Source organism: Streptomyces gamaensis, assembly GCF_042656465.1.
GTDB classification, from domain to species: Bacteria; Actinomycetota; Actinomycetes; order Streptomycetales; family Streptomycetaceae; genus Streptomyces; species Streptomyces gamaensis.
In genome coordinates this window covers 30,260-85,703 of record NZ_JBHSPB010000006.1, presented here as the reverse complement: position 1 = coordinate 85,703, position 55,444 = coordinate 30,260, and the positions used below count along the sequence as shown (strand labels likewise).

At 73.2% G+C, this 55,444-nt stretch carries 48 protein-coding genes (1 of these 48 only partly in view); 26 read left to right on the top strand and 22 right to left on the bottom strand.

The genetic code is table 11. The annotated features are described in order from the left end of the window. A protein-coding gene (locus tag ACFP1Z_RS11600; protein WP_390315994.1) for a caspase, EACC1-associated type crosses the window boundary here: on the top strand, positions 1-3,025 show its 3' portion. The gene continues 1,565 nt to the left of window position 1, outside the view; the window shows 3,025 of its 4,590 coding nt (coding positions 1,566-4,590); its start codon lies beyond the left edge, outside the window; its stop codon occupies positions 3,023-3,025. Here ACFP1Z_RS11600 and ACFP1Z_RS11595 read toward each other — a convergent pair. Continuing rightward, positions 3,000-4,181, bottom strand: a complete 1,182-nt coding sequence (locus ACFP1Z_RS11595) for a Kelch repeat-containing protein (RefSeq protein WP_390315993.1) — start codon at positions 4,179-4,181, stop codon at positions 3,000-3,002. The two genes, ACFP1Z_RS11600 and ACFP1Z_RS11595, sit on opposite strands and share 26 nt — an antisense overlap. Positions 4,182-4,352: 171 nt before the next feature. Between ACFP1Z_RS11595 and ACFP1Z_RS11590 the strand changes: the two genes are divergently transcribed. After that, positions 4,353-5,969, top strand: a complete 1,617-nt coding sequence (locus tag ACFP1Z_RS11590; RefSeq protein WP_390315992.1) for an AMP-binding protein — start codon at positions 4,353-4,355, stop codon at positions 5,967-5,969. On the opposite strand, the gene ACFP1Z_RS11585 is transcribed toward ACFP1Z_RS11590, so the two are convergent. The 3 genes from ACFP1Z_RS11585 to ACFP1Z_RS11575 form a co-directional block, all read right to left on the bottom strand. Continuing rightward, positions 5,930-7,264 carry a hypothetical protein gene (locus tag ACFP1Z_RS11585; RefSeq protein WP_390315991.1) on the bottom strand — a complete coding sequence of 445 codons (1,335 nt, stop codon included), beginning with the start codon at positions 7,262-7,264 and terminating at the stop codon, positions 5,930-5,932. The genes ACFP1Z_RS11590 and ACFP1Z_RS11585 overlap by 40 nt on opposite strands. A 99-nt stretch (positions 7,265-7,363) precedes the next feature. After that, positions 7,364-8,380 (bottom strand): SDR family NAD(P)-dependent oxidoreductase, encoded by a 1,017-nt coding sequence (locus ACFP1Z_RS11580; RefSeq protein WP_390315990.1) that lies wholly within the window; start codon positions 8,378-8,380, stop codon positions 7,364-7,366. 41 nt (positions 8,381-8,421) lie between these two features. Next, positions 8,422-9,603 carry a UDP-N-acetylglucosamine--N-acetylmuramyl-(pentapeptide) pyrophosphoryl-undecaprenol N-acetylglucosamine transferase gene (locus ACFP1Z_RS11575; protein ID WP_390315988.1) on the bottom strand — a complete coding sequence of 394 codons (1,182 nt, stop codon included), beginning with the start codon at positions 9,601-9,603 and terminating at the stop codon, positions 8,422-8,424. Positions 9,604-9,753: 150 nt separating this feature from the next. On the opposite strand from ACFP1Z_RS11575, the gene ACFP1Z_RS11570 reads away from it, so the two are divergent. The 3 genes from ACFP1Z_RS11570 to ACFP1Z_RS11560 all read left to right on the top strand — a co-directional run bounded on the left by ACFP1Z_RS11570 (position 9,754) and on the right by ACFP1Z_RS11560 (position 12,811). After that, positions 9,754-10,764, top strand: coding sequence for a zinc-binding dehydrogenase (locus tag ACFP1Z_RS11570; protein ID WP_390315987.1), 1,011 nt, complete (start codon positions 9,754-9,756; stop codon positions 10,762-10,764). A 191-nt stretch (positions 10,765-10,955) separates the two neighbouring features. Continuing rightward, the gene (locus ACFP1Z_RS11565) at positions 10,956-11,996 is read left to right on the top strand and encodes a methyltransferase (RefSeq protein WP_390315986.1); all 1,041 of its coding nucleotides are present in this window, start codon (positions 10,956-10,958) and stop codon (positions 11,994-11,996) included. Positions 11,997-12,109: 113 nt separating this feature from the next. Continuing rightward, the gene (locus ACFP1Z_RS11560; RefSeq protein ID WP_390315985.1) at positions 12,110-12,811 is read left to right on the top strand and encodes a metal-dependent hydrolase; all 702 of its coding nucleotides are present in this window, start codon (positions 12,110-12,112) and stop codon (positions 12,809-12,811) included. 25 nt (positions 12,812-12,836) lie between these two features. Here ACFP1Z_RS11560 and ACFP1Z_RS11555 read toward each other — a convergent pair whose 3' ends face one another. The 3 genes from ACFP1Z_RS11555 to tdh all read right to left on the bottom strand — a co-directional run bounded on the left by ACFP1Z_RS11555 (position 12,837) and on the right by tdh (position 16,498). Continuing rightward, the gene (locus tag ACFP1Z_RS11555) at positions 12,837-14,042 is read right to left on the bottom strand and encodes a cytochrome P450 (protein WP_390315984.1); all 1,206 of its coding nucleotides are present in this window, start codon (positions 14,040-14,042) and stop codon (positions 12,837-12,839) included. A gap of 204 nt (positions 14,043-14,246) precedes the next feature. Then, positions 14,247-15,428 carry a glycine C-acetyltransferase gene (locus ACFP1Z_RS11550; protein WP_390315983.1) on the bottom strand — a complete coding sequence of 394 codons (1,182 nt, stop codon included), beginning with the start codon at positions 15,426-15,428 and terminating at the stop codon, positions 14,247-14,249. Positions 15,429-15,457: 29 nt separating this feature from the next. Further along, positions 15,458-16,498: an L-threonine 3-dehydrogenase gene (gene tdh, locus ACFP1Z_RS11545; protein WP_390315982.1), complete on the bottom strand. Its 1,041-nt coding sequence runs from the start codon at positions 16,496-16,498 to the stop codon at positions 15,458-15,460. Between the two features lie 97 nt (positions 16,499-16,595). Between tdh and ACFP1Z_RS11540 the strand changes: the two genes are divergently transcribed. Beyond that, the gene (locus ACFP1Z_RS11540; RefSeq protein WP_390316296.1) at positions 16,596-17,510 is read left to right on the top strand and encodes a LysR family transcriptional regulator; all 915 of its coding nucleotides are present in this window, start codon (positions 16,596-16,598) and stop codon (positions 17,508-17,510) included. A gap of 251 nt (positions 17,511-17,761) precedes the next feature. Beyond that, positions 17,762-18,784: a trypsin-like serine peptidase gene (locus tag ACFP1Z_RS11535; RefSeq protein WP_390315981.1), complete on the top strand. Its 1,023-nt coding sequence runs from the start codon at positions 17,762-17,764 to the stop codon at positions 18,782-18,784. A gap of 24 nt (positions 18,785-18,808) precedes the next feature. On the opposite strand, the gene ACFP1Z_RS11530 is transcribed toward ACFP1Z_RS11535, so the two are convergent. The 4 genes from ACFP1Z_RS11530 to ACFP1Z_RS11515 form a co-directional block, all read right to left on the bottom strand. After that, positions 18,809-19,438 (bottom strand): ATP-binding protein, encoded by a 630-nt coding sequence (locus ACFP1Z_RS11530; protein ID WP_390315980.1) that lies wholly within the window; start codon positions 19,436-19,438, stop codon positions 18,809-18,811. Positions 19,439-19,467: 29 nt separating this feature from the next. Beyond that, positions 19,468-20,037, bottom strand: coding sequence for a GNAT family N-acetyltransferase (locus ACFP1Z_RS11525; protein ID WP_390315979.1), 570 nt, complete (start codon positions 20,035-20,037; stop codon positions 19,468-19,470). Positions 20,038-20,191: 154 nt separating this feature from the next. Next, complete coding sequence (locus tag ACFP1Z_RS11520) at positions 20,192-21,436, bottom strand: cytochrome P450 family protein (protein WP_390315978.1); 1,245 nt, start codon at positions 21,434-21,436, stop codon at positions 20,192-20,194. 100 nt (positions 21,437-21,536) lie between these two features. Then, positions 21,537-22,142, bottom strand: a complete 606-nt coding sequence (locus ACFP1Z_RS11515; RefSeq protein WP_390315977.1) for a uridine kinase family protein — start codon at positions 22,140-22,142, stop codon at positions 21,537-21,539. Positions 22,143-22,299: 157 nt separating this feature from the next. Here ACFP1Z_RS11515 and ACFP1Z_RS11510 point away from each other — a divergent pair, with 157 nt between their 5' ends. After that, positions 22,300-22,542 carry a hypothetical protein gene (locus tag ACFP1Z_RS11510; protein WP_390315976.1) on the top strand — a complete coding sequence of 81 codons (243 nt, stop codon included), beginning with the start codon at positions 22,300-22,302 and terminating at the stop codon, positions 22,540-22,542. After that, complete coding sequence (locus ACFP1Z_RS11505; protein ID WP_390315975.1) at positions 22,542-22,916, top strand: fic family toxin-antitoxin system, toxin component; 375 nt, start codon at positions 22,542-22,544, stop codon at positions 22,914-22,916. Before ACFP1Z_RS11510 ends, ACFP1Z_RS11505 begins: the two co-directional genes overlap by 1 nt. 31 nt (positions 22,917-22,947) lie before the next feature. On the opposite strand, the gene ACFP1Z_RS11500 is transcribed toward ACFP1Z_RS11505, so the two are convergent. After that, entirely contained in the window at positions 22,948-24,192 is a 1,245-nt protein-coding gene (locus ACFP1Z_RS11500; protein ID WP_390315974.1) for a M20 metallopeptidase family protein, read from the bottom strand. 227 nt (positions 24,193-24,419) lie between these two features. On the opposite strand from ACFP1Z_RS11500, the gene ACFP1Z_RS11495 reads away from it, so the two are divergent. From ACFP1Z_RS11495 to ACFP1Z_RS11480, 4 genes are all read left to right on the top strand, one after another. Next, on the top strand, positions 24,420-25,292 hold the full coding sequence (locus ACFP1Z_RS11495; RefSeq protein WP_390315973.1) for an alpha/beta fold hydrolase: 873 nt from the start codon (positions 24,420-24,422) through the stop codon (positions 25,290-25,292). A gap of 160 nt (positions 25,293-25,452) precedes the next feature. Next, positions 25,453-25,884 carry a cysteine/serine endopeptidase inhibitor gene (locus ACFP1Z_RS11490; protein WP_390315972.1) on the top strand — a complete coding sequence of 144 codons (432 nt, stop codon included), beginning with the start codon at positions 25,453-25,455 and terminating at the stop codon, positions 25,882-25,884. A gap of 115 nt (positions 25,885-25,999) precedes the next feature. Further along, on the top strand, positions 26,000-27,022 hold the full coding sequence (locus ACFP1Z_RS11485) for a questin oxidase family protein (protein ID WP_390315971.1): 1,023 nt from the start codon (positions 26,000-26,002) through the stop codon (positions 27,020-27,022). A gap of 125 nt (positions 27,023-27,147) precedes the next feature. Continuing rightward, the gene (locus ACFP1Z_RS11480) at positions 27,148-28,776 is read left to right on the top strand and encodes an FAD-binding oxidoreductase (protein ID WP_390315970.1); all 1,629 of its coding nucleotides are present in this window, start codon (positions 27,148-27,150) and stop codon (positions 28,774-28,776) included. Here the strand turns inward: ACFP1Z_RS11480 and ACFP1Z_RS11475 are convergent. After that, positions 28,773-29,951 (bottom strand): serine hydrolase domain-containing protein, encoded by a 1,179-nt coding sequence (locus ACFP1Z_RS11475; RefSeq protein WP_390315969.1) that lies wholly within the window; start codon positions 29,949-29,951, stop codon positions 28,773-28,775. The genes ACFP1Z_RS11480 and ACFP1Z_RS11475 overlap by 4 nt on opposite strands. Before the next feature lie 150 nt (positions 29,952-30,101). Between ACFP1Z_RS11475 and ACFP1Z_RS11470 the strand changes: the two genes are divergently transcribed. The 4 genes from ACFP1Z_RS11470 (at position 30,102) to ACFP1Z_RS11455 (ending at position 34,017) form a co-directional block, all read left to right on the top strand. Continuing rightward, complete coding sequence (locus ACFP1Z_RS11470) at positions 30,102-30,905, top strand: DNA-formamidopyrimidine glycosylase family protein (RefSeq protein WP_390315968.1); 804 nt, start codon at positions 30,102-30,104, stop codon at positions 30,903-30,905. Positions 30,906-31,089: 184 nt separating this feature from the next. Continuing rightward, complete coding sequence (locus ACFP1Z_RS11465) at positions 31,090-32,520, top strand: alkaline phosphatase family protein (RefSeq protein ID WP_390315967.1); 1,431 nt, start codon at positions 31,090-31,092, stop codon at positions 32,518-32,520. 128 nt (positions 32,521-32,648) lie between these two features. Continuing rightward, positions 32,649-33,611 (top strand): amidohydrolase family protein, encoded by a 963-nt coding sequence (locus ACFP1Z_RS11460; protein WP_390315966.1) that lies wholly within the window; start codon positions 32,649-32,651, stop codon positions 33,609-33,611. Between the two features lie 130 nt (positions 33,612-33,741). Beyond that, positions 33,742-34,017 carry a DUF1540 domain-containing protein gene (locus tag ACFP1Z_RS11455; RefSeq protein ID WP_390315965.1) on the top strand — a complete coding sequence of 92 codons (276 nt, stop codon included), beginning with the start codon at positions 33,742-33,744 and terminating at the stop codon, positions 34,015-34,017. Positions 34,018-34,038: 21 nt separating this feature from the next. Here ACFP1Z_RS11455 and ACFP1Z_RS11450 read toward each other — a convergent pair whose 3' ends face one another. Further along, entirely contained in the window at positions 34,039-34,515 is a 477-nt protein-coding gene (locus ACFP1Z_RS11450) for a DUF6314 family protein (RefSeq protein WP_390315964.1), read from the bottom strand. A gap of 115 nt (positions 34,516-34,630) precedes the next feature. On the opposite strand from ACFP1Z_RS11450, the gene ACFP1Z_RS11445 reads away from it, so the two are divergent. The 3 genes from ACFP1Z_RS11445 (at position 34,631) to ACFP1Z_RS11435 (ending at position 38,159) form a co-directional block, all read left to right on the top strand. Next, positions 34,631-36,301 (top strand): bifunctional 3'-5' exonuclease/DNA polymerase, encoded by a 1,671-nt coding sequence (locus ACFP1Z_RS11445; protein WP_390315963.1) that lies wholly within the window; start codon positions 34,631-34,633, stop codon positions 36,299-36,301. 64 nt (positions 36,302-36,365) lie between these two features. Continuing rightward, positions 36,366-37,160 (top strand): 3-hydroxybutyrate dehydrogenase, encoded by a 795-nt coding sequence (locus tag ACFP1Z_RS11440; protein ID WP_390315961.1) that lies wholly within the window; start codon positions 36,366-36,368, stop codon positions 37,158-37,160. A 117-nt stretch (positions 37,161-37,277) separates the two neighbouring features. After that, entirely contained in the window at positions 37,278-38,159 is an 882-nt protein-coding gene (locus ACFP1Z_RS11435; protein WP_390315959.1) for a trypsin-like serine peptidase, read from the top strand. A 51-nt stretch (positions 38,160-38,210) separates the two neighbouring features. Here ACFP1Z_RS11435 and ACFP1Z_RS11430 read toward each other — a convergent pair whose 3' ends face one another. The 3 genes from ACFP1Z_RS11430 to ACFP1Z_RS11420 all read right to left on the bottom strand — a co-directional run bounded on the left by ACFP1Z_RS11430 (position 38,211) and on the right by ACFP1Z_RS11420 (position 41,563). Beyond that, positions 38,211-38,852, bottom strand: coding sequence for a response regulator (locus tag ACFP1Z_RS11430; RefSeq protein WP_390316295.1), 642 nt, complete (start codon positions 38,850-38,852; stop codon positions 38,211-38,213). Between the two features lie 38 nt (positions 38,853-38,890). Further along, entirely contained in the window at positions 38,891-40,198 is a 1,308-nt protein-coding gene (locus ACFP1Z_RS11425) for a sensor histidine kinase (RefSeq protein WP_390315958.1), read from the bottom strand. Between the two features lie 180 nt (positions 40,199-40,378). Then, positions 40,379-41,563, bottom strand: a complete 1,185-nt coding sequence (locus ACFP1Z_RS11420; protein WP_390315957.1) for a family 2 encapsulin nanocompartment cargo protein terpene cyclase — start codon at positions 41,561-41,563, stop codon at positions 40,379-40,381. 434 nt (positions 41,564-41,997) lie between these two features. Here ACFP1Z_RS11420 and ACFP1Z_RS11415 point away from each other — a divergent pair, with 434 nt between their 5' ends. Beyond that, on the top strand, positions 41,998-43,428 hold the full coding sequence (locus ACFP1Z_RS11415) for a family 2B encapsulin nanocompartment shell protein (protein ID WP_390315956.1): 1,431 nt from the start codon (positions 41,998-42,000) through the stop codon (positions 43,426-43,428). 59 nt (positions 43,429-43,487) lie between these two features. Then, a complete protein-coding gene (locus ACFP1Z_RS11410) occupies positions 43,488-44,345 on the top strand; it encodes a geranyl diphosphate 2-C-methyltransferase (RefSeq protein WP_390315955.1) in 858 nt (285 codons plus the stop codon). Between the two features lie 4 nt (positions 44,346-44,349). Here ACFP1Z_RS11410 and ACFP1Z_RS11405 read toward each other — a convergent pair whose 3' ends face one another. Next, on the bottom strand, positions 44,350-45,540 hold the full coding sequence (locus tag ACFP1Z_RS11405; RefSeq protein ID WP_390316294.1) for an ATP-binding protein: 1,191 nt from the start codon (positions 45,538-45,540) through the stop codon (positions 44,350-44,352). Between the two features lie 53 nt (positions 45,541-45,593). After that, positions 45,594-46,259: a response regulator transcription factor gene (locus tag ACFP1Z_RS11400; RefSeq protein WP_390315954.1), complete on the bottom strand. Its 666-nt coding sequence runs from the start codon at positions 46,257-46,259 to the stop codon at positions 45,594-45,596. A 133-nt stretch (positions 46,260-46,392) separates the two neighbouring features. Here ACFP1Z_RS11400 and ACFP1Z_RS11395 point away from each other — a divergent pair, with 133 nt between their 5' ends. Genes ACFP1Z_RS11395 through ACFP1Z_RS11380 form a run of 4 tightly spaced genes read left to right on the top strand, consistent with a single transcriptional unit; the run spans position 46,393 to position 49,955 of the window. Further along, positions 46,393-46,914 (top strand): hypothetical protein, encoded by a 522-nt coding sequence (locus ACFP1Z_RS11395; protein WP_390315953.1) that lies wholly within the window; start codon positions 46,393-46,395, stop codon positions 46,912-46,914. Beyond that, on the top strand, positions 46,904-47,995 hold the full coding sequence (locus tag ACFP1Z_RS11390) for a peptidoglycan-binding protein (RefSeq protein WP_390315952.1): 1,092 nt from the start codon (positions 46,904-46,906) through the stop codon (positions 47,993-47,995). The genes ACFP1Z_RS11395 and ACFP1Z_RS11390 overlap by 11 nt, the downstream gene beginning before the upstream one ends. Further along, the gene (locus ACFP1Z_RS11385) at positions 47,992-48,762 is read left to right on the top strand and encodes an ABC transporter ATP-binding protein (RefSeq protein ID WP_390315951.1); all 771 of its coding nucleotides are present in this window, start codon (positions 47,992-47,994) and stop codon (positions 48,760-48,762) included. Before ACFP1Z_RS11390 ends, ACFP1Z_RS11385 begins: the two co-directional genes overlap by 4 nt. Continuing rightward, entirely contained in the window at positions 48,759-49,955 is a 1,197-nt protein-coding gene (locus ACFP1Z_RS11380) for an ABC transporter permease (protein WP_390315950.1), read from the top strand. The genes ACFP1Z_RS11385 and ACFP1Z_RS11380 overlap by 4 nt, the downstream gene beginning before the upstream one ends. 31 nt (positions 49,956-49,986) lie before the next feature. On the opposite strand, the gene tkt is transcribed toward ACFP1Z_RS11380, so the two are convergent. The 3 genes from tkt to ACFP1Z_RS11365 form a co-directional block, all read right to left on the bottom strand. Beyond that, positions 49,987-52,050 (bottom strand): transketolase, encoded by a 2,064-nt coding sequence (tkt, locus tag ACFP1Z_RS11375; protein WP_390315949.1) that lies wholly within the window; start codon positions 52,048-52,050, stop codon positions 49,987-49,989. A gap of 136 nt (positions 52,051-52,186) precedes the next feature. Beyond that, positions 52,187-53,155 carry an alpha/beta hydrolase gene (locus ACFP1Z_RS11370; RefSeq protein ID WP_390315947.1) on the bottom strand — a complete coding sequence of 323 codons (969 nt, stop codon included), beginning with the start codon at positions 53,153-53,155 and terminating at the stop codon, positions 52,187-52,189. A 34-nt stretch (positions 53,156-53,189) separates the two neighbouring features. Continuing rightward, complete coding sequence (locus ACFP1Z_RS11365) at positions 53,190-55,154, bottom strand: ABC transporter ATP-binding protein (RefSeq protein ID WP_390315946.1); 1,965 nt, start codon at positions 55,152-55,154, stop codon at positions 53,190-53,192. Positions 55,155-55,444: the final 290 nt, after the last annotated feature.

Sequence of the window (55,444 nt, the reverse complement as noted above, 5' to 3'; positions counted from 1 at the left end):
GGAACCGGAGGCCAGTGCCCTGCCGTTCCTCGCGCACGCCCTCCGCGAGACCTGGCTGCGGCGTTCCGGCTGCACGCTGACGCTGGCCGGCTACCAGGCGACCGGAGGGCTCCGGCAGTCCGTCGCCACGACCGGCGAGGCCCTCTACCAGGAGCTGGACGCACCCGCCCGCGCCGCTCTGCGGGAACTCCTGCTGCGCATGGTGCAGTTGACGGCGGGCGCGGAGGCCGTACGCCGCCGCGTCGGTCTGCCCGAGCTGCTCGCCGGCCGCCCGGAGCGGGAGCGGCGCACTGTGACGGAGGTGTGCGAGCGCCTGGCCGCCGCCCGCCTGGTCACCATCGACCGGGATGTCGCCCAGATCGCCCACGAGGCGCTGCTGCGCGCCTGGCCCCGGCTGCGCTCGTGGATCCGGGAGGCGCGCGCCGAACTCCTCGCCCACCAGGAGCTGTCCGAGGCCGCGACGGCCTGGGACACCCACGGCCGGGACCCCGGCTGGCTCTACACCGGCAGCCGTCTGGAACGCGTCCGCCCCTGGCTCGCCCCCGGGGCCGGCGCCGGCCCGGGTATCGCGCTGACGGCCACGGAACGGGCCTTCGCCGAGGCCGGGGTACGGGCCGCACGGCGCACCCGGATCCGGCGCCGGGTCCTCGCCGGCGTCGCGGCCGTACTCGCGCTGCTGCTCACGGGCGTGGGCACGGTCGCGGCGATCGAGCGCGACCGGTCGCGGCAGCGGGCGGCGGAACTGGACTCCAAGCGGATCGCGGCGCAGGCGGAGGCCATGCGCTCGCAGGATCCGGCCGCTGCCCTCGACCTGAGCCTCGCGGCGTACCGGACCGCGCACACGGTGGAGGCACGGACGAGTCTGCTGCGCAGCGCGACGGCGCCCGTGTCCATCACCCTGGCCGGGCACACCGCCCGGGTGGTGAACCTGGCCTTCGACAAGTCCGGGAAGGTGCTGGCGAGTTCGTCGCCGGACGGCACGGTACGGCTGTGGAACCTCGGCGACCCCTATCACCCGGCGCCGGGCCCCGTGCTGCGGACCGGGGCCGTCACAGCCATTGCCTGGCGGCCCGACGGCCGCTACCTGACGGGCGTCACCCAGGACGGACTGTTCGTGTGGGACACCGCCGATCCCCTCCGGCCCCGGGAGGTCGCGCGGGTCACGGCCGAGCGCAACGGCCTGTCGGGCGCCGCGTTCAGTCCGGACGGCCGGACCCTCGTGGTGCCGTCCGGCCACGGGCGGCTGCGGCTGTGGGACCTGAGCGATCCCGCCCACCCGGTGTCCGCCGAGACCCGCGTCGCCGATGACCACGCGGTCCACTCCGCTGTCTACAGCCCGGACGGGAGGGTGCTGGCCACGGCCGTCGACGACGGGACCCTCCGGCTGTGGGAAGCGGGCCGGGGCCCCGGCCTCAAGCCCCTCGCGACGGTGACGGACGTTCCGCTGTCGTCCCTGGCCTTCCGGCCCGACGGACACGTTCTCCTCGGAGGAGGAGTCGACCATCTGAAGGCGTGGGACGTCACCGACCCCGCGCACCCGCGCGGTCTGAAGGACGGTATCTCGGCCTCCATCAGGCCCCGGTACACCTCGGTGGCCTTCCGCCCGGACGGTGCCGGTGCGATGGCGGGTGCCGACGACGGACAGGCCGTCCACCTCTACGACTTCGACAAGGACGACAGCCCCGGCTGGGCGGACCGGCTGCCGATCGGCGAGAAGGTGTGGTGCGTCGCCTATCTGCCCGGCGGCCGTGGCGTGGTGGCCGGGGACGACACCGGGCGCATCGTGGTGCGCGAGCCCCCGGCACGTTCCCTGCCGGGACGGGTCGAGCAGCACAGCGGGGACGCCCCGGGCCACGCGGTCGACCCGTCCGGCCGCTATGTCGCGACCGGTGGCATCGGCTCCGACAAGTCGCCCGTCCGGGTCTGGGAGGCCGGCGCGGAGGGACAGCCCGCGCGGCGGATCGCCGAACTGCCCCGGATGTGGGCCAGGGCCATGTTCTTCGCGGAAGGGCTGCTGATCAGCGAGGACGAGCACCACACCCGGCTGGGACTGTGGTCCGTCGAGGGTGACCGCCTGCGCCCGGCCCACGAGTTCGTCCTGCCTCCCGGCGCGGTCCAGGACGAGAATCCGGTGGCCTTGAGCGTGAACGACGCCGGGACCCTGCTCGCGCTGCGCGGCGCCTCCGAGGAGGCCATCGGGCTGTGGGACATCCGCGACCGGAACCGTCCGCGGCGGCTCGGACAACTGCCGTGGCCCAAAAGCACGGACGGGACGCGGACCCTGCCCGCCTTCACCGGGCCGCCGGGCGTACTGGCCGTCATGCTGCCGGCGCGGACCGAGCTGTGGGACGTCCGCGACGCCCGGCACCCCCGCCTCGCGGGCACGGTGCGGGAAACACCGGTGGCGACGCTCGGCGAAGGAACCCGCTACGCCCTGCTCACCAAGAAGACGGACCCTCGCCGGCTGCCGGCCGTACGCCTGTGGACGCTGGACGACGACGGTACGCCCCACCTGTCGGCCACCAGCGGCCGGCTGGACCCGACGGGGCTGCAACTCGTCTCCGACCACGCGCTGGTGACCGCCTCCGAGGAGAGCGGGCCGACCTTGTGGGACCTGCGCAAGCCGCAGCACGGCATCGCCCTTCCGGGGCCCGCTCCCCGCCTGAGGAACGTCCTGGCCTCCCGGGACCGCCGGCTGGTGGTGGCCTCGAACTACGACGGTGCCTTCGGGCTGTGGCACGTCTCCGACCCGGACGGGGCCCGGCCGGGTGGTGACGACGCCCTGCTCGCGCTGTCCGATGCGACGTGGGGCGGGAAGATCCAGGCCCTCTCCGAGGCGGGGGATCTCGTCGTGGACACCGACGCGGCCGGTCCTCTCAAGCCCTTCGGGGTCCGCACCCTCGTCGTGAGCACCGATTTCGGCCGCCTCGGCCGCACCCTGTGCTCGGTGCGCCGGAACCCGGTGCCGGACCGTCAGTGGAAGGACATCCTTCCCGGCATCACCCCCCGCGACGGCTGCCGGTGACCCCCGACTGCCGTCCCGCGCCGAGGACTTCGACCACGCTCAGCAGACCGCCGCCGTCGTGGCCGCCGATCGCGTACACGCAGGTGCGCTCGACCGCCCCCGGGCACGGCGCCCCCGTCCCGGCGAGTTCGTAGCGCCCCGTCGGCAGCGCGGGCAGGGCCGCCCACCCGCCCCTCACCAGCCCGAACACCTCCGCCGTGCGCAGCCCGTCGGTACCCCGGAAGCCGCCCGCCGTGTACACGCACCCCGGTCGGCGCGCGCCGGCGGTCGGCGGGCAGGGGGCGACGGCGACCGCCATGGCATCGCGGGCCGTGGGCAGGGCGGGCGCGGTCGCCCACGTGCCCGTGGCGGGCCGGAAGGTCTCCACCCGGTTCTGGAATCCGCCGCTGTCACGGCCGCCGATGACGTACACGCAGGTGTGCTCCTCGGCGTCGGGGCACGGTGCGGCGGCCCCCGCCGGCGCGAACCGCGCGGTGGGCAGGGCGGGCAGCGCCGTCCAGGCGCCCGTGCGCGGGCTGTAGGCCTCGACCGTGTCGCGGCCCGCGCCGTCACGGAAGCCGCCCATGGCGTACACACACACGCCCTGCGTCCGCGCGGCGCCGACGGGGCACGGGGCGGCGGCGCCCGCCAGGGCCTCGCGGGCCGTGGGCAGTCCGGGCAGCGCCGCCCACACGCCGGTCGCCGGGCTGTAGGCCTCCACCGCGCTCAGTACCCCGCTGCCGCCGTTGCCGCCGATGGCGTACACGCACTCGCCTTTGAGCCGCTCGACGCCCTGGGGGCACGGTGCGGCGGCGCCCGTCAGCGAGGAGCGGGCCGTGGGCATGTCCGGGAGCGTCGCCCAGACGCCCGTCGCCGGGCTGTACGCCTGCGTCGTACGCAGGGCCGCCCTGCCGTCGAAGCCGCCGGCGACGTACACGCACGTGCCTTTCAGCTGTCGGGCGGCCGTCGGGCAGGGCGCGGTGACCGCTGTCATGCCGAAGCGGGCCGTGGGCAGGGCGGGCGCGGTCGTCCAGGTCTGCGCGGCGTGCGCGTGGGTGGTCGTCAGGGCGAGGAGCGCGGCGAGCACGGCGGCCGGGAGCGGGCGCCGGCGGCGGTGTCGGTACGGGCGGGTCCGTACCGCGACGCGGTCCCCGGCCGGTGGTCTCTCGTCGTCCACCCCGCCATCATGACCCGGCCCCTGTCTCACCCGCCTGAGTGACCCTGCCCCTCAAGCACGGAATTCGCCCTGCCTCCGGGTCATATGTGAGACGGCGTCACGTGTGGGCGTCGATCCGGAGTCACGTCGATCCGGAATCACCTGGGATCACTCGGAGAAAAAGGCCGGTTCATGACCACCGAACGTACCGAAAGCACCGGGAGCGAAGCGTCCGGGCGCAGTTACGCCGCCCGGCTGGTGGACGAGGAGTTCCCCCGCCACGGCGCCCGGGAGGCCGTCGTCCACGGGGACCGCCGCATCACCTACGCGGAGTTGGCGCAGACGGTCCGGCGCATCGCCACGGTGCTGCGGGACCACGGTCTGGGGCCCGGGTCCACCGTGGCGCTGGCGAGCGGCAACCGTGCCGAGGCGGTGTGCGTGCCGTTCGCCGCGCACCTGGTGGGGGCCCGGTTCCTGCCGATGCCGGCGGACCGGGGGCCCGCCGAGTACGCGAGCGTCGCGCACCACGCGCCCGCCGACGCGCTGATCGTGGACGACCGGATCTCGCAGCCGTGCGCGGAGGCGGTGACGTCCGCGTTCTCGGGGGCGCGGCTGTGGTCGCTGGGGCCCGGGGGGCCGGGGCGGGATCTGCTGGCCGCAGCGCGGCAGGTGGATCCGGTCGCGGGCGGGGGGTGGGCGACGGCCGGTCAGGTGGAGACGGTGCTGTGTTCGGGGGGCACCACGGGGCTGACGAAGGCCGTGCTGCACCGGCACCGGCTGTACCGGACGATCCTGGAGCACCCGTTCATCGCCGAGCCGGTGCGGCTGCTGGTGACCAGTCAGATCGCGCACGTGGGCGGGCTGTACGCGCTGACGAGCCTGGCCCGGGGCAGCACGGTCGTGCTGCTGGACCGGTTCTCGCCCGAGGCCGTGACCGAGGCGCTGGCGAGCGAGCGGATCACGGCGATGATGCTGATGCCGCCGACGCTGTACCGGCTGCTGGACCATCCGGCGCTGGCGGACGTGGACTGCTCGGGGCTGCGCCGGATCATGTACGGGGCGACCCCGATCACCCCGGACCGGGCGCGGCAGGCCCTGGACCGGTTCGGGCCGGTGCTGTGGCAGCTGTACGGGATGACGGAGGCGTTCGGCATCACGGCCCTGGACTCCCCGGACCACCTCGTCGACGGCGGCCGGCTGCTGCGCTCGGTGGGGCGGCCCTTCCCGGACATGGAGGCCAGTGTCCGCGACGAGCGGGGGGCGGCCGTGCCGGACGGGGAGGTCGGGGAGATCTGTGCCCGGGGGCCCCGCGTCATGGAGGGCTATCTCGGCCGGCCGGAGGCCACGGCCGCCGCTTTCCATCCCGGTGGCTGGCTGCGCACCGGTGATCTGGGGTACCGGGACGAGGAGGGCTACTTCTATCTGATGGACCGCCGCAACGACGTGATCATCACGGGGGAGGCGGGCTCCACGATCTACTCGCCGCTGGTGGAGAACGCTCTGGCCCGGCATCCCGCGGTGCGGGCCGCGGCGGTGATCCCCGTCCCGCACGCGATGTACGGGCAGGCCGTGCACGCGGTCGTGGTGACCGATCCCGGGGTGCGGGTCGATCCGGAGGAGCTGCGCAAGTACGTGCTGGAGGAGCTGGAGCGTCCGGTGTATCTGCCCGCGAGCTTCGAGTTCGTCGACGCGCTGCCGCTCACGCCCGTCGGGAAGGTCGACAAGTCCGCGCTGCGCGCGCCGTACTGGCAGGGGCAGCCCAGTCTGCTTCACGGGTCCACGGCGCCGGGGTCCGCCGGTGCTGGCTGAGCGTCGGGGCGGCAGCTGAAGGCGACGGTGGCGCGGGTGGCGGTGCTCGTGCTGTAGCCGATGACGCCGGTGCCCGTGGCGGGCTGGGCGCGGACGGCGTTGCCGCCGTACCCGTCCGGGGTGACGTACAGGCCCCAGACGGGCAGCCAGTCCTCGGTGGTTCCGGTCCGCGGGTCGACCACGGGTTCCGGTAGCGGGGCGATCCGGCGCTGGACGACGTGTGCGCCGTCGGCGCAGCGGCGCAGGGCGTCGGCCCATTCCCGGTCGGTGCTGTTCCATCCGGCGACGATGCCGGCGCCCGCGAAGCCGCGGCAGGGTTTGAGGACGAGGTGTTCGCGTCCGGTCCGGCACTGCTCGGCGAGTTCGGGGGTGAGCAGTCTGGTCCAGGGCAGGATCCGGTCGGTCAGCCGGCGTTCGGACGCGGACAGTACGGGGTCGCAGCGCGGGTCCGACAGCAGGGCCAGCGCGCCTTTGTTGGCGTACAGGGTGCTGTCCAGCGGCGTCCACAGGGTGGCGTCGCCGGAGCGGTGGGCGCGGGTGACGGCGTCCGCGCACTCCTCGTATCCGATGGTGTCGTCGACGGAGAAGTGCCGCAGCAGCACGTCGGCCCGGTGCCGGCCGATGTACAACTTCCCGTTCTTCTCCCGTACTTCGCCCAGTTCGCCGAGGACGGTCTGAAGTCCCTGGCCGTGGAGTACCTCGACGGTGGGGGCCAGCAGGGGCCGGTAGTGGTCCAAGGCTCCGGGGGCGAGGACGAGGGCCACGACGGGGTCCGGGCGCGGTGCGACGGCGCGCAGGGTGGCGGCGACCCGTGCGCCGGTGCGGACGTGGCCGAGCCCGTGCTGTGCGGCGAAGCGGGCGAAGGGCTCCTCGGCGAGCAGTGCGCCCGGGAGTTCGCCCAGTTCGATGCCGCCGACTCCCCCGGCGATGTTGAACTCCAGCAGGGCGAAGCCGTCCTCGCCGCAGGAGAGGTCGGCGCGGCCGAAGCGGGCCGCGGGTTTCCCCGGCGCGTACCGCCGCAGCAGGGGGGCGAGCCGCGGTTCGCCGCCGAGTGCCGCCCAGTAGGCGTCGAGGTCGCCGTCGAAGAGCCGGTCCGGCAGCGAGGTCAGGACGTCGAAGAGGGCGAGCAGGTCGTCCGCGGCCGCCCGCAGGACGGGTTCCTCGACGAACAGGGGGCGGGCCAGCAGCCGGGCCCCGCGCAGGGGGCCCGGCAGCTCGGCCCCGGTCACCGCCGTGCTCAGCGCGCCCCCGTCGGTGCGGCACAGTTCCAGGTAGCGGGCGGTCGTCCGGTTCATGGACCTCTGTGTTCCCGGGTGCCGCGCGCCGTGCTCGCGGGACGGGGCGGCGTCGCCCGGGCGGCCCAGCCCCGCCCTGACCCGGTATCGGACCTGCTGTCAGACCTGGTAGCGGTCGGGGGCGAAGAGGTGCAGGTGGTCGCGGACCCAGTCCGAGGTGCGGGCGAGTCCTTCCTCCAGGGTGACGCGGGGCTGCCAGCCGGCCCACTCGCGGGCCCGGGAGTTGTCCGACAGCAGGCGTTCGACCTCGCTGCCGGAGGGGCGCAGCCGGGCCGGGTCGACGACGACCTTCGCGTCGCGGCCGGAGGCGCGGATGAGGGAGGCGGCGAGGTCGCCGATGGAGATCTCGCGGCCGGTGCCGAGGTTGACGGTGTGGCCGACGGCCCGCTCGCAGTCGGCGAGGGCGAGGAAGCCCTCGGCGGTGTCGGTGACGTAGGTGAAGTCGCGGGTGGGCGTGGTCGAGCCGAGCCTGATCTCCTGGGCGCCGGAGTGCAGTTGGGCGAGGATCGTGGGGATCACGGCGCGGGCGGACTGGCGGGGGCCGTAGGTGTTGAAGGGGCGGACGACCGTGACGGGCAGGTCGAAGGAGTGCGCGTAGGACAGGGCCAGCATGTCCGCGCCGATCTTCGAGGCGGAGTAGGGGGACTGGGGCTGCAGCGGGTGGTCCTCGCGGATCGGGACGGTGCGGGCGGTGCCGTAGACCTCGCTGGTGGAGGTGTGCAGCATGCGGCGTACTCCGTGGCGGCGGCAGGCGGCGGCGACGTTCTCGGTGCCGGCGACGTTGGTCTGCACATACGCCTCGGGGGCCGCGTAGCTGTAGGGGATGCCGATGAGGGCCGCGAGGTGGAAGACGGTGTCGCAGCCGTCGACGGCGTCCATGACCCGGCCCGCGTCGCGGACGTCGCCGGCGAGGATCTCCACCGGCGAGTCCGGGCCGAAGTGGTGGGCGAGGTGGCCGCGTTCGGCGTAGGGCTTGTAGTGCGCCAGGACGCGGACCCGGGCGCCGCGTGCGACGAGCAGGTCGACGAGTGTCGAGCCGATGAAGCCCTCGGCGCCGGTGACGAGAACGGTGCGGTCCTGCCAACGGGAGTCGTGGTTCTGCGCGTTGTCGTTCATGGGCGATCGCTCCTTGCTCAACAGGTGACTCAACAGATGGATCAACAGGGCTGTTCGGGAAGGGGGTTGACCGGGGTGCGTCCGGCCAGGCGCAGGGCCCAGGCGGCCATGAGGTCGGCGGCCGTCGCGTGGGTGCCGGGGCGGGCGGCGTCGCCCATCCGCTCCAGGCGGTCGGGGTCGGCGAGCAGCGGGCCGATGAGGCCGGCGAGCCGGTCGCCGTCGGTCTCGTCGTCGGGCAGCAGCAGTCCGGCGCCGGTGTCGGCGAGCACGCGCGCGTTGTGGGTCTGGTGGTCGTGCGGGGCGTAGGGGTAGGGGACCAGGACGGCCGGCATGCCGAGGGTCGCCAGTTCCGCGACGGTCGACGAGCCGGCGCGGCAGACCATGAGGTCGGCGGCGGCGTAGGCCAGGTCCATGCGGTCGAGGTAGCCGACGGCGGTGGCCACGCGCTCGCAGTCGTCGGCGGCCAGTGCGGCCCGTACGTCCTCCAGGGCGGCCGGGCCGGTCTTGATCACCAGGTGGACGTCGGGGCGGTCGCGCCAGCGCCGGGCGAGGCCGAGTGCCGCCCGGGTGAGGCGGGTGGCGCCGAGGCTGCCGCCGTTGAACAGCACCATGCGGGCCGTCTCCGGCACCCCGAAGGCGTGCCGGGCGGTGGCGCACAGGGCTCTGCGGGCCGTCCGGTCCAGGCCCGCCACCGCGCTGACCAGGGGCATGCCCACGGTCCGGGCGCGGGTGGCGGCGCGGGCCGAGAGGTGTTCGCGGGTGCGGTCGAAGGCGAGTGCCACGTGCGGGGTGAGGGCGGTCGCGAAGCGGTTCGCGCGGCCCGGGACGGCGTTGGACTCGTGCACCAGCGCGGGGCGGCCGGCCAGCCGCGCGCCCAGGACGGCGGGGGCGCTCGGATAGCCGCCCATGCCGATGACGACCTGTGCGCCCTGTTTCTCTATCACTTTGCGGGCCTGGCCGGCCGAGCGCACCAGATCGGCGGGCAGCAGGTAGCGGCGGGCGCCCAGCATGGGGTCGAAGGGGATCATGTCGACGGTGTGCAGCCGGTATCCGGCCTCGGGTATCAGCCGTGTCTCCAGCCCGCGTTCGGTCCCCACGAAGCTGATCACCGCGTCCGGGACGGCTCTGCGCAGCGCGTCGGCGACCGCGAGCCCCGGGTAGATGTGGCCGCCGGTACCGCCCGCCCCGACGACCACCGAGAGGGTGTCGTGTGCTGTAGCCATGACCACAGCGTGGCGATGTGCCCTAAGAGGGTTCTAAGAGCGGCTTCGCGGCTCTTGTCCCAGTATGCCGCACGGTGTTGACCTCAACCCCGCTTGAGGTTGAACAGTGGGCGGCGCAAGAGAACGGCGCGACCACGACGAGGAGCCACCATGCGCGCGATCCGGCTGCACACCTTCGGCCCGGCCGAGAACCTGACGTACGAGGAGGTCGCGGACCCCCGGCCGGGCCCGGGCGAGGTGCGGATCGCCGTGGCGGCGGCCGGGGTCCATCTCCTCGACACCGCGCTGCGCGAGGGGTTCCAGGGGCCGATGCCCGAGCCGGTCAAGCTGCCGACGATCCCGGGGCGCGAGGTCGCCGGGCGCGTCGACGCCGTCGGCGAGCTCGTCGACCCGGGCTGGCTCGGCAAGCGGGTCGTGGCCCACCTCGGCTTCGCGCCCGGCGGCTACGCGGAGCTGGCCGTGACCGGGGTGGAGCGGCTGCACGAGATCCCGGAGGGGCTGGACGAGGGCCGGGCCGTGGCCATGATCGGTACGGGCCGTACGACCCTGGGCATCCTGCGGTTCGCCGAACTGACCGAGAAGGACGTGGCGGTCGTCCCGGCGGCCGCGGGCGGCATCGGCACGCTGCTGGTGCAGTACGCGAAGAACGTGGGCGCCACCGTGGTGGGGCTGGCCGGCGGGCCGGAGAAGGTCGCGCGGGTACGGTCGCTGGGCGCCGATCTCGCGGTCGACTACCGCGATCCGGACTGGGCGGGGCCCGTCCGTGCCTTCCTGGCCGAACGGGGACGCCCGGCGACGGTCGTCTTCGACTCCGTGGGCGGCGACACGGCGCGCACGGCCGTGGACCTGCTCGGCCGGGGCGGCAAGCACCTGGTCTTCGGCTGGGCCGGGGAAGGGCTGCACGACGGCTCGCCCCTGACGTTCGGCGAGGAGGAGCTCGCGGCGCGCGGCATCACCTCGCAGACGGTACTGGGGCCGGTGATGCTGCAGAAGGCCGGGGGCGAGAACCCGCTGCGCACGCTGGAGACCGAGTCCCTGGCCCAGGCCGCGGCGGGCCGGCTCGTCCCCGCCGTGCAGAGCTTCCCGCTCGCCGAAGCGGCCGCCGCGCACCGGGCGTTGGAGACGCGGGGGACGATGGGGAAGGTGTTCCTGGTCCCTTGAGCCGACCCCTTGGGCCGTCCGCCCCTTGGTTGGCCGAATTTCCTTTGAAAAAGGAACTTTGACGGCTGATTAGCTACGCCCTGGCATACCGACCGAGCCGTATGATCGCCCGGAGTGTGAAGCGGTACCACCGCTTCACCGCGCGGAACCCTGTCGGCAAGCGGCACCCACCACCCTTTGGAGGCCAGCCCATGACCACGGACACACCGCACAGCTCCGAGCAGCCCTACGACGCCGTCCTCCACATGATCGTCGGCTGCTGGGTCAGTCAGCTCGTGCGCACCGCCGCCACCCTCGATCTCGCCGAGCGTCTCGACAAAGAACCGCTGGGCCACGAAGAGTTGGCGCGGGCCACCGGCTGCTCCCCCGACTCCACCTTCCGCTTCCTGCGGACTTGTGCGTCCTTCGGGCTCGTACGGCACACCGACGACGGCCGGTTCGCCGCCACGGAGCGGCTGCGCGTCCTGCGCGGGGACGCGCCGGACAGCCTCAAGTCCTATGCCCTGACGGTGACGGCCGACTGGCAGTGGCGTGCGCTCACCCACGCGACGGACGCGGTGCGCGAGGGGACGTCGCCGATCGCCGAGGTACTGGGAAGCACCATCTTCGAGCGGTTCCGCGAGCATCCCGAGGAAGGCGCGCTGTTCTCCGCGGCGATGGCCGACCTGTCCCGGCCCGTCATCGAGCAGGCCGTCCCGCACATCGACGCCTCCGGCGCCGGGGTCGCCGTCGACATCGGCGGCGCCGACGGCACGTTCGTACGGGCGCTGCTGCGGGCCAACCCGCATCTGCGGGGCGTCCTGCTCGACCTGCCCCACTCCATGGAGGGGGCCAGGGCCCGGGCCGAGGAACAGGGGCTCGCCGAGCGGCTGCAGGCCGTCCCGGGCGACTTCTTCCGCCACATACCCGGCGGCGACCTCTTCCTGTTGAAGTTCATCCTCCACGACTGGAGCGACGAGCAGTGCGTGGAGATCCTGCGCCGTGCCCGTGAGGCGATGAACCCGGGCGCCCGCGTCGTCGTGGTGGACATGGTGCTGGGCGACATCCGGCCCGGCGACCCCGCCGCCCTGATGGACTTCGCGATGCTCGTCCTGCTCCCGGGCGGGCGGGAGCGCTCCCTGGCCGAGTTCGACGCGCTGTTCGCCGCCGCCGGGCTGACGCGGGCGCGGGTCACCCCGCTGCAGGCCCCGTACGCGGTGATCGAGGCGGTCCGCTCGCAGGAATCGGACTGAACGGCACGGCCCCGTCAGGGCCCCGGATCCCCTCCGGGGTCTGCTGATAGCCTCTCCCGCGCTTGACGGAGCGTCACTGCCGGTGGCGCCGGCACGGGAGAAGGAACGACGCGATGATGGGCCACTCGCACGCCGTGAGCGGCGCGCTGCTCTTCGCCGGTACGGCGCCCTATCTGCCGCCCCAGGTGCTGGGGGTGCACCTGGAGCCGCAGGAGATCCTCATGGGGACGGTGCTGTGCGCGGGCGCGGCGCTGCTGCCGGACCTCGACCACCACGACGGGACCATAGCCAACTTCCTCGGCCCGGTCTCCAAGGCGCTGTGCCGGTTCGTGGCGTGGGTCTCCGGCGGGCACCGCCATGCCACGCACTCGCTGCTGTTCGTGGCCCTGATGACGCTCGGCAGCTGGGCGGGCAGTACGTACCTGGGGCGGCCGTTCACCCTGGGCCTGGCGTTCTTCCTGCTGGCGCTGGCCGTCCGGGCGCTGGGTATCTGCCCGCCCGGGCACGGGTTCCACGCCTGGGGGACCGTCGTGGCGATGGCCGGGCTCGGCACGGCGATCATCGCCCGGTTCATCCCGACGGCGCCCGGCTGGCTGCCGTACGCCGTCGGCCTGGGCTGTGTGGCGCACCTGCTGGGGGACTCCCTCACCAAACGGGGCGCGCCGTGGCTGTGGCCGCACAAGAAGCGCTACGAGCTGGTCCTGATCAAGCACAGCGGCAACCGGCTGGAGACGGAGATCCTCACGCCCGTCATGGGGGTCGCCACGGTCGCCCTGCTGTGGTTCGGGGCGCTGTCCCCGCACGCCGGCCGCTGACCCGGCCGTTCCGTCCCGTCCCGTCTCACCAGACGACCGGCAGCCCGACCGGCCCCCTGATGACGACGTCGGTCTGCCAGCGGACCTCCCGCGCGGGGACCGCGAGGCGCATCCGGGGGAATCGGGTGAGGAGGTTGGACAGCAGGAGTTCGGCCTCCATGCGGGCGAGCTGGGGGGCCACGCAGTAGTGCGGGCCGTGGCCGAAGGCGATGTGCGGCGGGCCCTGGCGCTCGAAGTCGATGCGGTCGGGGTCCTCGTACACCTCGCCGTCGCGGTTGGCGGCGACGTAGGAGACGTAGACGAACTCGCCCGCGCGGATCACCTGGTCGCCGACGCGCACGTCCTCGGTGGCCACCCGGGGCTGGCCCACGGCGTGCTTGTGCGGGATCCAGCGCAGGAGTTCCTCGACGGCCCTGGGCACCAGGGACGGCCGGGCGCGCAGCCGGTCGGCGAGGCCGTCGTGGGTGAGCAGGGCGTACATCATGTTGGCGGCGTTGTTGCGTACGGCGTGCCAGCCGTTGAGCTGCAACAGGGTGGCCAGGGCGAGGAGTTCGTCCTCGTCGATGCGTCCGTCGTCGACGGCGGTCACGAGCACGGTCATCACGTCGTCGCGGGGTTCGGCGCGCCGCCGGGCCGCGAGCTGCCCGAAGTAGTCGCGGGCGGCCTGTTTGATCTGTGCGGCGCGGGCGGCCGCCGCCTCGTCGTGGGCGCGGGTGAAGAGGGTCTGTGTCCAGGCGCACCAGCGGGCCCGGTCGGCGGCGGGCACGCCGAGCAGTTCGCCGATCAGTTGCAGGGGGAACGGGGAGACGACGTGCTCGATCAGGTCGGCGGGCGGGCCGGCGGCCTCCAGGTCGGTCATCAGTCCTTCCAGGAGGAGTTGGGCCCGCAGGCGCAGCCGGTCGATGCCGCGCTGGCCGAACGCCTGGGCCACCACTCCGCGCACGCGCGCGTGTTCCGGGGGGTCCGCGTAACTGACGGCCCGCTCCAGGGGGATGGTGTGCTTGGTCATCTTCGGGGCGGCGCTCCCGAGGATGTCGCGGCTGAAGCGCGGGTCGGAGGTGACGAACCGGACGTCGTGGTACCGGGTCACCAGCCAGCAGTCGCCCTGCCCGTGCGGGACGCGGATCCGTGAGACGGGCGCGTGCTGGAGGGATTCCCTCAGGAAGGGGTCGAAGTCGAGCGCCGGTACGTCGGCGCAGTCGTAGATCCGGGAGTCGGCAGTGCCGTCCACGGCGGCCTCCTCGTCACGTGCGGGCGGCCGAGCCGAGGCGTCGGCCTGTCCTCAACGCTACGCAGCGCGGGCACGAATGACAATGGAGCCGTTCAAACCGGTATATCGGGCGGTTTTTTACGGGAACTCCGGCCCCGGCGGGAGTGTTCACTTCCGTCCGGGGCCGGGGCCCGTCCGCCTTGCTGCGCGAGCCCTGCGCGAGTCCTACTGCGCGAGGCTGTCGCGGACCTCGCGGAACGCCTCGACCGTCCGCAGCACGTCCTCGCGGGAGTGCGCGGCGGACAGCTGGACGCGGATGCGGGCCTTGCCCTTGGGGACGACGGGGTAGGAGAAGGCGATGACGTAAATGCCCTTCTCCAGCAGGGCGTCGGCCATCCGCGAGGCCTGCGCCGCGTCACCGATCATGACGGGGGCGATCGGGTGCTCGCCGGGCAGGATGTCGAAGCCCGCGTCGGTCATCTTCGAGCGGAACAGCGCGGTGTTCTCCCGCAGCCGCTCCCGCCGGTCGCCGGACTCGGCCAGCAGCTCCAGCACCCGCAGGGAGGCGCCGACGATCGACGGGGCCAGGGAGTTGGAGAACAGGTACGGGCGGGAGCGCTGGCGCAGCAGCTCGACGATCTCGGCGCGGGCGGCGACGTAGCCGCCGCTGGCGCCGCCGAGCGCCTTGCCGAGGGTGCCCGTGATGATGTCCACGCGGTCGGTGACACCGAAGAGTTCGGGGGTGCCGCGGCCCTCCTCGCCGACGAAGCCGACGGCGTGGGAGTCGTCGACCATGACCAGGGCGCCGTAGCGGTCGGCGAGGTCGCAGATCTCGTCCAGGGGGGCGATGTAGCCGTCCATGGAGAACACGCCGTCGGTGACGATCAGCTTGTGGCGCGCTCCGGAGGCCTCCTTCAGGCAGCGCTCCAGGTCGGCCATGTCGCGGTTGCGGTAGCGGAAGCGGGCGGCCTTCGACAGGCGGATGCCGTCGATGATGCTGGCGTGGTTGAGCTCGTCGGAGATCACCGCGTCCTCGGCCGTCAGCAGCGTCTCGAAGACACCGCCGTTGGCGTCGAAGCACGAGCTGTAGAGGATGGTGTCCTCGGTGCCGAGGAAGGCGGAGATGCGGCTCTCCAGCTCCTTGTGCGGGGTCTGGGTGCCGCAGATGAAGCGGACGGAGGCCATGCCGAAGCCCCAGTCGTCCAGTGCCGTCTTCGCGGCCGCGATCATCTCGGGGTGGTCGGCGAGGCCGAGGTAGTTGTTGGCGCAGAAGTTGAGGACCTTCCCGTCGGCGACGCCGATGGCGGCCGACTGCGGGCTGGTGATCACGCGCTCGGACTTGTACAGCCCGGCGTCACGGATCTCCCGCAGCTCCTCGCGCAGGTGCTGCCGCATGCTGTCGAACACAGGGGACTCCTTCGTCGGGTGACGGAACGTCAGGGGAGAGTGGGCCGGGTCCAGTCGATCACGATCTTGCCGCACTGTCCCGAGCGAGCCGTCGCGAACGCCTCGGCGTGCTGCTCGAAGCCGAAGCGGTGCGTGATCACCGGGGAGATGTCGAGGCCGTTGCGGAGCAGGACGGACATCGCGTACCAGGTCTCGTACATCTCGCGGCCGTAGATCCCGCGCAGGGTGAGCATGCGGGTCACGACGGTGGCCATGTCGACGGCCACGTCCCCGGTGGGCAGGCCGAGGGCGGCGATCCGGCCGCCCGGCGACATGTTCGCGATCATGGACTGGAGGGCGTCGGCGCGACCCGACATCTCCATGCCGATGTCGAAGCCCTCGGTCATGCCCAGCTCCGGCATGACGTCCTCGATGCGGCGGCTGCTGACGTCGAGGGAGACGGTGGCGCCCATCTTGCGGGCGAGTTCGAGGCGGTAGGGGCTGACGTCGGTGATGACGGTGGAGCGGGCTCCCGCGTGCTTGGCGACGGCGGCGGCCATCATGCCGATCGGGCCCGCGCCGGTGATCAGCACGTCCTCGTTGAGCACGGGGAAGGAGAGCGCCGTGTGCACGGCGTTGCCGAAGGGGTCGAAGATCGCGGCGACGTCGAGGTCGATCTCGTGCCGGTGGACCCAGACATTGGACGCGGGCAGGACCACGTACTCGGCGAAGGCGCCGTCGGTGTGCACGCCGAGGCCGATGGTACGGATGCACAGGTGGCGGCGGCCGGCCATGCAGTTGCGGCAGGTGCCGCACACCAGGTGGCCCTCGCCGCTGACGATGTCCCCGGCGCTGATGCCGGTCACCCCGGCCCCTATGGCGACGACCTCGCCGGCGAACTCGTGGCCCACGACCAGCGGGGCCTCGACGACCCGGGCCGCCCAGTCGTCCCAGCTCTCGATGTGCAGGTCGGTGCCGCAGATACCGGTGCGCAGCACCTTGATCAGCACCTGGCCGGGGCCGGCTTCCGGCGTCGCCACCTCGGTCAGTTCGAGCCCCTGGCCGGCTCGCGTCTTCATCAATGCCCTCATGAAGAGCCACTGTGCGACGTGGCCCACAGTTCAGTCCATCAGGATTTTCCCAGCCATGCTGTGAAGGTCCGCTTCACAGCATGGAAGAATGGGACATGTGATCGATCCACGCCGTCTCAAGGTGCTGCGCGCCCTCGCCGACCACGGCACCGTGACCGCCGCCGCGCGCGTGCTGTATCTCTCGCCGTCGGCCGTCTCCCAGCAGCTCGCGGCGCTGGAGACGGAGACCGGGCACACGCTGCTGCAGCGCCGCGGCCGCAGCGTGACGCTCACCGCGGCGGGCGCGCTCCTCGCCCGGCACGCCGCCGAGATCGCCGAGCAGCTGGAGCGCGCCGAGGCGGACCTGGCCCGCTGCTCGACGGGCCTGGTGGGCGAGGTGACCATCGCCGCGTTCGCCACGTCGATCACCGAGGTCGTCGCGCCCGCCGTGGCCGCGCTGCGCCGGCGCGCCCCGGAGGTGCGGGTGCGGGTCAAGGACGCCGAGGGGCACGCGAGCGCCCGCCTGCTCCTGGACGGCGAGGCCGACATCGCCGTCGCCGTCGAGCACCGCGGCTCCTTCTCCCCCGGCAACGGACAGCTGCGGCACGCCCCCCTGTACACGGAGCCCTTCGACGCCGTGCTCCCGCCGGAGCATCCGCTGGCCGACGCGGCCGAGGTGCGGCTGACCGACCTCAGCGAGGACCCGTGGATCACGCCGTGGCCCGGCAACCCCGTGCACGAGACCGTGCTGCACGCCTGCGAGCAGGCGCGCTTCCAGCCGCGCGTGGAGTGTCTGTCGGACGACTTCTCCGCCGTGTGCGCCCTGGTCGCCGCCGGCGCGGGCGTCGCGCTCGTCCCGCGCTCGGCCCTGCACGGCATCCGCCCGGCGCTCACGCCGACCATCCGGCCGCTGACCGGACCGGGACCCACCCGCCGCGTCGCGACGGTGCTGCGGCGCGGCAGCGAGGGGCACCCGCTGCTGCGGCTCGTCCTCGGGGAACTGCGCGAGCACGCCGCCGTTCTCGACAGCTGATCCTCTCCGTCGACTCCGGCAACTCCGGTCCGGGAAAAGGCGCTCACCCTCCACCACACCATTCCGGTCAAGCGGGAGGGCAGGGCCGAAGCACGCGTCAGCAAGCGGGCGTTCGCGTTCTTTGAGCGTCTTGTGACAATTGCCGCCGCCGGGCCGGATTCCCGTTTCGTACGGCTTACACCCGTATTACGCTCACGCCTGCCACTTCATGAGGGCATCGAATTCATCGAGCGAACTGCGGGGAGAGCGGCATGATACGCAACGCGGCCCGGAAGACCACAGTGTTGGCCGTCGGTGTGGCCCTGGGAATCGGATGCGTGACCCCGGCGGTCGCGGATCCCGCCCCGGACGACGGTGTGCTGGAGCATGCCGGGGCCCGGACGGCGGCGGACCGCCAGCGCGTCCAGGACTACTGGACGGCGGAGAAGATGAAGATGGTCACCCGGGCCGGAGATGCCCCCGACCCGGTCGGCAAGGACGCCGACGACCTGCCCGGCCAGGACCGGACCCGGCCGAGCAGCGGTGCCGTCTGGGGCGGCGGCGGGCTCGTCCGCAAGACCGTCGGCCGGCTGTTCATGACCTCGTACTTCAAGGACGAGTCCGGCAAGCTCCAGGCGGACGACCGCAGTTGCACCGGGACCGTGGTGGAGGGCACCGCCGGCAGCACCGTGGTCACCGCCGCCCACTGCGTGCTGTCCGGCGACCGGGGCGACCAGGCGGTCTGGGACACCAACGTCTACTTCGTGCCCGGCTACCGCGACGGGGCGAAGCCGCTCGGCGGCTTCACCGTCAACACCACCTTCATTCCCGCCGATTACAAGGAAAAGCTCTCCCCCGGCTCGGACGTCGCGATGCTGGCCATGAACCCGGCCGCCGACGGCCGGAAGATCTCGGAGATCACCGGCACCCAGAAGATCCGCTTCGGCGCGCAGCGCGGCCAGGGCCAGTTCACCTACGACTTCGGCTATTCCGCCGAGGGTTACGGTAAGGAGGAGCCCTGGCGGACCGGGCAGCTGCTGGGATACTGCGCCGGACCGGCGGCCAAGGACGACACCCACCCGGAGTGGAATCACTGGGGTGTCCGCTGCGACATGTACAGGGGATCCAGTGGCGGCCCGCACTTCGTCGATTTCGACGCGAAGAGCGGCAGCGGGACCGTGGTGGGCGTCAACTCCAATATGAACCGGAAGGACGGCAAGACGTTCGAGTTCGCGGCGCCGCTCGGCGAGGCCGCGCGCAAGCTGTATCTGCGGGCGCAGGAGCCCGCGCGGTAACGGTCCTCCGTACCCTCACCGTCCTCAGTCGAACCGGATGTGCCGGGCCTTCGTCCAGGCCCGGCGCAGCCGTCCGCGCAGCGCGCCGTCCGTGTCCGGGGCCAGGGTGAGCCCGGCCGCGGCGGCGAGCCGGTCGGCGACCTGGGGGACGGTGAGGCGGTCGGTCCACACGTGCTCGCCGAACCCGGGCTCCTGCAACCGTTCCAGACACAGATCGAGCCGTGCGACGGCGAAACTCCCGCCCCTCGGCGGCGCGTTCGTACCGACGGCACGCAGCACGGTGTGCGCGAGGCCGCGTTCACGGAGCCGTTCCAGTACGGTGTCGCGCTCGGCGAGCAGACTGAAGTGCCGTACGTCGTGGCGCTCCCGCAGTCGGCCGACGGTCTCGTCGAAGTACGCCGGTTCGACCACCGTCATGGGCACGATCACGGTTCCGGCGTGCCGGGTGTGGACGAGGTCCAGCACCTCGTACACGCCCTGCCGCCAGGCCCGCAGGTCCTGGAAGTCCCCGCGCAGCGGCCCCGGCATCATGCGGCGCAGGCCGAAGCCGAGGTGTTCGGGGTCGCAGACGACGCTGCCGGGCAGCCGGCGCCGGATCTCGTACGCGGTCTGTGTCTTGCCTCCGCCGAAGGGGCCGTTGAGCCACAGGATCATGCGCCGACCCTACGACGGGCGTCGGGGGTTCAGCCCAGCGAACCCGTCCCTTTCGCCGCCCGCCACTCCGGGGCGAGCACCGACCAGACCTCCATGTCGTGCCGCTCGCCCCGGTGCACGTAACTCTCGCGCAGCACACCGTCCTTGGTCATGCCCAGCCGGCGGGCGACGGCGAGGCTGGGGCCGTTGGCGGAGGAGGCGATCCACTCGACGCGGTGGATGCCGCGTTCCTCGACGGCCCAGTCGATGATCACCCGCATGGCCCGGGTGACCAGGCCCCTGCCCGCGGCCGAGGGCTCCAGCCAGCAGCCCGCCTCCGCGGTGCCGTGGGCCCGGTCCATGGTACGGAACAGGACGCCGCCGACGAGCTTCCCGCCGCTGCGGATGCCGAGGATGCGCCCGGTGTCCGTCGCGGCCTTCTGCGCGTACTCGTGGAGGTAGGCGCGGCTGGTGGCCAGGTTCGTGATGACGTCGGGGAGCCTGATGTACTGGCCGATGAACTCCCGCCCCCGGTCGATGTTGGCCAGGAACTCGTCCGCCTGCCACGGTTCGAGCGGGCACAGCTCCGCGCCGTCGTCGCCCAGGGGTATCGCGAACATCTCACCTTCCACGGTCGGAACACGGTCAGCACGGTCAGCACTGCCGGGACCCGGCCGGAACACGGCCGGGACCGGATCGCACGGTCCCGGGATCGTCTCACGGCGGCAGCGGGCCCGGCTGTGGCGTGCACCGCACTCCGGCGGCCGCCGCCGGTCAGGGGCGGGCGAGGCGTACGGGTACCCGGCGCGGCCCCCGCACCAGGAGCCCCGGGCGGTAGGGCAGTTCGCGCGGGTCGGCGGCGAGCGTGAGCGACGGCAGGGCGGTGAACAGGCGGGGCAGGGCCACCGCCGCCTCCAGCCGGGCCAGGCGGGCCCCGAGGCAGAAGTGGGGGCCGTGGCCGAAGCCGAGGTGCGCCGCGGCCCGTACCCCGTCGCCCGGCAGGTAGCGGTCGGGCCGGAAGGCGTCCGGTTCGGGGAAGTGCTCCGGGTCGCGTCCGGCGGCGGCGAGGACGACGAGGACCGGTTCCCCGGCCGGTATCACCACTCCCCCGCCGAGGTCGACGGCCTCGGTCGTGCGCCGCCAGGTCGTGCCCTCCAGCGGGCTGGCGTGCCGCAGCGTCTCCTCGGTCACGGCGGCCCATCGCGCCGGGCCGCCGGCGCACGCGGCCGCGCGTTCCCCGGGGTGCGTGAGCAGCAGCAGGGACGCGGAGGCGAGCAGGTTCATGGTGGTCTCGTAGCCCGCGAACAGCAGCAGGAACGCCATCGCGAGCAACTCCCCGTCGTCCAGGCCGCCGTCGCGCTCGCCGGCCACGAGCGTGCTGAACAGGTCGTCGCCGGGGGCGCGCCGCTTGTCGGCGATGAGCTCGCGGAAGTAGGTGTACAGGGACGTCCACGCCTCGTCGACGGCGCCGGGCGCGAGGGCGTCGGCCGGCGAGCCGACGCGGTAGGTCCACTCGCGCAGCGCGTCCCGGTCGGCCTCCGGTACGCCCAGCACCTCGCCGATGACCAGCACGGGCAGCGGGAACGCGAAGGCGTCCACGAGATCGGCGGTGCCTTCGCGGTCGAGCCGGGTCCGCAGCCGTGCCAGCAGCGTGTCCGTCAGCCGCTCGACGCGCGGCCGTAGCGCGTCGACGCGGCGCGGGGTGAAGGCGGCCGTGGTCAGGCGGCGCAGCCGGAGGTGGCCGGGGGCGTCGGAGTTGAGCATGTGCCGGGCCAGGCAGCTGCGCGCGCGTTCGGCCGGTGAGTCGGCTCTGGGCCGGCCCGCCCGGCGCGGGGGCACGTTGGAGAACCGGGGATCGCCCAGGACGGCGCGGGCCGGCCCGTACCCGGTGACGAGCCACGCGTGGGTGCCGTTGGCCAACGGCACGCGTGCCGCCGGTCCTTGGGCGCGCAGCCGCGCGTAGTACGGGTAGGGGTCACGGGCGAAGTCCGCGTGCGCGGGGTCGAGGGGAGCGGGCACGCGCCCATCCTCACCCGCCGCGCCCCGCCCGCGGGCAGCGGTCCCCGGCCAGCGCCGACGCCGTGATGTTGTGCGGAACCAACAAACCGGCGGCCCCGGTTCACCCGCAGCGCACGGTCAGTCCTGCGCGGGCGCGAGGGTGCGCGGTGGCGAGGTAGTACTCCTCGACGGCCCGCCAGCAGGCGATCCACGCGTCGCGTTCCGGGCCGCGTCCGCGCGCGTACAGGCGGCGCAGGCACGTGTCGTCCGGGGTGTCCACGCACACGGTCAGGTCGTAGAAGGCGGCCAGTTCCGGGCGGGCGGTGAGGACTCCTTCGACGATGACCGTGCCGGTGGGCGCGAGGGCGCCGGTCTCGTCGTACACGACCGCGTTCGCCGTACGGTCGTAGCGCCCGTGGCGTGCGGGGCGGCCGTCGGCGAGCGGTCGCAGGACCTCGTCGCGCAGGCGCCGCCAGTCCAGGAGGCGGTGGTAGCCCTCGTGGGGCCCGAGGGAGAGCCGGGCGTGCGGCGTCATGGGCCGCAGGAAGTCGTCGCCGTGCACGATCGCGGCTCTCCCGGGGCCGCCGAGGCGCGCGGCGAGCGCGGCCGCGAAGGTCGTCTTCCCCGCTCCGGCCCGGCCGTCGACGGCCACGAGGGCGAAGCCGTCGCGGGCGCGGCGGGCGACGGCGGCGGCGACCTGTTGGGGGTCGGTGTGGTGGGTGGTCACGCGGGGCTTGTACCCGTCCGCGAGGAGAAGCCGTCATCCTGCCTTTCTTGCTGCGTGACTCGCCGCCGCGGGCGGCTGGTTGTCCGGCGGCCTGGCCCCGTCGGTCCTCTTCGCGATCGGCCCCGCCCGCGCGGTGACAGCTGTTACCGTCCACGCCATGGCCAAGAAGACGCGCCTGGGCGCTCGGGTCGACAGCGAGGTCCTGGATCTGGCGAGGGCCCGCGCCGAAGACCTCGGGCTGAGCATCGGCGACTACATCTCCCGGCTGGTCCGTGAGGACGCCGGTCAGCTCCGGGCCCGGGGTCTGGAGGCGGCCCGACGCTTCCTCGACGAGTACCGGACCGCCCTCGACGAGGCCGAGGAGGCCGGCCTGGCCGCGGCCAGGGAGTCCGTCGCCTGATGGAACTGCACATCGACGTTCCCTGGATCCTGCGGGTCGCCGAGCTCGCCGGAGCAGGCGACCCGGCGTCTGACGACTACGGCGTACCGGTGGCCGCCGTCGCCCGCCACCGCGCCCAACTCCTGCAGCGGCCTGTCTACGACGGCCCTTACGCCCGCGCCGCGGCACTGGTGCACGTCCTGGGCCGCTGCCGCTGGCTGGAACACTCCAATATCTCTGTCGCCATCGCCACGGGCGTGATGTACCTGGAAGCGTCCGGCATCCCCGTCAAACCCGCCTACGACGACGTCTTCGCCCTGCGCGGTCTCCTCCTCGACCCCGACTGCACCGCTGCGGGGATCGCCGCGTCGCTTCGGTCCTGGCCCTCGGTCTGACAGTCCGGCGGCCGGTGAACCGGCCTCCGCATCAGGGGACTCGGCCCTGCGGGCCGACCGCTTCGCCCAGGAACTCCTCAGCCACCGCGCAGTGCACCGCGACCCCCGCCGCCATCGCCTCCTCGTCGTGGACCACGCGGTCGGAGTGGTTGTCCGGGGCCGCTCCGGGGGTGCGGTCCGGCGGGCAGGCGCCCAGGAACACGATGGCTCCGGGGACGCGCTGGAGCACGTACGCGAAGTCCTCGCCGCCCATGGTGGGGTGGGGCAGGTCGTGGACGGCGGGGGCGCCCAGGACTCCGGAGGCGGCGCGGCGGACGAGCGCGGTGAAGGCCGGGTCGTTGCGGGCCACGGGGTATCCCTCGGGGAGGTCGACCTCGGCGCTCGCGCCGTGGGCGGCGGCGATCCCGTGGGCGACGCGTGCGATGCCCTCGCGGACGGTGCGGCGGCTCGCCTCGGAGACCGTGCGGTAGGTGCCGGTCAGCTCGGCCGTCTCCGGAATGACGTTGAACGCGCGCCCGGCCGTCACGGTCGTGATGGTCAGGACGGCGGGCTCGTAGATGTTGACCGTGCGGGTGACCATGGTCTGCAGTGCCTGCACGATCTCGCAGGCGACGGGGACCGGGTCGAGCACCCGGTGCGGGGCGGCGGCGTGGCCGGTCCTGCCGTGCACGGTGATGCGCAGTATGTCGGCGGCGGCGTACTGCGTGCCCGGCCGGAAGTGCAAGGTGCCGGTCTCGTTGCGGGCGTTGATGTGCAGGGCGAAGGCGCCGTCGACGGGCGTGCCGTCCGGGGTGGTCAGTACGCCCTCTTCGATCATCTTCTCGGCGCCGCCTTCGAGTTCCTCCGCCGGCTGGAACATGAACACCACGCGCCCGGCCAGCCGTTCCCGCCGGGAGGCGAGGAGCCGGGCGGCACCGACGAGCATGGCGGTGTGGGTGTCGTGGCCGCACGCGTGCATGGCGCCGGGCACCGTGGAGGCGAAGTCGAGTCCGGTGTCCTCCTGTTGGGGCAGGGCGTCCATGTCGCCGCGCAGCAGCACGGTACGGCCCGGGCGGGCCCCGTCGAGGACGGCCACGACGGAGCTCAGCGCTCTGCCGGTGGTCACGGTCAGGCCCAGTCCGTCGAGCGCGTCGAGCACCTTCCGCTGGGTGCGGGGCAGGTGGGTGCCCAGCTCCGGTTCGCGGTGGATGCTGCGCCGCAGGGTCACGACGTCCGGCAGCAGTTTCCGGGCTTCTTCCAGCAGTTCCGGGACCGGACGGCCGGTGGTGGTCGGCACAGGATGCCCCTTTCTGTCGTTTTCCCGTCGTTGTATGCCGCGATGATCCCGTGCGCGGGGTGATGCCGCCCCGGAAAGGCGGAAGTTGACGGGGGTCGATTCCGGTCGTTCGCCGGACGGGCGCGGTGTGCGCTACAGTCTCGACGAAACGAGACGCAACGTCTCGCCTCGCGAGTCGGGGTTCGGGCATCACCCGACAAACGCGACAAATAAGAACAAGGAGCGCCATGGAACGCTTCATCGACGCGGCTCCCGGCATCCGCCTGTGGGCCGAGGAGCGCGGCCCCGCCGACGCCCCCGCCCTGCTGCTCGTCATGGGCGCGCAGGCGTCCGGCCTGGGCTGGCCCGACGGGCTGGTCGACCGGCTCGCCGCCCGGTACCGGGTGATCCGCTACGACCACCGCGACACCGGCCGTTCCACCCGGGCCTACGCGCAACACCCGTACCGCATCGGCGATCTGGCCGACGACGCGGTCGCCGTCCTCGACGGCTTCGGCGTCGACCGCGCGCACGTCGTCGGCCTGTCCCTGGGCGGCATGCTCACCCAGCTCCTGATCGCCGACCACCCCGGCCGGCTGCTGAGCGCGACCCTGATGGGTACGTGCGCGCTCAGCACCACCCCGTACGTCCACCCCGACGGCACCCGGACCGCGACCGAGGACCTCCCCGGCCCCGCCCCGGAGGTGCTGGCGGTATGGAGCCACCAGGCGCGGGAGCGGGACCTGGAGGCCGAGCTGGACTGGCGGGTCGAGCACTGGCGGGTGCTGAGCGGGGGCCTGATCCCCTTCGACGCCGCCTGCTTCCGCGCGCTGGAACGCCGGATCATCGAGCACACCGGAACCCACGCGCCCAACACCGCGCACGCCCAGGCCGATCCCTCCGGCCTGCTGCGCACCGAGCAGCTCGCACGGACCGAGGTCCCCACGCTCGTCGTCCGCGCCCCCGCCGAGCCCGTCTTCCCGCCGCCGCACGCCGAGCACCTCGCCCAGACCGTGCGGGGCGCCCGTCTCGTCGAGATCCCGGGAATGGGGCACGCACTGCCCCGCGAGGTGCACGAGCCGCTCGCCACGGCGATCCTGCGCCACACCGGGGGCTGTTGAACGGGAGGCGGGAGTGGCGGCGCTGTCGACCCAAGGGTGAAATCGCCGGGACTCACGGCGCCCGGCGCCGCGCGGGGCCGCGGTTGTGCAAGTGTCAGTGGCACGTTCCGCCCTCCGCCGACGGGATCCTCCCGAACCGCCCCCACTCCGAGGAGACTTCATGCGCCCACCCCGGTCCGGACGCGTGCCGTGGGCGGCCCGCGCCGCCGTCACCGCCGTCACCGCCGCGATGGCTCTCGGCACGGGCACGGCGACCGCCGACGTCCCCCTCGGCCGGCCGATCACCGGCAGGATGACGTACTACAACGACCGGGGTTTCGGCGCCTGCGGCACCTACATCGACCCGTCCACGCAGGACCTGGTGGCCGTTTCCGCCGCCTGGTGGACCTCCCCCAACCCGAACAACGACCCCCTGTGCGACGGCGTGTTCGTGGAAGTGAGCCACCAGGGCAGAACCATCACCGTGCCGGTGCGCGACAAGTGCCCCTCGTGCGCCGCGACGCACATCGACCTGAGCGAGGCGGCCTTCCAGCAGCTGGCCCCGAAGGACTCCGGGGTCGTCGACGGCATCACCTGGAAGTTCGTCCGCTGAGGGGCCCGGCAACGCCGGCGTGGGCCACCGGGTCCACGGTCGTAGGACCCGGACCCCCGGAACCTGGTCCCCCGGTCCGGTCCGAACCCCCGCCTCCGCTCCTAGCGTTCCCGCCATGGAAACCACCCACACGAGCGGAACGCTCGACGAGGCCTGGGAACGGCTGCACACCAGCGGCCCCGAACGGGCCGGCCGGCTCACCAACCACGCGCCGATGGTCGTCGAGGCACTCGCCGCCCACGGCCACTCCCGGGCCGTGCACCGCTGGCTCGACCGCTACGCGCACAAACTCGAAGACTTCCCCGGCCCGGTCGCCCCCGTCACCCGCGACAACTGGCCCGAGGCACTGGGCGACCCGACGCGCCTCGCCGACTGGATCGCCCACTTCACCCGGGAGGTCACGGAGCGCCCCTGGCGGGACGTCCTCGCCGAGTGGTGGCCGCGCCTGCTGCCCGGCGTCTCCGGCGGCTCCACCCATCCCGCGATCCGGGTCGGCCACGCCGTCCGTACGCTCCTGGACAGCGGCGGGACCGGGCCGCGCGTCACCGAACTCGCCCACGGCCTCGGCTACTGGGCCGCCCGGCACACCCCGCTCCCCGGCATCACCCCGCTGCCGGCCGGCCCCGACGCCGACGAGGCCCTCAGCGCCGTACCGCCGGTCCCCGCCGGGACGCAGGGCGGCTTCCCCGCCCGTATCGCCCTCGTCGACCGGCTGCCCTCCTGGGCGGCGGAGGTCCGCGAACCGCAGGAAGCACGGCACCGGCTCACCGAGCTCGTACGGGCCGCGACCCACCGGTACGCCACCCACGGCAACGGCAGCCCGATCATGCTCGTCCACGCGGCGACGGCACCCAACGCCGTGCTGCGCACCCTCCCCGCCCTCCCCCGCGCCCTGTGGGTGCCGAGCCTGCGCGCCGCGTGGACGGCGGCCGCGGCCGTGACCGCGATGTACGCGCCGTCCGAACCGCTCCCGTACGTCCCGCCCGGCCGCGTCACCCCCGAGGAGGTCATGGAGCGCGCACTGGCACACGGCGACGAACACGTCGTCAAACTCACGGACACCGCCCTGGGCTTCGCCGACGAGAGGGCCCTCGCCGCCGCGCTCCGCGCGATCGAGCTCAACGCGCCGCTGGAGTAGCGGCGTTCCCCGCTCCCCACGAGAGGCCGGAAGTGAACGGCATGATTCCGGCGGCTTCGAGCGGCATCGGTGAAACACTGATCGCGAAAAGCCGCCCCAACCGGCCCACAGACAAGGGGAATTCCATGGACAGATCACTCGACCGCCGCACGCTGCTGGCCACGGGCGGCGCGATGGCCGCCGGCCTGTCCGGAGCCCTCGGCCCCGGACAGGCGGTGGCGGCGACCGGTGAAACCGCCGCCGGAGCGGTGGAGTTCGGCCCCGTGACCGTCCGGCCGGACGATCCGCGCTACGACAGCCTCCTGCGCGGCAACAACTTCCGCTTCGTGGGCCACCCCGACGAGATCCGTGTGGTCTCCTCCACCGAACAGGTGGTACGGGCCGTGGCGGACGCGGTGCGCTCCGGGCGGCGGATCGCGGCGCGCAGCGGAGGGCACTGCTACGAGAACTTCACGGCCGACCCTGCGGTGAAGATGCTGCTGGACCTGTCCCCCATGGACGCCGTCGGCTGGGACCCCCGGCGCCGCGCGTTCGCGGTGCAGCCCGGCGCCACGCTCGGGCACGTGTACCGGACGCTGTTCAAGGGCTGGGGCGTGACGATTCCGGCGGGCGGCTGTCCCGAGGTGGGCGCGGGCGGGCACTTCGCGGGCGGCGGGTACGGGCCGCTGTCGCGCCGGTACGGATCGGTGGTGGACCATCTGTACGGCGTGGAGGTGGTGGTCGTCGACGAGGACGGCACCGCCCGCGCGGTCGTCGCCACGCGCGAGGAGGACGACCCCCACCGGGATCTGTGGTGGGCGCACACCGGCGGTGGTGGCGGCAACTTCGGTGTGGTGACACGGTATTGGCTGCGCTCGCCCGGGGTGACGGGTGACGATCCGTCCCGGCTCCTGCCGCCCTCGCCGCGCCAGATGCTGCTGGGCGGGGCGGTCTGGCCGTGGCAGGATCTGACCCCGCAGACGTTCACCCGGCTCGTACGCAACTTCGGGACGTGGCACGAGCACAACAGCGCACCCGGTTCGCCCAACGCGCCCCTGTACGGGCTCCTGTTCCTGCCCCACCGGAGCGCGGGCCAGGTGACGATGGTCGTGCAGATCGACGCGGGCGTCCCGAACGCCGACGGCATGCTGACCGACTTCGTGGCGGCGGTCACGGCGGGTACCGGCACCAAGCCGGCCGTCGTGCGCACGACCCTGCCGTGGGTGCACGAGCTGACCTGGCCCGGCAACGGTGAGCCCGGCAACGTCTACACCCGCCGGTACAAGATGAAGGCGGCCTATCTGCGCCGGTCCTTCACCGAGCGGCACATCGGCGCGATCCACCGGCACTTGACGAACGACACGGGAAACCCGGACAGCGGCGTGCTGCTCGTCGGCTACGGCGGCCAGGTCCGCGCCGTACCGCCGGGCGCCACGGCCACGGCGCAGCGTGACTCGGTGCTGAAGGCCGTCTACCACACGGTCTGGGAGAACGCCTCCGAGGACGCCACCCGCCTGGCCTGGATCCGGGACCTGTACCGCGACGTCTACGCGGCCACCGGCGGCGTCCCCGTCCCGGACGAGGTCAGTGACGGCTCGTACATCAACTACCCGGACACCGACCTGGCCGACCCGGCCTGGAACACCTCGGGTGTGCCGTGGCACACGCTCTACTACAAGGACAACTACCCGCGTCTGCAGCAGGTGAAGGCACGGTGGGACCCGCGTGATGTCTTCCGCCACGCGCTGGCGGTCGAACAGCCCTCCCGGCGTTAGCCGCCCGGTGGCCGGCCGCAGAACGCCGGTTCCAGCGCGCTCTTGAGTCCTTCCGTGATGGCGTCGTTGTTGGAGGCGTTCGCGAAGGTGACGACCGTGCGGGTGCCGTCCGGGGTCGCGAAGGTCTGGTTCTGGTAGCCCTGGACGACGCCGCTGTGCCCGAGGACGGGGCCGCAGGAGAGGGCGAGTTCGCGCAGCCCCAGCCCGTAGCGCACCTTCGGGTGGGCAGTGGGCAGTACGGCGGTCATCTGCCGCAGCGAGCCGTCCGTGAGGAGAGTTCCTGTGAGCAGGGCGGTGAGGAAGCGGTCGAGGTCGGCGGCGGTGGAGATGACGGCGCCGGCGCTCCAGATCCAGGAAGCGGTCTGCTCGGTGGCGTCCAGCAGGGGCCTGCCGTGCCCGTCGGGGGTGAGGTAGCCGGTGATGTGCGGGCCGTCGATGCTCTCCTCGGGGACGACGAAGGAGGTCTGCCGCAGCCGCAGCGGTGCGAGGATCTCCTCGCGCAGGACCTCCGCGTACGGGCGTCCGGTGAGGTGCTCGACGGCGAGCCCCATGAGCACGAAACCGGTGTTGGAGTAGGCGTAGTCGGTGCCCGGCGGGAACTGCGGGCCGTGCGCGACGGACAGGGCCACCAGGTCGCGCGGGTCGTGGACCGCGTGGCGGACGCGTGCGTCGAAGACCTCGGTGGTCTCCTCCCCGGGGCCGCCGAGGAGGTCGTCGGCGTGGTCGTACAGTCCGGCGCGGTGCTGCATCGCCTGACGCGCGGTCAACTGCCGCTCTTCGGGGAGCAGTCCGCGTGGCAGGTAGTCGCGCAGGGGCCGGTCCAGGTCGATGCGTCCCTGTTCGGCGAGGCGCAGCACGAGGACCGTGGTGAACATCTTGGTGACGCTGCCCGCCCGGAACCGCCACGCGGGATTCATGGGCGTGCCGTCCAGGTCGGCGCGGCCGACCGCCGAGGACTCCTGCCGTTCCCGCGCGCCGTGGTCGCGGATCACCGCGAACGCGCCGGGCGCGCCCGCGTCGACGACGTGCCGCAGGGCCGCCCGGACGCCGGGCAGGTCCGGCGCGGGCGGTGCCGGGCGCGCCGCGGCCGCCGTCGGGGCCGTGGCCGTCAGCGCCGCCACGGCGGCGAGCGTGGCGAGTGCGGCGATCGGGCGTGCCCACGCGGGTCTCGGCATGAGGAGTCCCCTGACCTTTCGACACGGGGTGCCCTGGGGTGCGGCAGGGTCCGCGATCGTATCCGGACGGGGGCCGGTACGGTCAGCAGGAATCGCGACAACACCCCGCTCAGAGGGGGCACCGGCGTCGCAGGCCCCAGGAGTCCCCCCATGCCCGAAGGCGACACCGTCTGGCGCACCGCGCGGCAGCTCGACCGCGCCCTGTCCGGACAGCCCCTGACCCGCTGCGAACTGCGCGTCCCCGCCCTGGCGACGGCGGACCTCACCGGCCGCCGGGTGCTCGCGACCGTGTCGCGGGGCAAGCACCTGCTCACCCGGGTCGAGGGCGGGCTCACCCTCCACTCACACCTCGGGATGGACGGCTCCTGGCGGATCCACGCCCCCGGTGAGCGGTGGCGGGGCGGGCCGGGGCACTGGATCCGCGCCGTCCTCGCCAACTCCGCCCGCACAGCGGTCGGTTACCGGCTGCCGGTCCTGGAGCTGGTGCGTACGGACGGCGAGGCCGCCGTCGTCGGCCATCTGGGCCCCGACCCGCTCGGCCCCGACTGGGACCCGGAGGAGGCCCGGCGGCGGCTGCTCGCGGATCCGGGGCGGGCCGTCGGCGACGCGCTCCTGGACCAGCGCAGTCTCGCGGGCCTCGGCAACGTGTACAAGTCGGAACTCTGCTTCATGCTGCGCGTCTCCCCCTGGCTGCCGGTCGGCCGGCTGCCCGCGCCGGACCGGCTGACGGCCCTCGCCAGGAAGCTCCTGGAGCTCAACAAGGACCGTACGGCCCGGATCACCACCGCCGACCCCCGCCCCGAGCACCGGCTGTGGGTCTACGGGCGCGCGGGCCGGGCCTGCCGGCGCTGCGGCACACAAGTCCGGGTCGCGGGCCAGGGACCGGCGGGGCAGGAGCGGCCGACCTACTGGTGCCCCCGCTGCCAGCCGCCTCCTACGGACCCTGCCCGCTGAGCCCCGAGCCCTGAGCCCTGACGGATTCCGAGGTCAAGGCGGCGGCCGCATTCGTCCGTAAAGGTGATCATTGGGCGGTCGTACCCCACGGCACACCCCGATGCAGCAGTCTCGTGGCCACCGTACTGATGCAGGAACGGCGTGCGGTCACGGCCGGTACCGAGTGTGACGTGGGAGGACAGGCATGGCCTCGATGAGTCGGCGCAGACTGCTGGGCGACGCGGCGACCGCGGCCCTCGGCGGGCTGTCGTTGTCCGTGCTGCCGCCGAGCGTGCGGCGGGCGGTCGCGGCGGGGCCCGTACGGGGCGGTTCGATCAGGGACGTCGAGCACGTGGTCCTGCTGATGCAGGAGAACCGCTCGTTCGACCACTACTTCGGCACGCTGGAGGGCGTGCGCGGCTTCGACGACCCCGAGGCGCTGCGGCTGCCGGACGGCCGCAGTGTCTTCCACCAGCCGGACCCGCAGAACCCCGAGGGGTTCCTGCTGCCGTTCCGTCTCGACACCCGGCGCACCAGCGCCCAGGCCATCCCCTCCACCAGCCACGCCTGGGAGGTGCAGCACGCCGCCTGGAACGGCGGCCGCATGGACCGCTGGCTGCCCGCGCACCGCGCCGCCGACGGCGCCGACGCCCCGTACGTGATGGGCTACCACACGCGCGAGGACATCCCCTTCCAGTTCGCGCTCGCCGAGAACTTCACCGTCTGCGACAACTACTTCTGCTCGGTCCTCGGACCGACCTGGCCCAACCGGCTGTACTGGATGTCGGGCACGATCGACCCGTCGGGCACCCGTGGCGGCCCCGTCATCTCCAACGACTACCCGCCGACGTTCTACCGGTGGACCACCTACGCCGAGCGTCTGGAGGCGGCGGGCATCAGCTGGCAGGTGTACCAGGGCGAGGACAACGGCTCGTACAACGTCCTCAACGGCTTCAAGCAGTTCCGCGAGGCGCGGCCCGGGGAGCCGCTGCACGACAGGGGCATGCGACGGCTCCCGGAAGGGGCCTTCGAGGACGACGCCCGGGCCGGCCGACTGCCCGCCGTGTCCTGGATCATCCCCTCGACCGCCGAGTCCGAGCACCCCGACGCCCTGCCGGCGGCGGGCGCGGACTTCGTCGCCCGCAAGCTGGAGGCGATCGCCGACAACCCCGAGGTGTGGCGCAGGACCGTCGTCATCATCAACTACGACGAGAACGACGGCCTCTTCGACCACGTGCCCCCGCCGAGCCCCCGGCCGGGCATGCCGGACGAGTTCGTGCACGGCCTGCCGATCGGCGGTGGCTTCCGGGTGCCGTGCCTGATCGTCTCGCCGTGGACCGTGGGCGGCTGGGTGGCCACCGAGCCCTTCGACCACACCTCGTGCCTGCGTTTCCTGGAGCGCTGGACGGGCGTGTACGAGCCGAACATCAGCGCCTGGCGGCGGGCCGCCTTCGGTGACCTCACCTCCGCCTTCGACTTCCCGCGCCCGGCCGTCGCCCCGCCGCGGCTGCCGCAGGACACCGCGCGGCGCCGCAAGGAGGCCGAGGCGGAGGTCGCCACCCTCCCCAGGCCGTCCTTCCCGACCACCGGCCAGACCCCGCCCCACCAGGAACACGGCTCGCGCGGGCGCCGCTGACCCGGCGGCGCCCGGGGTCTGCACCGCTCCCCGGCCTTGGCCGCACCAGGCGCGTTTGCGGGCTTCGACGCGGGGATCCAGCCTGGAGCCGTGGCCGCTTGCACAGGCGTCGGCGAGGGAGGCCGGCCGTGAGGATCGACGTCCACGCGCACGTGTGGACCGACGAGTATCTCGATCTCCTCGACGGGTACGGGAAGACCGACACCGCGCTGCAGCGCGGCACGGGCGCGGGGGCGGGCGAGCGGGAGATGGAGGCCCGGTTCGAGCTGATGGACTCGGCGGGGGTGACGCACCAGGTGCTCTCGGCGCCGCCCCAGTCGCCGCACTTCGCCGACCGCGCGCAGGCCGCGCACGCGGCGCGGCTGGTCAACGACCTGTACGCGGATGTCGTGGCCCGCTGGCCGGACCGGTTCCTGGCGTTCGCGTCGCTGCCGTTCCCGCACACCGGGCTCGTCCTCCAGGAGCTCGCCCGGGCCCTGGACGAGCTGGGCATGGCCGGGGTGTGCGTGACGACGTCGGTGCTGGGCCGTCCGCTCACCGATCCGGAGTTCACGGAGGTCTTCGCCGAGCTCGACCGGCGCGAGGCGGTCCTGTTCGTGCACCCGGCGGGCTGCGGCGCGGGCAGCCCGCTGATCACCGGGCACCGCATGACCTGGTCCGTCGGGGCTCCCGTCGAGGACACCGTGGCCGTCGCGCAGCTGATCCTCGCGGGGATCCCGAGCCGTTTCCCGTACCTGAGGATCCTCGCCGCGCACCTGGGCGGCGCCTTGCCGATGCTGCTGCGGCGGCTGGACGACCAGTACGGGTGGGAGTCCCCGGACACCCCGGAGATGCCCAGCGCGGCCGCCCGCCGGCTCTGGTACGACAGCGTCGGCCACGGTCACACGCCCGCGCTGTGGGCCGCCGTGGAGTCCCTGGGCGCGGACCGGATCGTGCTGGGCACGGACTTCCCGTACCAGGCCGGGGACCTGTTCCGTACCGCCGTGTCGTACATCGAGAACGCGGATCTGCCGCCGGGGCAGGCCGCCCGGATCCTCGACGTCAACGCTCCGCTGCTGCTGGGTCTGCCGGCCGCCGGTGACGAGGGCTGACGTCCGGGTGAAGCCGCCGGGCAAGGGGTGTCGTGGCCGTGCGGCAGAGGCACGGATGTTCCGCAAGCCGCAAGCTGCAAGCTGCAAGCCACATGCCGCAAGCCCCGATCCCGTGGAGGACGCCGTGGACATGCCCGAGGTGACCGTCTGCCAGGTCGCCGAATGCGCCTACAACAAGGACGACGCCTGCCATGCGCTGGCCATCACCATCGGGGACGGCACGCACGCCGCCTGCGACACCTACTTCCTGCACCCGTCCAAGGGCGGCGGCGCCCCGCGGGGCCAGGTCGGGGCGTGCAAGGTGTCCGGGTGCATGCACAACACCGACCTGGAGTGCCAGGCTCCGGGCATCACCGTGGCCGCCCTGCAGGACGCCGCCGACTGTCTGACGTACGTGGCGCGCTAGCCCCGTCCGGCGGCGCCGGGGCTACGGGCGCCGCCGCCGGTAGACCGAGCGCTGCAGGTGGTTCTTGGCCGGGCCGGTGGTGCGCCAGCGCACGTGCCACTCGTCGGGCGAGACGACGGTGAACGTGCCGTCGTAGCGGTCGCCCCCGCAGGGGTGGCGGGCGGTCCAGGCTCCCGTGCGCAGGTCCAGGTCGTGGAAGAACCTGCCGTCGGCGAACGTCACTTCCGCCGTGCCGTCCGGTCCGGGCAGCAGTCTGAGGGTTCGGCCGGCCCGGTTGAGGGCGCCGCCCCAGCGGAGCATGCCGTCCTCGACGTGCGCGAGCCAGCCGGCGCCGTCGGCGGGCTCGAACACCGCCGTGCCGTGGAACGAGCCACCGGAGCCCGCGTCGAGGTCGTGCAGGGTGCGGTGGACCGACCACTGGCCGGTCAGGTAGGTCACGGCGTCCGGGACCGGGTGGGCGGCCGGGGCGCCGGGGAGGTCCGGGACGGTGTGGTTCATGCCGCCATTGTGGCCCGAGGGGGCGCGGGCCGCCTCTGTGGGCCCGGTCCGCGCGTCGGGTGGTGCGGCCCCGTCTCCTGCTCCGGTTGTCGTACCCCGGTGCGAGACTCTCGGCATGCGATGGGCGGTGGCCGACACGGAGGACGGGGGTGTGCTGCTGTGCCCGCTCGACGGGGCGGGCCGGCCGGCGGGCCCCGTCGTCGCGGAGCGGAGCCTGGCCGAGGCGGTGCGGGCGCGGCCGGGGGCTGGGCGGTGGGTGTGGCGGTCCACGGCGCGGATGTACGGGCGGCTGCTCGCGGCGGGTGTGCGCGTCGAGCGCTGCCACGACGTGGAGGCGGCCGAGGCGCTGCTGATCGGCCACGAGGAGGGGCAGTCCGGGCAGCCGCGTTCGCTGGCCGCCGCGTGGGCGCGGCTGCGCGGGCTGCCGGTGCCGGAGGATCCGCCGGTGCGGGCGGCCGACACGCAGCCGTCGCTGTTCGAGCCGGCCCCGGTGCCGCTGCCGGCGGGCACGGACGAGCTGCGGGCGCTGCTGGAGGTGTACGCGGGCCAGCTCGCCCGGGCCGGGGCCGCGGAGCATCCGGGGCGGATGCGGCTGCTGGTCGCCGCCGAGTCGGCGGGCACGCTCGTCGCGGCGGAGATGGGGCACGCCGGGATTCCCTGGCGGGCCGATGTGCACCGGGAGCTGCTCACGGAGCTGCTGGGTGAGCGGTATCCGGGCGGGCAGGAGACGCGTCGGCTGGCCGAGCTGGCGGAGGAGGTCTCGCGGGCCTTCGGCCCGGGGGTGCGGGTGCGGCCCGATCTGCCCGCCGACATCGTCCGGGCCTTCGCGCGCGCGGGCATCGCCCTGTCGTCCACGCGGGCCTGGGAGTTGCAGGGGATCGACCACCCGGCGGTGGCGCCGCTGCTGGAGTACAAGAAGCTGTACCGGCTGCACACCGCGCACGGCTGGTCCTGGCTCGCGTCGTGGGTGCGCGGGGGCCGGTTCCGCCCCGAGTATCTGCCCGGTGGCGCGGTCTCGGGCCGGTGGACCACCAACGGTGGCGGGGCGCTGCAGATCCCCAGGGTCGTGCGGCGGGCGGTCGTCGCGGATCCCGGCCGGCGGCTGGTGGTCGCCGACGCCGCCCAGATCGAGCCCCGGGTGCTGGCCGCGGTCTCCCGCGACCCGGGGCTGATGGAGGTCGCCGCCGGTGACCGCGATCTGTACGCGGTCCTGGCCGCGCGGGCCTTCGCCGGTGACCGCGACCGGGCCAAGCTCGCCCTGCTGGGCGCCGTGTACGGGCAGACGTCCGGTGACGGTCTGAAGAACCTGGCCGATCTGCGCCGCCGTTTCCCCCGCGCGGTCGACTACGTCGACGAGGCGGCCCGCGCCGGTGAGGACGGCCGGCTCGTGCGGAGTTGGCTGGGCCGCACCTGCCCGCCCGCTTCGACGGCCCTGCCCGACGAGGCGGGCATCCCGCAGGACGGTCCGGCCGGGTACGGCAGCACGGCGGGCGCGCGGGCCCGGGGCCGGTTCACGCGCAACTTCGTCGTCCAGGGCAGCGCCGCCGACTGGGCGCTGATCGTGCTCGCGACGCTCCGTCAGGACCTCGCGGGGCTGCGCGCGGAGCTGGTGTTCTTCCAGCACGACGAGGTCATCGTGCACTGCCCGCAGCAGGAGGCGCCCGCCGTGGTCGAGGCCGTGCGCGCGGCCGGGGACCGGGCCGGGCGGCTCGCCTTCGGGGAGACGCCGGTGCGTTTCCCGTTCACCACGGCGGTCGTGGAGTGCTACGCCGACGCCAAGGCGTAACGGTTCGCCGGGTGGGGGCTCCGGAGCGTTGGCGGGGGGCCAACTGCCGCGTAGGGTTTCGCACATGACGGAGATCAGTGCCGGGGTGCCGGACCACGCCGCCGGGATCGACGGACGGACCGCCCTCGTCACCGGTGCGGCGAGCGGTATCGGGGCGGCCTGCGCGCTGCGGCTGGCCGCCGCCGGGGCACGCGTGCGCGCGCTCGACCGGGACGCCGCGGGTCTGGCCGCCCTGCGCGAGAAGGCCGGGCGGCTGCCCGGGACCGTCGAGGAGGTGGTCCTCGACCTCACCGATCTCGACGCCGCCGAGGAGACCGCCGCCGGAACGGACATCCTCGTCAACAACGCGGGCCTCCAACTCGTGCGCCCCATCACCGACTTCCCGCCCGAGGACTTCCACACCGTGCTCACCGTGATGCTGGAGGCCCCGTTCCGGCTGCTGCGCGGTGCTCTGCCGCACATGTACGCGCGGGGCTGGGGCCGTGTGGTCAACATCAGTTCGGTGCACGGGCTGCGGGCCTCCGCCTTCAAGTCGGCGTACGTCACCGCCAAGCACGGCCTCGAAGGGCTCTCGAAGGTCGCCGCCCTCGAAGGGGCGCCGCACGGGGTCACGTCCAACTGTGTGAGCCCCGGTTACGTCCGTACGCCGCTGGTCGAGAAGCAGTTGGCGGACCAGGCGGCGGCGCACGGCGTTCCCGTCGCCGAGGTCGTCGGCACGGTGCTGCTCGCGGACTCGGCGGTCAAGCGGCTCGTCGAGCCGGAGGAGGTCGCCGAGGCGGTGGCGTATCTGTGCGGGCCGTACGCCGCGTCCGTCACGGGCACGACGCTGACCATGGACGGCGGCTGGAGCGCGCACTGATTCCCGGGTCCTGGAACCCCGATGATCATCGAGCCGTCTCCCTGCGGGAGAACCCCCTTTCACCAAAGGACCTTTCGCTCCCAAGGAGCTTTCACCCCGAGGAGGAGACGCTTTCCCATGCGCGCTTCCCGTCTGCTCGCGCGGCTGTCCGCCGCGGCCCTGGCCGTCACGGCGGCCGTCGGAATATCCCCTGCGACCGCGTTCGCGGCGGCTCCGCAACCGGCCGAGGTGTCCTATACGCCGCAGGAGCGGCAGCAGGCGCTGGCCCACTGGACGCCGGAGCGGATGCGCGCGACGGGAGAGTCCGTCGATCTGGGCCCGACGGGTCCGCTGACGAAGACCTGGCAGGGGACGGAGATGAAGACGGTCGGCCGGCTGTTCTTCGTCAACGCCGACGGCGCGGACACCTGGTGCACGGCGACGGCCGTCCGCAGCGGCAACCGTTCGGTCGTGATGGCGGCGGGCCACTGCGTGCGCCGTCCCGCCTCCCCCGTCAACACCTACACCGACCTCGTCTTCGTGCCGGGCTACGCCAAGGGCGCCCGCCCGTACGGGGTGTTCCCGGTGCGGGCCACGGTGACGCCGGAGTCCTGGGCCCGGGAGGGGGCCGGCGATGTCGCGGCGCTGGCCGTGGACCCGGTGGACGGCAAGCGGCTCACGGACGTGGTCGGCGGGCAGGCCGTGGCGTTCGGCCGGAAGCCCGGCGGGAAGGTGACCGCCTTCGGCTATCCCGCGTCGAGTCCGCAGCGCGGCGAGGAGCTGCTGTACTGCGCGGGTGCGGCGCGGTCCGCGCCGGGCGACGAGCTGAGCATGCCGTGCGACATGACGGGCGGGGCGAGCGGCGGCCCCTGGCTGGCGGACCTCGATCCCGCGACGGGCTCGGGCACGCTGGTCTCGGTCAACAGCCACGGGAACGCGCTCGATCACAGCACGACGATGTCCGGTCCGGTGCTCGGCGCGACGGCGCGGCAGGTGTACGAGCGGGCGCAGAGGGCCTGATCCGGGCCCTCCGCGCCAAGTGCACTGTGATACAGCCGGGTTGAGTGCGGGTCAGTGGGCGTCCTCGTCCGTCGCCCCGCCCGGGGCGGCGTGGTGCACGAGCAGGGCGACCTGGACCCGGTTCGTGACGCCGAGCTTGGCCAGGATGCTCGACACATGCGCCTTGACGGTCGGCACGCTCATGTAGAGCTGTGCGGCGATCTCGGCGTTGGTGCGGCCCTGGCCGATGGCGAGGGCGACGTCGTGCTCGCGTTCCCCGAGTGCCGCCAGGCGGCGGCGCGCGGCGGCGCGGGCGTCGGCTGTGTCCGGGGTCTGCGGTGCGGCGACCCTGGCGATGAGCTGCTGGGTCACGGCGGGGGAGAGCACGGGTTCGCCGGCCGCCACCCGCCGTACGGCGCCGACGATCTCGCGCGGGGGCGTGTCCTTGAGCAGGAAGCCCGCCGCGCCCTCGCGCAGGGCGCGCACGACGTACTCGTCGGGGTTGAAGGTCGTCAGGATCACGATGGCCGGGGGCTCGGGCAGGGCGCGCAGTGCCCGGGTCGCGGCCAGGCCGTCCGTCACGGGCATGCGGATGTCGAGGAGGACGACGTCGGGCGCGTGGTCCCGGACCAGGCCGGGGACCTGGGAGCCGTCGGCGGCCTCCGCGACGACGTCGATGTCGTCGGTTCCCTCGAACATCATGCGCAGGCCCATGCGCACGAGGGCGTCGTCGTCGGCGAGCAGGACGCGGATCACGCGGACCACGGCAGCCACGCCTGGAGCAGGTAGTCGTCGCCGGCCGGGCCGTGGTGGAGCTGTCCTCCGGCGAGGGCGGCGCGTTCCGCGAGGCCGATGAGCCCGTGGCCGCCGCCGGGGACCTCGGTGGCGGTACGGGGGGCGGGGAGCGCGTTGCGGACGATGATGTCGACGCCGGTGTCGGGGTCGGCCGTGACCTCGACGTGCACGGGTGAACCCGGGGCGTGCTTACGGGCGTTGGTGAGCCCTTCCTGGACGATGCGGTAGGCGGTGCGGCCGGCCAGGGCGGGGAGGTCGCGCCCCTCGGCTATCACCTGATGGAGGGTCAGTTCCATGCCGGCGGCCCGGGATTCCCGCGCGAGCCGCTCCAGGTCGGCGAGGACGGGCTGGGGGCGCTCGACGGGGTGTTCCTGCCCGGCCGGGCGCTCGGGGCCGGGCCCGTCCGCTGCGGGGAGTTCCGTTTCCGCCTCGCCGTCGGCGGGGGTGCGCAGCACTCCGATGACCCCGCGCAGGTCCTGCAGCGCCTCGTGGGCGTTGGCGCGGATCACGCCCGCCGCCCGTTCGAGCCTTTCGGGGGCGGATCGGGGGCTGAACTCCAGTGCGCCCGCCTGGACGCTGAGCAGCGACAGCCGGTGGGCGAGTACGTCGTGCATCTCCCGGGCGATCTCCTCGCGGGCCCGCTGCTGCGCTTCCCGGGCGTGCCGGGCGGCTTCCTCCTCGGCCCGCCGCGCGCGTTCGGTGAGCGAGGCGACCAGCATCCGGCGGGAGCGGACGAACAGGCCCCAGCCGACCGGGGCCGCGACGAGGGCCCAGGTGATCAGGGGGGAGACGAGCACGGCCCAGCGGATGTGCGTGCCGTAGGTGGCCAGGATGTGCACCGGTACGGGCAGGGCCGCGGCGGTGGCGATCCAGCCGGTGACCCGTACGGGCCGCAGCGCCGCGACGGTGAAGAGGGCCACGAGCGCGGGGGCGGCGACGGCGGGGGTGACGAACCCCAGGGCGAGCAGCAGTACGGCCACCGTGGCCGGCCACCGGCGCCGCCACCACAGGAGGCCGGAGGCCAGGAGGGCGAGGAGGGCTTCCCCGCTGCCCGCCGGCAGCGTGGACAGCAGGCGGTCGAGGGGGGAGAGCAGTCCGGCGCCCACGGGGCGGGGCGGGAACAGGAACATCGGGACGTTCGAGGGATCGTAGGTGCCGGCGCGGACCGCGACCAGGGCGCCGGCCAGCGCGACGGCCAGGACGCCGGCCAGGGCCGTGACGGCGGCGTCGATCCGCTTCTCGCTCGGAGTACGGGTGAGGGACATGAGGCCTCAATGTACGCGAGCCATTTCCGGCATATCGCCCAATTTCCCCCTGGTCGGGGAACCCCATACTTTGGTCGGTCCGTCCCCGGCCACCTCCCGACTTCGGTCATCCCCGCCGACTTCGGTCACCCGCCGCGCCGCCCCCGGCGACCGTCACGCGACAGGCGGCCGCGCAGCGCCTCAGGGGGACGTCGCGTAGCGGGTGCCGACGTTTCCGGCGTGCCACTCGTGGTTGCCGGTCATCCAGTTGTGCAGCCCGGTCACGAAGCGGGCGACGAGCGGATTGGCCGCGGAGAGCGCGGCGGCCTCCTCCTCGAAGAGGTGGACGATCTCGTTGTGGACCCCGATCGCCTTCTGGAAGGCGTCCTCGATGGAGCACTCCTCCTCGGCGGCGATCACGGTGGGCAGGCTGTAGTGGAAGCGCCCGCTCGCCTGCTCCTTGCGCAGCGAGTACAGGTCGTTGCAGATGGTCGAGGCGTTGGAGGACAGGGCGACGGCACGCTGCACGCCGGGTTCCGCGTAGAGCTGGGCGGGCAGTTCGTACCCCCCGATGGAGTCGGTGATGTTCAGGCACGCGCGGAAGCTGTTGAACTGCCGCTGCACCAGGTACTCCCACACCGCAGGGGTGCGCTCCCGGCTGATGCAGTCGCCCTCCGCGTTGTAGCCGAGGTAGAGGTTGACGATGTCGTGCCGGAAACGCTGCGCCTGTGCCGGGGTGGCCAGGGCGTAGAAGTAGTCCATGGCCGACCGCATCGAGCGCAGGGCCGGGTGGGAGTCGAGCCCGGTGCGCCAGTCGGCCTCGTAGCGCGGGGTGTTGTGCGCGGGGTCGATCGCGGACTGGGCGACGGCCAGTGCCGCGCCACGGCGGTCGGCGCTGCCTCCGTACTCCGCTTCGCAGAAGTAGTCGTCCACGGCGTTCTCGCCGATCAGCAGGCGGGCGGCGGCCATGAGATGGTCGATGCCGGGCGCGTCCGGGTGGCACAGGACCACCGAACGCCCCGCGTCGAAGCCGACGAGCGGTTCCCTGAGTTCGGTGTCCGGGTAGAGGCTGATCTCCTTCTCGGCCCACTCGACGAGGCGGGCGTTGACCTCGTCGGCCAGCGCGCGGTCGTCCCGTACGGCCGGCGGGCAGTACAGGCCCTCGATCCGCTGCGAGGAGGGCGGTGTCACCGGCGCGGGAGCGTCCGCGGCAGACGGCGGTTCCACGGCCGGCTCCGTCGGCTCCGCCTCCAACGCCGGGACGGGTGCCAGACGCAGGGAGTCCGTCCCGATCCCGGTCGGTCCGGACAGCAGTCGCGCCAGCAGACGGGACGAGCCGGCGGCGTCCGCGGGCGCGTCGGTCGTGCCGGGGATTGGTGTCTTCATCCGCAACTCCGTCCACACGATCTTGACTTGGCTCGGTCGTCGCCGAAGGGATAGCACGGCCCGGGCACCCGCTACAAGGTCACCCCCGGAGCCTCCCGGCCCTGACGTGCGACCCTGACAGACCGCGACAATCGTGCCCATCCGGTCGAGTGAAGGGCCGGGCGGAGCCCACCTGATTCCGGCCGTCCTCGGCAGCGCCGTCCTCCGTCCCCGGACCGCGTCAGGTGCTGCTCACCACGGCGGCCGGGACCCGGCGAACGGTGGCGCAAACGCATGGTGCGCGGTCCGGCTCTCTCGACCAACATCGTTGCCCGCTGCTTGACTTGCGGCCCGCATCTCCCGTTCGGCACACCCGCCTCACAGCGGCACTTCCGCCCCACCGCCGAAGACGGCACACGACATGCGATCCCCAACTCCACCGAAAGGGACCCCACATGACGACTGCAGTGACGCCGGATCAGCCGGAGCAAGGTGAAGGGAGTGCCGGCCGGGCGCAGCTGAGCCTCGGCGTCGCCGCCGCGCGGAATCTGGCGACGACCACCAAGACCGTTCCGCAGATGCAGGGCATCAGTTCGCGCTGGCTGCTGCGGACGCTGCCGTGGGTGGAGGTCAAGGGCGGTACGTACCGGGTCAACCGGCGGCTGGCCTACACGGTCGGCGACGGGCGGGTGACCTTCGTCCAGGAAGGGGCCGAGGTCACGGTCGTCCCGGCGGAGCTGGGGGAACTGCCGCTGCTGCGCGGGTTCGACGACCTGGAGGTCCTGCGGGCGCTGGCCGGGCGCTTCGAGCAGCAGGAGTACGAGCCGGGCGAGGTCATCGCGCAGGCCGGGCAGCCGGCGGACCGGGTCGTGCTGATCGCGCACGGCAAGGTGGAGAAGACCGGCACCGGGAAGTACGGCGACGAGTCGCGGCTGGGGGTGCTCGCCGACGGCGGGTTCTTCGGCGGCCAGGTGGTCTCGGAGGAGCCCGGCGCGTGGGAGTTCACCGCGCGGGCGATCACCGCGTGCACCGTGCTGGTACTGCCCCGACGGGCGTACGAGGAGGTGGCCGGGCGGAACGAGAGGCTGCGCGAGCACGTGCGCGGCCGCCGGGCCGAGGGGGAGCTCCCGCGCAACCGGCGCGGCGAGGCCGATATCGCGCTGGCCTCCGGCCACGCCGGCGAGCCGGTGCTCCCGGGCACCTTCGTCGACTACGAACTCGCACCGCGCGAGTACGAGTTGAGCGTGGCGCAGACGGTGCTGCGGGTGCACAGCCGGGTCGCCGACCTCTACAACGACCCGATGAACCAGATCGAGCAGCAGCTGCGGCTGACCATCGAGGCGCTGCGCGAGCGCCAGGAGCACGAGCTGGTCAACAACCGCGAGTTCGGCCTGCTCCACAACGCCGACCACGGCCAGCGCATCTCCACCCACTCCGGCCCGCCCACCCCGGACGACTTCGACGAGCTGCTGAGCATGCGCCGCCAGACCAAGGCGTTCTTCGCCCACCCGAAGGCGATCGCCGCCTTCGGCCGGGAGTGCAACAAGCGCGGCCTGTACTTCGGCGATGTGGACGTGAGCGGCCACCGTGTCCCCGCGTGGCGCGGTGTACCGCTCTTCCCCCTGGGCAAGCTGCCGGTCTCCGAGCAGGGCACCACCTCGATTCTGGCGATGCGGACCGGCGAGGAGGCCGAGGGCGTGGTCGGCCTGCGGCAGACCGGGATACCCGACGAGTACGAACCGGGCCTGAACGTCCGGTTCATGGGCATCAACGAGCAGGCCGTCATCTCCTATCTGGTGAGCACCTACCACTCGGCGGCCGTCCTCGTGCCGGACGCGCTCGGCGTCCTGGAGAACGTCGAGGTCGCCCGCACTCCCGACGCCTGAGCGGGCCCGTCCACCGCGAACGCCCCGGAACCACCGGCCTGTTGTAAGGAGCACCTGCCATGACCACCACCCCGGACGCCCCCGCTGTCCTGCGTACCGCGTACCAGAAGTCGGTCGCGGAGTACTGGAACAACGAGAAGGACCCGGTCAACCTGCGGCTGGGCGACGTCGACGGCCTCTACCACCACCACTACGGACTCGGCGACTACGACCCCGCCGTCCTCGAAGGCCCCACAGCCACCCGCGACGCCCGCGTCATCGCCGAACTCCACCGCCTGGAGTCCGCCCAGGCCGACGTCCTCCTCGACCACCTCGGCCCCCTCACCCCCGGACACCGGCTCCTCGACGCCGGCTGCGGCCGCGGCGGCACCAGCATCATGGCCAACGCCCGCTTCGGCTGCCGCGTCGACGGCATCTCCATCTCCCGCGCCCAGGTCGACTTCGCCAACACCCAGGCCCGCAAACGCGGCGTCGACGGCCAGGTCCGCTACCACTTCCGCAACATGCTCGACACCGGCCTGCCCACCGGCGCCTTCCAGGCCATCTGGAACAACGAGTCCACCATGTACGTCGACCTCCACGAGCTGTTCGCCGAACACGCCCGCCAGCTCGCCTTCGGCGGCCGCTACACCGTCATCACCGGCTGCTCCAACGACGTCACCGGCGGCCGCTCCAAGGCCGTCAGCCGCATCGACGAGCACTACACCTGCAACATCCACCCCCGCAGCCACTACTTCAAGGCCATGGCCGCCAACGGCCTCGTCCCCATCAACGTCGTCGACCTCACCCCCGCCGCCATCCCCTACTGGGAACTGCGCGCACAGTCCTCCCTCGCCACCGGCGTCGAGGACCCCTTCCTCACCGCCTACAAGGAAGGCAGCTTCCACTACCTCCTCATCGCCGCCGACCGCGTCTGAGGGTTCACGGGAAGGCGATGCGCACCGTCAGTCCGCCGCCGGGGTTGGCCTCGGCGGCGGCCTCGGCGTGGTGGGCGCGGGCGATGGAGGCGACGATGGACAGGCCCAGGCCGGCTCCCTCGCCGGGACCGTGGCGGCGCTCCTGGAGGCGGCGGAAGGGTTCGAAGAGGTAGGGGACGGTGTCCGGCGGCACCGGGGGCCCGCTGTTGGTGACGGTGAGTGTCCGCCCGTGGACGCCCACGTCGACGTGGCCGCCTTGGTGGTTGTAGCGCAGGGCGTTGGCGACGAGGTTGCGCACGAGGTGGGAGAGCAGGACCGGGTCGCCGTCGACGGTGAGCGGTTCCGCCGAGGTGCGTACGGTGATGCCGCGCTCGCGCGCGTTCCCGGCGGTGGCGGTCTCCTCGGTGACGGTGCGGGCGAGTTCGTCGAGCGGAACCGCTTCGGGGCGCTCCAGTCCCTGGTCGGAGACGGACAGCAGGAGCAGGCCCTCGATGAGGCGTTCGCTGGTGTCGGCGACCTCGATGAGCTTGCCGCGGATGCGGGCGACGGCGGCGGGGTCGGTGATGTCCAGGCCGATCTCCGCCGCGGCCCGCTGGACGGCGACACGGGTGCGCAGCTCGTGGGCGGCGTTGGCGGCGAACCGCTTCTGCGCGCCGACGAGTTGTTCCATGCGGTCGAGCATCTCGTCGAAGGTGTCGGCGAGTTGCTTGAGTTCGCCCGGGGGCGCGTCGAGGGCGATGCGTTCGTGGAGGTTCTCCCCGGACAGCCGGCGCGCGGTCCGGGTGATCACCCCTACGGGGCGCAGTACCCGGCCGGCCATCCACCAGGCCAGCGCCACGGAGATCACGGCGAAGGCGGCCAGGGCGATCAGGGAGACCGTGAGCAGGCGCTGCTGGGTGGCCTCGCCGGCGACCGCCGTGAAGGCGTCGACGGTACGGGCGCGCTGCACCGCGCCGGAGGTGGGGGCAGCGCCAGGTGCCGGGGAAGCGGGCAGGGCGGGTGCGTACGAGGCGGACGGCAGCGGAAAAGGGGACCCCTTGGCCAGCTCCGGCACGCGGTAGGTCACGGCCGTGCTGATCGAGGTGTCCAGGCCCTGCCGGAGCAGGAAGTTGACCAGGCCGATGAGCATGGCCCCGGCCAGGACGAGCAGCCCGCCGTAGAGCAGGGTGAGCCGGGCCCGTTCCCCTCCGGGCAGCCGGAGCCGGCGCACGGCCGCCGGCAGGGGGAGGCCGGCCGGGGCGGGGCGCCTCACTCGGGGCCGCCGATGCGGTAGCCGTGTCCGGGCACGGTGACGATCAGGGGTGGGTCGCCGAGCTTGGCGCGGAGCTTGCTGAGGGTGACGCGGACGGCGTTGGTGCGGTAGCTGGTGTGCTCCTCCCACACCTGCTCGACGAGGTCGTCGCCGCTGACGACGCCGCCCTCGGCCCGTACGAGCGCCTCCAGCACCCCGAACTCCTTGGCGGACAGCGGCAGATAGCGGCCGGCGCGGAAGGCCTGGCGGCGGGCGGTGTCCACGGTGAGGTCCCCGCGTTCGAGGACCGGGGGCAGGGCGGGGCGGGCGCGGCGGCCCAGGGCCAGGACGCGGGCCAGGAGCTCCTCGTAGGCGAAGGGCTTGCCGAGGTAGTCGTCCGCGCCCAGGCCGAGCCCGGCGACGCGGTCGCGGACGGAACCGGCGGCCGTGAGCATGAGGACGCGCGTGAGCAGCCGCTGTTCCACCACGTGCCGGCACACCTCGTCGCCGGGGACGCCGGGCAGGTCGCGGTCCAGGACGAGCACGTCGTACGCGCCCAGCCGCAGCTTCTCCAGGGCCGCGCGGCCGTCGTGGACGACGTCGACGGCGAGGGCGTCCCGCCGCAGCCCCTCGGCGATCATGTCCGCCAGGAATTCCTCGTCCTCCACGATGAGCACACGCATGAGCCCATGTGTACCGGACCGCGCCTTTCGTTTTTGTAAACGCCTCCGGAGAGGGAAACGAAATGCGCGCCCGTGCCAGCCTGCGGGCCATCGGCCGCTTCCGGCCGCCATCCCTCGGACACGGAGGAATTCCATGCGACACGGCATATCGCGGCGCGGCCGGTACGGACTGGTCACCTCGCTCGCGGCGGGACTGGCCCTGTTCGTCACCGGCTGCACCTGGGGCGACGGCGATTCCGCCAAGGACTCGGGCAAGGACACCTCGGCGCAGGGCTCGGACGCGTCCGGTGAGGGCAAGAAGGCCGACGACGCCTACAAGCAGCGGCAGTGCCTGCGCGAGCAGGGGCTGAAGGTCTCGGAGCCCAAGCCCGGCGAGAACGACAAGGCGATGGCCATCGAGGGCGGCGACAAGGAGACGATGGAGAAGGCGTTCAAGAAGTGCGGCGGCGGTGCGGCCGACCGGAAGATGACGCAGGCCGACAAGGACAAGGCGCTGAAGTTCGCGCAGTGCATGCGCAAGAACGGCTTCGACATGCCGGACCCGAAGTTCGACGGCGGCTCCGTGCAGCAGAAGGCCATGGAGATCCCCGAGGGCGCGGCGAAGGAGAAGTTCGACAAGGCCAACAAGGTGTGCAGTGAGCAGAATGGCCAGTGAGCGCGAGCGGCCCCGCAGGAGGAAGTACGTGATCGGCTCGCTCGTCGTGGCGGCCGCCGTCGCGGGCGGCGCGGTGGCCGTCACCGGCAGCGGCGACGACGGCAGGAGCGCGCAGAGCCGCGCCGACGGTCTGCCGCCGAGGACCGACACGGTGAAGAAGCAGGATCTCAGCGACCGCGTCCAGGTCGACGGCACCCTCGGCTTCACCAAGGAGCGCAAGCTCAACGCGGGGGCGCAGGGCACCCTCACCTGGCTCCCGGACACCGGCAAGGTGATCGAGCGCGACGACGCGCTGTACGAGGTGGACGGGAAGAAGGTCCGTCTGATGTACGGCGAGCGCCCCATGTACCGGACGCTGAAGACCGGCGACAAGGGTCCGGACGTGCGCCAGCTGAAGGAGAACCTGCGCGCCCTCGGCTACGGCAAGGGCCTGGACGCGGACGAGAAGTTCACCTCCGGCACCGCCGACGCCGTCAAGCGCTGGCAGAAGGCGCACGGTCTGGAGCAGACCGGCAAGGCGGGGCCCGAGCAGATCGCCTTCTCCCCGGGCCCGGTGCGGGTCAAGAAGAAGGAGGCGGACGTCGGCGACCAGGCCGGTCCCGGCCGTCCGGTGCTGACGGCCAGTGGTGCCCAGCGCCAGGTGGAGATCAAACTCGATGTCTCGCAGGCGGCGCTCGCCGAGACCGGCACGCGCGTGGAGGTCACCCTGCCCGGCGGGCAGACGGTCAAGGGGAAGATCTCCTCGGTCGACCGCACCGTCTCCGACGAGGGCAAGGGCCAGGGCCAGGAGAAATCCCCCAAGATCACGGCGCGGGTGGCCTTCGACGACCCGGCCGAGGCCAAGGGCTTCGACCAGGCGCCGGTGACCGTCGCCATCGAGGGGGAGACGCACAAGGACGTGCTGACCGTGCCCGTGAGCGCGCTGCTCGCGCTGCCCGGCGGCGGTTTCGGTGTGCAGGTCGTCGAGAACGGCGGTGTGCGGGAAGTCCCCGTGAAGCTGGGCATGTTCGGCGAGGGCCGGGTCGAGGTCAGCGGGGACGGGCTGCGCGCGGGCGTGAAGGTCGGGGTGCCCAAGGCATGAGTGCTGTCGTCGAGTTGCACCAGGTCACCAAGGAGTACCCGGGCGGGGTCGCGGCGCTGCGCGGGGTGGATCTGCGCATCGGGCGCGGGGAACTCCTCGGCATCGTCGGCCCGTCGGGCTCCGGCAAGTCCACGCTGCTGCACATCGTCGGCACCCTGGACCGGCCCAGCGCCGGGTCCGTGACCATCGCGGGCCACGACGTCGCCGCGCTGTCGGACCGCCGGCTCTCCGCGCTGCGCGCCCGGCACATCGGTTTCGTCTTCCAGTCCTTCCACCTCGTGGCGGGCGTCAGCGCCCGGGACAACGTCGCCGAGGGGCTGCTGTACTCCGGTCTGCCCCGTGCCGTCCGGCGCGAGCGGGCGGAGCGCGCGCTGGAGCGGGTCGGGCTCGCCGACCGTATGCACCACCGCCCGCACGAGCTGTCGGGCGGGCAGCGGCAGCGGGTCGCCATCGCCCGGGCCGTGGTCGGGGAGCCCGAACTGCTGCTGGCGGACGAGCCGACGGGCGCCCTGGACTCCGCCTCGGGCGAAGCGGTCATGCAGCTGCTGCGCGATCTGAACGCCGACGGCGCGACGATCGCCGTGATCACCCACGACACGGAGATCGCGGGCGCGCTGCCGCGTCAGGTGCGGCTGCGCGACGGCCGGGTCGTGGCGGACGTACGGGCGCGGGAGGGCCGGGTCACGGAGGTACGGGCCTGCGCGTACGCGGAGACGGTGCCGGTCACGGCCGTACCGCCGCACCCCGACAACGAGGAGGAGCGATGAGCCAGGAGAGGCTCTCCCCCGCCCGGCTCGGCCCCCGTGACGTGCTGCACGTCGGGTCGGCGGGCCTGCGGACCCGTCCGCTGCGCGTGGTGCTGTCGGCGCTGGGCATCGCCATCGGCATCGCCACCATGATCGCGGTGGTCGGGATCTCCGCCTCCAGCAAGGCCCAACTGCTCCAGCAGCTCGACCGGTTGGGCACGAACCTGCTGACCGCCACCCCCGGCCAGGGCCTCTTCGGCGAGAAGGTGAAACTGCCCGAGGAGGCGCCCGGCATGGTCGGCCGCATCCCCGGCGTCCAGCAGGTCGGTGCGACCGGGGACCTGGACAGCACGGTGCGGCGCAGCGAGAAGATCCCCGAGAGCGAGACCGGCGGCATCACCGTCAAGGCCGCCTCCGAGGACCTCCTGAAGACGCTGCGCGGCTCCGTCGCCTCGGGCACCTGGCTCAACGGCGCGACCGGCCGGTACCCCTCGGTGGTGCTCGGCCATGTCGCCGCCGAACGTCTGGGCATCACCACGCCCGGGCAGCAGATCCTCGTCGGCAACCGCTACTTCACCGTCATCGGCATCCTCGACCCGCTGCCGCTCGCCCCCGAGATCGAGCGCGCCGCCCTCGTCGGCTGGGAGGGCGCGGGCAGGCTGCTGGGCTTCGACGGGCATCCGACGCAGATCTACGAGCGCTCCACGGACGCGGCCGTCTCCTCGGTGCGCGAGCTGCTGTCACGCACCGTCGATCCGCGGAATCCGCACAACGTGCAGGTCACCGACCCGTCCTCGGCCCTGCAGGCCAAGGCCGCCACCGAGGGCGCGTTCACGAATCTGCTGCTCGGGCTGGGCGGCGTGGCGCTGCTGGTCGGGGGGGTGGGGGTCGCCAACACCATGATCATCTCGGTGCTGGAGCGCCGCCACGAGATCGGGCTGCGGCGCTCGCTGGGCGCCACCCGGGGGCAGATCCGTATCCAGTTCGTCACCGAGTCCCTGCTGCTGTCCGGGCTGGGCGGGCTGGCCGGGGTGGTGCTGGGCGCGGCGGCCACGTACGTCTTCGCGGCCTCGGGCGGCATGCCGTGGGTGGTGCCCCTGTGGGCGGTCGCCGGGGGTTTCGGGGCCACGCTCGCCATCGGCACGCTCGCGGGGCTGTACCCGGCGGTCCGGGCGGCCCGGCTGTCGCCGACGCTGGCCCTGCACGCGGGCTGAACCGGGCCCGGGCACGCCCGGACGGCATCCTTCAGGCCGTGGACCCGCCTTGGGCGGAGACGAGTTCGCGTGCGGCCTGGGCGACGCGTCCGGGCGTGAAGCCGAACCGCTTGAGCAGCTGTTTCAGCGGGGCCGAGGCGCCGTAGGTGTGCATGCCGACGACGGTGCCGCCGTCCCCCACGTACCGCTCCCAGCCGAAGGTGGACGCCTGCTCGATACCGACGCGGGCGGTCACCCGCGGCGGCAGGACCTCGTCGCGGTACTCCTTGGGCTGGCGGTCGAACAGCTCCCAGCAGGGCATGCTCACCACCCGGGCACCGATGTCCTGGGCCGCGAGCTCCTCGCGGGCGGCGAGCGCGAGATGGACCTCGGAGCCGGTGGCGAGCAGGAGGACCTGCGGAGTGCCGGAGGGCGCGTCGGCCAGGACGTAGGCGCCCCGGGCGACGCCCGAGGCGGGGGCGAGGACGGTGCGGTCGAGGGTGGGGAGTTTCTGGCGGGAGAGCACGAGCGCGGCCGGCTCGTGGTGCAGGGCCGCGACCACCCGCCAGGTCTCCACGACCTCGCCGGCGTCGGCGGGCCGGAAGACCAGCAGGCCCGGCATCGCCCGCAGGCCCGCGAGCTGTTCGACGGGCTGGTGGGTGGGGCCGTCCTCGCCGACGCCGATGGAGTCGTGGGTGAAGACGTGGATGACGGGGATCTCCATCAGGGCGGAGAGCCGGATCGCGGCCTTGGCGTAGTCGGAGAAGATGAGGAAGCCCGACCAGTACGGCCGCAGTTTGACCAGGGCCATGCCGTTGGCGACGGCCGCCGAGGCGTGTTCCCTGACGCCCAGGTGGTGGTTGCGTCCCGCGGGCTCGTCGGGCTGGAAGTCACCGGCGCCCTCGAAGGTCAGCCGGGTCTTGGTCGAGGGCGCGAGGTCCGCGGAGCCGCCCACGAGCCAGGGCACGCCCCGGGCGACGGCGTTGAGGACCTGGCCGGAGGAGTCCCGGGTCGCCAGTCCTTCGGGGTCGGGCGGATAGTCGGGCAGCAGCGCGTCCCACGCCTCGGGGAGCCGGCGGCGCTGGATGAGGTCGGTCTCCTCGGCGAGGGCGGGCCAGGCGTGGCTGTAGGAGTCGAACATCTTGGTCCAGGAGGCGCGGAGCTCCGCGCCGCGCGCGCCGATGCCGCGCTCGAAGCACTGGCGGACGCCGTCGGGCACGTGGAAGTGCTCGTCCTCCGGCATGCCGAAGAAGCGCTTGGCGGCCCGGACGCCCTCGGCGCCCAGGGGTTCGCCGTGTGCCTTGGGGGTGTCCTCCACGGGCGAGCCGTAGCCGATGTGGCTGTGCACGAGGATCAGGGTGGGGCGTTCGGTCTCGGCCCGGAAAGTGCGGAAGGCGCGGTCGACGGCGTTGAGGTCGTTGGCGTCGGCGACGGTCGTCACGTTCCAGCCGTAGGCGAGGAAGCGGGCGGCGACGTCCTCGGTGAAGGTGATGTCGGTGTAGCCCTCGATGGTGATGCGGTTGGAGTCGTAGATCCAGCACAGGTTGGCGAGCTTGTGGTGCCCGGCCAGCGAGGCGGCCTCCGAGGCGACGCCCTCCATCATGCAGCCGTCGCCGGCGAGCGCGTAGACGTCGAAGTCGAAGACGGGGAAGCCCGGTTGGTTGTAGCGGGCGGCCAGCCAGCGGCCGGCCATGGCCATGCCGACGGACGTGGCGACGCCCTGCCCGAGCGGCCCGGTGGTGGTCTCCACCCCGCTGGTCCACCGGTACTCCGGGTGTCCGGGGCAGCGGGAGCCGAGCTGCCGGAACGTGCGCAGGTCCTCCAGCGTCACCGCCGGCCGGCCCAGGACCTCGTAGTCCGGGTCGACCGCCCTTACCCCGGTGAGGTACAGCAGCGACCACAGCAGCGCGGAGGCGTGGCCCTCGGAGAGGACGAACCGGTCCCGGTTCGGCCAGATCGGGTCCTGCGGATCGAACCGCAGGAACTTCTGCCAGAGCGTGTAGGCGACGGGCGCGATGCCCATCGGCGTGCCCGGGTGGCCGGACCCGGCCTGCTGGACCGCGTCGATGCACAGACCGCGGACGGTGTTGACCGCGAGGGTGTCCAGATCGTTCATGGGCGCTCCCGATCCTGCCGATACCCCACTCCGGTCCAGTACACGACCGCGCCCGGCGGTTCGCATCCGGGCGCCGGCGGTACGGCGGGAGGGCGAACACGCCGTACGTCCAGTGCCCTACCCACGGTGACGGTTTTCAGGGCAGCGTGGCCGCCCACTCGGTGACGGTACGGGCGTACAGCTCCGGGTCCGTGCCGTGCAGCGAGTGCGGCCTGTCCGGGAAGGAGCGGTGGGCGACCGGCTGTCCGGCGGCCTCGACGAGGGCGCGGACGCGCCGCGCCTGCCGGTCGGAGAGGGCGCCGACCAGATGGCCGGTGTCCGCGTCGACGTGACGGTAGTGGTGGGTGAGGAGCACCGGTACGCGGACACGCGCGAGCATCGCGGCGTGGTCGCAGCCCTCCTGCATGGTCCCGGAGACGAAGGCCCTCGCCCACTCCGGGTCGTACTCCCGGAAGTTCTGCGGCACTTGGCCGCCGTCGCCGCTCCCTCCGGCCGTACGGCCGGACAGGGCGGACAGGCCCTTCAGCAGCACCGGCGGCACCTCGCGGGGCAGGGCCGCGACCATCCCCCGCCAGTCGCCGACCGACCACTGGTCGCCCAGATACTTGTGCCACACGGCCAGGACGGGGCCGAGCGCCTGCCGGATGCCCGGCCCGCAGGCGGGGGCGGTCTCCGAGGCGAACAGCGGCGGGTCCTCCAGGACGGCCGCCCGGATCTGGCCGGGTTTCGCGTAGGCCGCCAGCCAGGCGGCCAGGACTCCGCCGGAGGAGAGCCCGCCGACGAGCGTGGGGCGGCCGATGACCAGGTCGATGAAGCGCACGAGGTCGTTGCCGAGGTTGTCGAGCGTGTACCGTCCGGGCGTCCATGTCGAGCGGCCCTGCCCGCGCGGGTCCACCGCGTACACCCGGAAGTCCCGGGCGAGCAGCGGCAGCGCGCGCCCGTAGCCCCACCAGGACTCGCTCTGGCCGGGGACGAGGAGCAGGGCGGGCTGCGTCGGGTCCCCGGCGATCACGTGGTTCATACGGATCCCGCCGAGGTCGACGAGGAATTCCTCACGGCCGTGCGGGACGAACGTCCCGGCACGGTCCTCGGCCTCCCATGCCATGGCACTTCCCACTCTACGGCTTGCGCTGTGTGCGCTACGGCTTGCGCTGTGTGGGGATCTTCTCCCCGTCGCCCACGTCGTACTGGGACGCCTGGAGTTCGTACAGCTCCCGGTAGTGGCCGTCGGCGACGGCCATCAGCTCGTGGTGGGCGCCCTGTTCCACGACCCGGCCCCGGTCCAGGACGTAGATGACGTCCGCGGAGGCGGTCGCCGCGAGCCGGTGCGTGATGAGCAGGACGGTCGTGACGCCGTCGGCCGTCAGCGAGCGCAGCGACTCGAACATCTCGATCTCGGCCCGGGGGTCCAGGGCCGCGGTCGGCTCGTCCACGATGACCAGGTCGCGGCGGCGGTAGACGGCGCGGGCCACGCCGACGCGCTGCCACTGGCCGCCCGAGAGTTTCACACCGCGCTCGAAGCCCTTGAGGGCGATGGAGTCCCAGCCGTGCGGGAGTTCCTCGACGACCGCGCGGATGTCGGCGCGGTCGGCGGCCGCCTCGATGTCGCGCTGCACCATGGGCCGCCCGCCGTCGCCGATGTGGATGTTGGCCTTCACGGTCATCGGCCACGCCTGGACGCTCTGGGACAGCAGCGCGACCCGGTCGAAGACGTCCTCGCGGTCGGCCTCGCGGATGTCGACGCCGTTGTAGGCGACCTTGCCTGCGGTCGGCAGGTACAGGCCGGCGACGAGGGCGGCGAGCGTGGTCTTGCCGGAGCCGTTCTCCCCCACCAGGGCCACGACCTTGCCCCTGGGGACGGTCACCGACACCTCGCGCAGGGCGTCCCGGTCCGCGTTCGGGTAGCGGAAGGTCACGTCCTGCAGGACGACCTCGACTCCCTTGCCGGTCACGGGAGTTCCCCCTTCGGGGATCGCGTGGCGGCGGCCCAGCTCGATGGCGTGGTTCATGTCCTTCAGGTAGAGGGACTCCTCGCACATGCTGTTGAGCTGGGTGACGACCGTGTTGAGGTAGCCCGTGGCGTTGCGGATGGCGAGGACGGCCGTTCCGGCGGCCGCGAGGGGCATCCCGCCGGCGACCAGCAGCCACCACAGCGCGGCGTAGGCGAGGACGCGGGCCGTACCGGACAGGGCGGCCGCGGCGAGCTCCGTGCCGGCCTGGGCGTTGGCCAGCCGCGCCTTCTCCCTGGCCGCCGAGGCGCCCATGCCGCGCTGCGCGTCGACCAGGACCCGGCCCGCGCCGTGCACGCGCAGCTCCGGGGTGGCGTCGGCCCGGGTGACCGGGTAGACGAGGACGTCGACGGCGCGCCGGTGGTCGACCCACACGTGCCGGGATGCGTACGCGCGCCGCATGACCACCACCGCGCCCCACCACCGGGGCGCGGCGATCAGCACGAGGGCGCCCAGCAGCAGCGGGTGCAGTGTGGCCAGCACGACGGCCGCGGCCACCAGGCTCATCAGCCCGCTGACGACCCACACGGAGTGGGAGAGCATGCGCTGCACCGAGTCCGTGCCGTACCGGCCGAGGGAGAGCTTGCGGTGGATGTCCTTGTCCTCCATGGCGGACATCTCGACGCGCGCCATCATGCCGTAGTAGGCCGTCGTGCACGCGAGCTCGATCTTCGGGTACAGCCGTCCCTCGACGCCCACGATGAGACAGCCGAGGAGCACCGTCCCGGCGGAGGCGGCGCCGCCCAGCAGCAGCGCGGGCAGGGCGTCCAGCAGTTTGCGGGGCGTCGGGCCGCCCGCGAACAGGGCGACGAGAACCTCGTTGGTGGCCACGAGCACGAAGGCGGTCATCACGCCGGAGGCCAGCTGTGCGCCCAGCAGGGCCGCGAGGGCGCGGGGGTCCTCGCGGCGGGCGACGCGGGCGACCATCGCGAGCATGGCGGGGAACTGCCTGGCCATGGCCCAGAAACTCATCCGCAGCAGCGGGTCCTCGTACTGGGCCCAGGCCTGGTCGTGCCGGAGCGTCCCGCTGAACAGCAGCTTCTCGGCCTCGGAGACGGGGGGTGGGGCGGTGGCCGGTCTGCGGAGAACTCGCATCGCACCTCCGGGGGCATCGTGCGCGGCATCGGTGCCCCGCCCCGTACCGGACTCCCTTCCGGTACGGGGCAATTGAGGCGTTGCGCATCCTTCCGCCCGGGGCGGGGTGATCGCCAGAGGTCACCGGAGGGCGGGCCCGTCGCCGGACACGCCGGTCGTACGCCGGTGGGCTCCGCCCGGCGCTCTCGCGGCCGGCTGGGCGGGGCCGCCCCCGGTGCCCGTACACGCGTCGGCGCCCGTACGTCCCGCAGGGCACCAAGGTGGAGCAGGGCGAGCGGATCGGACTGATC

What these genes read in the sequence shown, in the direction of transcription:
- ACFP1Z_RS11385 (WP_390315951.1), top strand. Translation starts at nt 47,992, where the DNA reads ATGAGTGCTGTCGTCGAGTTGCACCAGGTCACCAAGGAGTACCCGGGC.
- ACFP1Z_RS11410 (WP_390315955.1), top strand. Translation starts at nt 43,488, where the DNA reads ATGACCACCACCCCGGACGCCCCCGCTGTCCTGCGTACCGCGTACCAG.
- ACFP1Z_RS11560 (WP_390315985.1), top strand. Translation starts at nt 12,110, where the DNA reads ATGATGGGCCACTCGCACGCCGTGAGCGGCGCGCTGCTCTTCGCCGGT.
- ACFP1Z_RS11420 (WP_390315957.1), bottom strand. Translation starts at nt 41,563, where the DNA reads ATGAAGACACCAATCCCCGGCACGACCGACGCGCCCGCGGACGCCGCC.
- ACFP1Z_RS11480 (WP_390315970.1), top strand. Translation starts at nt 27,148, where the DNA reads ATGGACAGATCACTCGACCGCCGCACGCTGCTGGCCACGGGCGGCGCG.
- ACFP1Z_RS11590 (WP_390315992.1), top strand. Translation starts at nt 4,353, where the DNA reads ATGACCACCGAACGTACCGAAAGCACCGGGAGCGAAGCGTCCGGGCGC.
- ACFP1Z_RS11395 (WP_390315953.1), top strand. Translation starts at nt 46,393, where the DNA reads ATGCGACACGGCATATCGCGGCGCGGCCGGTACGGACTGGTCACCTCG.
- ACFP1Z_RS11510 (WP_390315976.1), top strand. Translation starts at nt 22,300, where the DNA reads ATGGCCAAGAAGACGCGCCTGGGCGCTCGGGTCGACAGCGAGGTCCTG.
- ACFP1Z_RS11365 (WP_390315946.1), bottom strand. Translation starts at nt 55,154, where the DNA reads ATGCGAGTTCTCCGCAGACCGGCCACCGCCCCACCCCCCGTCTCCGAG.
- ACFP1Z_RS11465 (WP_390315967.1), top strand. Translation starts at nt 31,090, where the DNA reads ATGGCCTCGATGAGTCGGCGCAGACTGCTGGGCGACGCGGCGACCGCG.
- ACFP1Z_RS11495 (WP_390315973.1), top strand. Translation starts at nt 24,420, where the DNA reads ATGGAACGCTTCATCGACGCGGCTCCCGGCATCCGCCTGTGGGCCGAG.
- ACFP1Z_RS11370 (WP_390315947.1), bottom strand. Translation starts at nt 53,155, where the DNA reads ATGGCATGGGAGGCCGAGGACCGTGCCGGGACGTTCGTCCCGCACGGC.
- tdh (WP_390315982.1), bottom strand. Translation starts at nt 16,498, where the DNA reads ATGAGGGCATTGATGAAGACGCGAGCCGGCCAGGGGCTCGAACTGACC.
- ACFP1Z_RS11415 (WP_390315956.1), top strand. Translation starts at nt 41,998, where the DNA reads ATGACGACTGCAGTGACGCCGGATCAGCCGGAGCAAGGTGAAGGGAGT.
- ACFP1Z_RS11585 (WP_390315991.1), bottom strand. Translation starts at nt 7,264, where the DNA reads ATGAACCGGACGACCGCCCGCTACCTGGAACTGTGCCGCACCGACGGG.
- ACFP1Z_RS11505 (WP_390315975.1), top strand. Translation starts at nt 22,542, where the DNA reads ATGGAACTGCACATCGACGTTCCCTGGATCCTGCGGGTCGCCGAGCTC.
- ACFP1Z_RS11525 (WP_390315979.1), bottom strand. Translation starts at nt 20,037, where the DNA reads ATGTTCGCGATACCCCTGGGCGACGACGGCGCGGAGCTGTGCCCGCTC.
- tkt (WP_390315949.1), bottom strand. Translation starts at nt 52,050, where the DNA reads ATGAACGATCTGGACACCCTCGCGGTCAACACCGTCCGCGGTCTGTGC.
- ACFP1Z_RS11435 (WP_390315959.1), top strand. Translation starts at nt 37,278, where the DNA reads ATGCGCGCTTCCCGTCTGCTCGCGCGGCTGTCCGCCGCGGCCCTGGCC.
- ACFP1Z_RS11440 (WP_390315961.1), top strand. Translation starts at nt 36,366, where the DNA reads ATGACGGAGATCAGTGCCGGGGTGCCGGACCACGCCGCCGGGATCGAC.
- ACFP1Z_RS11380 (WP_390315950.1), top strand. Translation starts at nt 48,759, where the DNA reads ATGAGCCAGGAGAGGCTCTCCCCCGCCCGGCTCGGCCCCCGTGACGTG.
- ACFP1Z_RS11535 (WP_390315981.1), top strand. Translation starts at nt 17,762, where the DNA reads ATGATACGCAACGCGGCCCGGAAGACCACAGTGTTGGCCGTCGGTGTG.
- ACFP1Z_RS11475 (WP_390315969.1), bottom strand. Translation starts at nt 29,951, where the DNA reads ATGCCGAGACCCGCGTGGGCACGCCCGATCGCCGCACTCGCCACGCTC.
- ACFP1Z_RS11450 (WP_390315964.1), bottom strand. Translation starts at nt 34,515, where the DNA reads ATGAACCACACCGTCCCGGACCTCCCCGGCGCCCCGGCCGCCCACCCG.
- ACFP1Z_RS11530 (WP_390315980.1), bottom strand. Translation starts at nt 19,438, where the DNA reads ATGATCCTGTGGCTCAACGGCCCCTTCGGCGGAGGCAAGACACAGACC.
- ACFP1Z_RS11490 (WP_390315972.1), top strand. Translation starts at nt 25,453, where the DNA reads ATGCGCCCACCCCGGTCCGGACGCGTGCCGTGGGCGGCCCGCGCCGCC.
- ACFP1Z_RS11570 (WP_390315987.1), top strand. Translation starts at nt 9,754, where the DNA reads ATGCGCGCGATCCGGCTGCACACCTTCGGCCCGGCCGAGAACCTGACG.
- ACFP1Z_RS11390 (WP_390315952.1), top strand. Translation starts at nt 46,904, where the DNA reads ATGGCCAGTGAGCGCGAGCGGCCCCGCAGGAGGAAGTACGTGATCGGC.
- ACFP1Z_RS11425 (WP_390315958.1), bottom strand. Translation starts at nt 40,198, where the DNA reads ATGTCCCTCACCCGTACTCCGAGCGAGAAGCGGATCGACGCCGCCGTC.
- ACFP1Z_RS11565 (WP_390315986.1), top strand. Translation starts at nt 10,956, where the DNA reads ATGACCACGGACACACCGCACAGCTCCGAGCAGCCCTACGACGCCGTC.
- ACFP1Z_RS11580 (WP_390315990.1), bottom strand. Translation starts at nt 8,380, where the DNA reads ATGAACGACAACGCGCAGAACCACGACTCCCGTTGGCAGGACCGCACC.
- ACFP1Z_RS11470 (WP_390315968.1), top strand. Translation starts at nt 30,102, where the DNA reads ATGCCCGAAGGCGACACCGTCTGGCGCACCGCGCGGCAGCTCGACCGC.
- ACFP1Z_RS11430 (WP_390316295.1), bottom strand. Translation starts at nt 38,852, where the DNA reads ATGGGCCTGCGCATGATGTTCGAGGGAACCGACGACATCGACGTCGTC.
- ACFP1Z_RS11455 (WP_390315965.1), top strand. Translation starts at nt 33,742, where the DNA reads ATGCCCGAGGTGACCGTCTGCCAGGTCGCCGAATGCGCCTACAACAAG.
- ACFP1Z_RS11575 (WP_390315988.1), bottom strand. Translation starts at nt 9,603, where the DNA reads ATGGCTACAGCACACGACACCCTCTCGGTGGTCGTCGGGGCGGGCGGT.
- ACFP1Z_RS11485 (WP_390315971.1), top strand. Translation starts at nt 26,000, where the DNA reads ATGGAAACCACCCACACGAGCGGAACGCTCGACGAGGCCTGGGAACGG.
- ACFP1Z_RS11400 (WP_390315954.1), bottom strand. Translation starts at nt 46,259, where the DNA reads ATGCGTGTGCTCATCGTGGAGGACGAGGAATTCCTGGCGGACATGATC.
- ACFP1Z_RS11445 (WP_390315963.1), top strand. Translation starts at nt 34,631, where the DNA reads ATGCGATGGGCGGTGGCCGACACGGAGGACGGGGGTGTGCTGCTGTGC.